Raw genomic sequence first — 56,671 nt, forward strand, 5'->3', positions numbered from 1 at the left:
GGCGGCCCCGGTTGGTTCCCCATCCTCTCCAAGCGGTTGGCGCTGCACGGCTTCATCATGAGCGACCATCTTCACAGGCAACCAGAGTTCCTGCGCGACATGGCCCAGTGGATTCAGCAAGGGCGCATCCACATTCAGGAAGATGTGAGCGAGGGCCTGGAGAGCGTGGTGCCAGCCTTCATCCGCATGTTGACCGGGAAGAACTTCGGCAAGACCGTGGTGAGGCTTTGATCGGCATGGCTACAGGCTGTGCCTGATCACGATCTGGTAGGGCACTCGCCGGGTCACTGCGTCAACCCGGCCGGTCTCTATCTTCTGCAATAGCATCTCCCCGGCAGTGCGTCCGATCTCTGCGCCATTGGTATTGACGGTCGTCAGGCCAGGCGGTACTTCGGCCGCAATCTCATAGTCTCCATAGCCCGCGACAGAGAACCGCTCCGGCACGCGCCAACCCCGGCGCATGCAATCGAACAGGGCTCCAGCGGCCACCACATCGCTCACGCAGCAAAGTCCTTGAAGCTGGGGCTCTTTGGCCAAAAGCGCTTCCATGGCCAGGCGGCCTCCCGCAAAGCCGGCACTCTCCGGCACCAGAAACACCAGATCACTGCGCAACCCTGCTTCTTCCATAGCCTTCTGAAAGCCACGCTGACGCTGCAAGTACCGCGCACTTTCAGGTTTGTCATGACCCGCCCAACCAATGTGGCGCAGCCCTTTGCGAACCATCATGGTCGCAATATCGCGCGCCGCATCAAACAGGGAGAAGCCCACAGCCATGTCGAGGTGGGGTTGGGCGTCGTGCCAGGTCTCCACCACGGGCACCCCCGAATGATTGATGAGTTCCAGGCTGCGCTGGCTGTGTTGCTGACCGCTCGTCAGCACAATGCCGGCAGGCCGGCGCCCCAGCAAGCTCTGCAGAACTTTCTCCTCCCGTTCGGCGTGATCGGTCTCCGCCAGCAGCAACTCATACCCCCGGGTGTGCAGATAGTCGCCCAGCCCTTTCAGGGTATTGGCGTAATTGGAATTGCGCAACGAAGGCACCAGTGCCGCGATCATGCGGCTATTGCCGGAAGCCAGGCTGCTGGCGATCAGGTTGGGGACGTAGCCAATGGCCGCTGCGGTCTCCAGGACTTTTTTGCGCGTGCTCTCCTGAACCTTGTGCGGATGCTTGAAACAGTTCGAGACCGTCATGGGCGAAACACCCGCAGCCTTCGCCAGGTCGGCCATGGTGGCTCTCGTACGACTGCCAGACGTCATAAAACACATCTCCTCTTGCCAAGCAAAATTGTAGCGCTACAATCCAACCCGCTCATACAGCAAAACCAGCAAATAAACCTCTTGAATAAGCCATACGTACGTACTCTCCTGTAAAAGTTAATTTTATAGCGCTACAAGTTCACCACCGTATCCACAGGAACTGCCTCCATGAAATCGATCGTTCGCCTCTCCGTGCTGTGCGCGCTTGCTGCTTCGGCGGTCGTGGCCCATAGCCAAAGCTATCCCGACAAATTGATCAAGATTGTCGTGCCCTTTCCCACAGGCGGCGATCTGGACCCCATAGGGCGCGCCCTGGGCGACCATTTCCGCACCACCTGGGGCCAGCCCTACATTGTGGAAAACCGCGCAGGCGCCAGCGCCATGATCGGCACCAGCCATGTGGCCAAGTCGCCCGCGGACGGGCATACCCTGCTGATCTGCTCGCCCGGTCCCATGACCATCAACCCGTACCTCTATCCCAAGGTACCTTACACCGTGGGCAAGGACATCGTGCCGGTGTCGCTGGTGGGCACAACGCCCATGGTGATGGTGGCCAGCAAGCGAATGCCGGTCAAGAACTACGCCGAATTCGCGTCCTACGCGAGGGCCAACCCTGAGAAGATCTTCTACGCCTCCGCGGGCGCAGGTAACCTCACGCACCTGGCAGCCGAGCTGTTTCTCAGTCAGGCCGGCTTGACCGCTACCCACACGCCGTTCCGAGGCGGCCAGGCCGCCATCAACGACCTTCTGGGAGGTCACGTGGATTTCTACTTCAACCCCCTGCCTTCGGCGCGCGCTTACGTCACGTCGCAAAGCGATAAGGTGGTGCCACTGGCCGTCACCTCCCTGGAGCGTTCGCCCTATCTGCCAGACGTTCCCACGTTCAACGAACTCGGCCTGAAAGGCTTTGAAGTCATTTCCTGGTATGGCCTCTGCGCCCCCGGCGGAACACCCAAGGATGTCATTGCCAAGCTCAGCTCGGAAACCGCCCGCGCCCTGGCTGGCGCAGATTTGCAAAAGCGCCTGGATACGCTGGGAACGACCCCACGCGCCAGCACGCCGGAGCAGTTTTCGGAGCAGATCCGCCGTGAAGGCGCCAAGTGGGCGGCCATCATCAAAGATAAGAACATCAAAGCCGATTGAGGATCAAGCATGGCATCCCCTGACATCACCGGAGGCATCCCCGCCATCGACCACCACTCCCACGCGTCCATGGCGCGGTTTCGGACGGTGGATCAGATCGACAGACAGTTCGCAACCGCCCACCTGGAAGCCAACGTGTCCGCACAGACCTATGCGGCGTTCATCACGGCGCGAAATGCGGCCGACACAGCCACTTTGGAGCTGCTTGAACAGCAACACGGCACCGAGACCCTGATGCGCCAGGGCTTGGAATTCCGTTCCACCACGTTCTTCGCCCGTGCGCTGCGAGAAGGCACTCGGCGGCTGTACGGCCCGGACAAGACCTGGGATGCCATTGAAGCAACCGCGCAAGACTGGGGTACCCGCCATCCGACCTACAGCTACGAGCAGGCTTCGCGGGTGGCCAATACTCCGGTGATACTGACGGACGTGCCGCGCATTGACCACACCGTGTGGGACCGGCAACGCTACCGCCAGATCATGCGGATCGATCCCTATGTCTACGCTTTCCATCCAGGGCAGACCGAAGAGCTGCGTGGAACGGAGTTCCAGCGCTTCCACGGCGGCTTTGCCAACGTGCTGCGGCAGGAACTGCAGCACGACGGAATGACCGAGCCTCCGGCACGTTTTGATGACTACATCCAGTTCATGGATGCCTCGCTGGAGCGGCGAGTACGCGCCGGCGTGGTCGGGCTCAAGATTGCCTCGGCCTATGTCCGGCCCATCAATTTCGAGCCAGCTTCCGCGGAAGCTGCTCGCACGGCTTATGAAGGACTCGCGGCTGGGCGCGCGGTGGACCGCCAGCCGTTTGAAGACTTTGTCATCCAACGCGCCGCGCAGTATGCGGCGGACCACGGACTGCCCATGCAGATCCATGTGGGCATGGGTCATCCTGAGCCCGGCATGCGAATTTCCAACAGCGCCCCGTTTTTGTTGGAAACCTTCCTGAACATCAAATCGCTCAACCGATTGCGCGTCACCCTTTTGCACGGCGGCTACCCGTTCTCCAGCCACGTGGCCGCGCTGGTACAGACGTACGGCAATGTGTTCCTGGATTTTTCCTGGATGCCTTACCTGCACCACGCCTATCTGCGCCTGAAGCTGAGCGAGTGGATGGAAATCCTGCCGGCCAACAAGCTGCTGTTCGGCTCGGACGCGGGCGCACCAGAGTTCCATGTGGCTGCCGCCCACTACGCCAGGCAGGCACTGAACGATGTGTTGCACGACGGCTGCGAGCGCGGCGTCTGGGACGCGCGCCAGGCAGACTGGCTCGCCAAGCGGATTCTCTGGGAAAACTCTGCAGAGCTTTACGGCATTGATCCGAAAGACGTGACCGGAACACCTGCCGGCCAGGAAAGAGCTGCCGCGCTGGCGCACTGAGAAGGCGGTTGCGGATGACGTTTGGGTGGCGTTGGAAATGCCCTTTCAACCTAGAAACGGCAGTTGACCGCTTGGAATCATAAGGAGAGCCGCATGAGCACTCAATTTTGCTGCCTCGATCACATTCACCATTGAGGTGAGAGCGCTACGCGCCCGAGCAGGCCGCCCTCGGGCACGCTGGCGGCGTTGCTCGTCCTTACAGGCACGAGCCTGTCGCGCCCTCACGTCTTGCCAACGCACCCGAGGGCGGCCTGCTCGGGCGCGTCCAACTACCGTTTCTAGGTTCAAATGTCATTACCATCGGTGGGTACTCGCGCCACAGACATGCCCCGATGCCTCGTTTCCACATTTCCACCGATCTCACCAGCGGCTCAGAACTGATGCTGCCCCCCGGCGCCGCGCGCCACGTTCAGGTGCTTCGCTTGCAGCCGGGTGCCACCATCACGCTGTTCGACGGTCGAGGCGGCGAATGGGATGCCCAGGTGCTGCGCATGGGCCGCAGTGATGTCCAGGTGGCCGTTGGTGAGCACCATGTCGTGGACTGCGAAGCCACGCGTCAGGTGCATCTGATCACAGGCCTCATGGCGAGCGACCGGATGGACTGGTTGATAGAAAAAGCCACGGAACTGGGTGCCGCCAGTTTCACGCCCGTGCTCGCTGAGCGCAGCAGCCTGCGCCTTTCAGGCGAGCGCGCAGAAAAAAAGCGCACCCATTGGCAGGCTGTGGCCATCTCGGCGTGCGAACAAAGTGGCCGAAACCTGGTGCCTGTCGTGAAGCCCCAAGTGGCTTTCGAGGCGCAGATGAAGTCCGTTCAGGCCAGCGAACTATCCGGGCAGAAATTGCTTCTGTCGCTGGCCGAGGACGCCATACCCCTGCGCCAAGCCTTGCATGTGGGGCAAGATGAGGTCACGCTGATCTCAGGGCCTGAAGGTGGCCTCAGCCCCAAAGAGGAAGCCGCAGCCCGCGCAGCCGGGTTCGTGCCCGTCTCGCTTGGGCGGCAAGTCCTGCGCGCCGAAACAGCACCGCTGGCGGCGCTGGCAGTGATGACGATTTGAAAAGAAGATCAGCCCAACACGCCTTGTTCGCGCAGCGCAGACAAGGCTTCGGCGGAAAGGCCTAGCTGGCCCCCCAGCACGGCATCGGTATCTGCACCCAGGCGAGGTGGCGCCTTCATCTGCACCGGTGTTTCAGAGAAGCGGAAAGGGCTGCGAACCACCGGCAGCGCACCCAGTACAGGATGCTCGACTTCCGCCCTCAGCCCCCGGTGGATGACCTGTTCGTGCTCGAACGTTTCCTGGATGGTGTTGACAGGACCGCAGGGAACGCCCGCCGCACCCAGCACCTTCGACAGCGCTTGCCGCTCCAGTGTGCGCGTTACGGCGGCCACTTCCTCGTTGAGCTCTGCGGCGTGCTTCACCCTTTCGGCGTTGGTGCCGTAACGGGGGTCAGACAGCCAGCTCTCGCGGTCCAGGGTCTTGCATAGCTTGGCCCATTGGCCATCGTTGCCAATCTGGATCAGCAGGGGCCCGTCGGCGCAAGGGAAAGAATTCGAGGGCGCGAACAAATGACTGCCGTTGCCCGCGCGACGGGGGGTCGCACCCGTGCTCAGGTAGTTCTGTGCCATGTAGTTGGTGGCCGTGACGGCCACATCCAGCAGCGCCACATCAAGATGCTGGCCCTGGCCTGTCTTGTGGCGGTGCAACAGCGCGGCCAGCACGGCGGAGGTGGAAATCATGCCGGTCATCACATCGACCAGGGGCACCATGGAGCGCATGGGGCCGCCACCGGGTTGGCCGTCAGGCAGGCCACACGTGCTCATGATGCCGGAGACCGCCTGCAGCACGGGGTCGTAACCTGGCCACGACGCATAGGGGCCGTCCTGTCCGTAGCCGGTGATGGAACAGTAAACAATTCCCGGATTGACTGCGCGCACAGACTCGTAGTCGAGCCCGTAGCGCTTGAGATCACCTACCTTGAAATTCTCGGCCAGCACATCGCATTGCGCCGCCAGATCCAGAATGAGTTTGCGCCCCGCCTCCTTGGTGAAATCCACGGCCAGCGACCGTTTACCGCGGTTGACCGCCACATACGAAGGCGTCTCCCGCGTCGGATTGCCTTGTGGGTCTTTCAAAAAGGGGGGCGAGTGACGCATCTCATCCCCCACACCGGGGCGCTCGATCTTGTAGACATCGGCCCCCATGTCGGCCAGCGCCTGGGTGCACCAGGGGCCTGCCAGCACGCGGGTGAGGTCCAGCACCTTGGTGCCGGCGAGGATCTGGTTCTGCATAGGGGGTGGATGGGTCCAGGGTAGAAAGTAGACGCACTCTAATGGGTGCCATTCAAAACAAAAAGCTAGTTTTTCTTGGCGATTCACAAGGTTTTCTATATAAATAGCCGCCATGGAAATCAAGATCCGCCAGTTGCGTGCCTTGGACGCCGCCGTGCGTCTGGGCAGCTTTGCCGAGGCCGCGCGCGCACTGCACGTCACACCCGCCGCCCTCGGCCTGGCCATACGGGAGATGGAAGACATCCTGGGCTTTCGGGTACTGGAGCGAACCACGCGGCGCCTGCGCTTGACCGAGCCCGGCCGCGGCTACCTGGTGCATGCGCAACGCGTTCTGAGCGAGCTGGAAGAAGCGTCCCGCTTTGCCAGCAACGTGCGGGCCCATCATGAGGTGGTACGCATTGCCACCACGCAGACCATCATCGGCACCTTGCTCACGCATGTGCTGCCCAGCGTGAGCGAACGATTCGAGCGATTGCGTCTGCAACCGGTGGACGTTGCAGCCGCAGGCATCGCGCAAGCCTTGCTGGAGGGCCAGGCCGACATCGCCATTGGCGTCAATCTCTGGAAACACGACACCCTGGAATCTCAGCCCGTTTTCAGCTCCCGTTGGTTCGCCTTCATGAGCCCGCGCCACCCTCTGGCTTCTCGCGAGCAGTTGCGCTGGGTCGATATCGCCGACCAGGCGCTCTTCATGACCAAATCGGACAATTACCTGCGCCTTTGCGCGGCGCTCGGCAAGGACGTACCGCTGGCCGACGCGCAAGACGCGTCGACGGCCATTGCCGGCATAGCCATGGCTTGCTCAGGCACTGGGGTAGCGGTGTTTCCGGCCTATGTGCTGCCGCTGGCCCAGGCACTGGGCGCCAAGGGACTGCCTTTGCGCAATCCAGAGCTTTTTCATGAGTTGGAGATCTCCATCCGCTCAGGCCCCAAGCCTTCTGCACAAGTGCAGGAAATGCGCGCCCTGGTGATGGAGATGATCTCCGCGCGTTGCGGTCATTTGAGGTAGACAGGACGGCTCCGTGAACGTGATCACCGGGGCAGCTACACTCCATCCATGAATCGCCACCTGCTATTGCTCACCCTTTGCCAGGGGCTGTTTCTGGTCAATAACGTCACCTTCATAGCCATCAACGGGCTGGTCGGGTTTCAACTGGCCCCCTTCGGCTGGATGGCAACGCTGCCGGTCATGGGCTATGTCGTCGGCGGTGCGATAGCAGCGCCACTGGTGGCTCGCTCCCAAAAGCGCTTTGGCCGCCGCGGCTCTTTTCAGATCGGCCTGCTGGTGGCATTGCTTTCAGCTTTGCTCTGCGCCTGGGCGGTCTATACGCGCCAGTTCTGGCTGCTCGTCGGCGCCACCGTAGTGGCCGGCTACTACAACGCCAATGGGCAGTTGTACCGATTCGCAGCCGCTGAAGTAGTGGCTCCCGCCTGGCGCGAAAAGGCGGTATCGCTGGTATTGGCCGGTGGCCTGCTGGGTGCGGTGGTCGGCCCCTACCTGGCAAGCTGGACCCGCAACTTGCTGCCCATGCCTTTCGCCGGCGCTTACTTGACGCTGGCTGTGGTCGCTGTGATCGCCATGGTGGTCATGGCGTTTGTGCAGTTTCCACCGCCGCCGGTCCGGCACGCCTCTGAAGGTACTGGGCGTCCACTGAGCCAGATCATGCGCCAGCCTGAATTCGTGGTCGCCACGGTTGCTGCAGCCTTGGGCTATGGGGTGATGAACCTGTTGATGGCTGCCACGCCGCTGGCTATGCAAGTCTGCGGTTTTGATTTTGGCGACACCGCCCACGTACTGCAGTGGCACGTGATCGGCATGTTTGCACCGGGGTTCTTCACCGGCCACCTGATCCGCCGCTTCGGCGTGCTCTCCATCATGGGTGTCGGCGTGGCGCTGAACGTGGCCTGTGTGGCCGTGGCGCTCTCCGGCGTGGAGCTTAGGCAGTTTGAGATCGCGCTCTTCCTTTTGGGCGTAGGATGGAATTTCCTGTTCACAGGGAGCACCACACTGTCGCTCAAAGCCTACAGACCTGAGGAAAAAGACCGTGCACAGGCAGCTATCAACTTTTGCGTGTTTTCCTTCATGGCCCTTACTTCGTTTGCATCAGGTGCACTGGTCACAACACAAGGCTGGGCTTGGTTGAACCTCGGTTCGCTGCCTGCGTTGTTGCTCACCGGATCCGCACTTTTCTGGCTTTCGATACGGCAGCGGCAGCAACAACAAACCGGCAGAATCTAGGTAGGGCGTCTTCATACCGATTCACCCTTTAGTTCTTTCAACTTTTTCCCACAAGGGGGCGTCATGGGTCTACTCGATTCGGTTCTTGGTCAGGTGCTGGCAGGTCAACAAAAACAAGGTGGCGCGCAGGGCGGCGCTGGTGGCTTGGGCGATCTGCTTGGCGGTATTCTGGGTGGCGCAGGCCAGGGGGCGGGCGGCCAAGGTGGTCTGGGCAATGTGCTGGGCGACCTGCTCGGCGGCGGCCAGCCTCAATCCCAGCAGCAAAGCGCTCCAGGCGGTTTCAATATCAATCCCGCCTTGATCGCTGCACTGCTTCCCATCTTGATGAACATGCTGTCCAACAGCAATTCCGGCAACGGCGGTGGCCTGGGCGGGCTGTTGAACAAATTCACGCAGGCCGGCCACGGTGATGTAGCCAACTCCTGGATTGGCACGGGCCAAAACATTCCGGTGACAGGCGCACAGGTCAGCGACGTCTTCGGGCAAGGCACCATCGGCGACATCGCATCAAAGCTGGGTGTCGACGGCAATACAGCCGCCGGTGGCATTGCAGCCATCTTGCCGGAGCTGATCGACCGGCTGACCCCTCAGGGCCAAGCCCCCGCAGGCGGTCTGGGCAGTGCGGACGACATCGTCGGCATGCTGGGTCGCATGCTGCAGAAATAATTGCTATACGGAATCAGGGCCGTTTGGGAAAGTGCATCCTCCCGGCCCCGGATAAAAATCATGAAAGTCCGTTCACGCTGAGCTTGGCCTGTCCCGCGGTTCTATGGTTCTGGTCAAGCGAAAAATGGCGTTTGGAACCAACTAAAACCGCTCGGGCTGAGGTTCTATGGTTTCTGTCAAAACAGTGAGTGGCGTTGAAACAGGAAAAATCCGTTCGGCCTGAGCCTGTCGAAGGCTTGCGTAACGCCACTTCGACAAGCTCAGCGCCAACGGGTGGAGTAGCAACCCGCAATCAACCCTGGGCCATCTGATCGTCAGGCCATCCGGGCAATCACCTCAGCCACTGTCGCTGTCAACTTCTTGGCGTAAGGCACGTGCAGGAACTCATTCGGTCCATGCGCATTGCTCTTGGGACCAAGCACACCGCAGACCATCATCTGAGCAGTTGGGAAGCCCTCGCTCAACATGTTCATCAGCGGAATCGTGCCGCCTTGTCCTATATAGCCACAGGGCGCCCCAAAATGCGCCTCCGAGGCGTAGTCCAGAGCCTGCGCAAACCAGGGGGCCACATCAGGGGCGTTCCAGCCGGTGGCACCACCGCCTCCCTGGAAAGTCACCTTGGCCTGATAGGGCGCGTTGTCTTCGAGCAAGGCCTTCATTTCCCGCACCGCTTGCGCCGCATCGACCAAGGGCGGAAGACGCAGGCTGAGCTTGAAGGCCGTGTACGGGCGCAGCACGTTACCGGCATCTTTGGGCGCCGGAAATCCTTCTGCACCCACTACGCTCAGCGTGGGTCGCCAGGTCCGGTTGAGCAGCGCTTCAGTGGCATCGCCCGTGACCGGCAATACCGACTGCTCTCTGCCACCGCAGTCGTAGTGCGCAAAAGGGTAGTTCTTGAAGAGCTGATCGCCCAGAATGGCCGCAGTCGCACGTGCTTGCTCGATGCGTTCCGCTGGAATGGCACAGTGAAAACTGGCAGGCAGGAGGCGCCCGGTGGTGGAATCTTCCAGGCGATCCAGTACCTGGCGCATGATGCGGAAACTGCTGGGGACCAGACCTGAGGCGTCACCAGAGTGGATGCCCTCCGTGAGCACCTCCACCTTGAGCGTACCGCCCGCCATGCCTCGCAGGCTGGTGGTCAGCCAGAGCTGATCGTAATTGCCTGCGCCAGAGTCCAGGCACACCACCAGGCCAACGTCTCCCAGGCGGGGGCGCAAGGCATCGATATAAGGCAGCAGGTCGGGTGAGCCGCTTTCCTCGCTGGTTTCAATCAAGCCGACCACCCGCGGGTGCGCCACATTTTGGCTTTTCAGCGCCTGCACGGCAGCGATGGCGGCGTAAACCGCATAGCCATCATCTGCACCGCCCCGGCCGTAGAGCTTGCCTTCTTCGTACTTGGGGGTCCAGGGACCAAGATCGTTGCGCCAGCCCGTGAATTCGGGCTGCTTGTCCAGGTGACCATACATGAGCACCGTCTGTCCCGAACCCCGCGTTTCCGCTGTTCGGGTGGAATCCACCTCGAAGAAGATCACCGGTGTGCGGCCCTGGATGCGGATTACCTCCAGTTTCAGGCCGGGCACCTTCTGCGCCGTCACCCAATCAGCCGCCTGCTGCACCACTCGGTCAATAAATCCATGAGTGGCCCAGTCCGCATCGAAGCCAGGCGACTTGGCCGGAACGGCAATGTAGTCGGCCAGACGGCCCACAATATCTCCGTCCCACTGGGCATCGATCTGTTGGGCAGCAGCTTGGGAATTCAGCGAGGGAATTTCTCTGTGTAGGGGTGCATTCATGGCTAGACCTTCAGGCAATGGTCAAGTATTGCACTTATACGCCTGTCATGGGCACATGATTACAAAGCCCATTCGGTCGGCGTATATTGATGTTTCATGAACTCCATCAGCTCTTTCCCCATCACCCACAAGTGGCCGGCCCAGCATCCTGACCGCCTGCAGTTGTACTCCCTGCCCACACCCAATGGTGTGAAGGTGTCCATCATGCTGGAAGAAACTGGCTTGGCCTACGAAGCCCATCGTGTGGATTTCGCCACCAACGACCAATTCTCGCCAGAGTTCCTGTCACTCAGCCCGAACAACAAGATACCCGCCATCCTGGACCCGAATGGCCCGGATAACAAACCGCTGGCATTGTTCGAATCTGGCGCGATTCTTGTTTACCTGGCCAATAAAACCGGTCAATTTCTGCCGGCCGACATTGCCGCGCGCTACGAAACACTGCAATGGCTGATGTTCCAGATGGGTGGAGTAGGCCCTATGTTCGGCCAGTTGGGCTTTTTCCATAAGTTCGCTGGCAAGGAATATGAGGACAAGCGCCCCCGGGATCGCTATGTGGCAGAAAGCGCTCGCCTGCTCGGTGTGCTGGACCGCCATCTGAAAGGCCGCGACTGGATCATGGGCAAGGAATACACCATTGCCGACATCGCCATCTTCCCCTGGATACGCAACCTGATCGGCTTCTACGAAGCAGGCGAGCTGGTGGAATTTGAGCGATTCAAGCAAGTGCGGCGGGTGCTCGACATCTTTGTGGCCAGACCAGCCGTCAAGCGCGGTTTACTCATTCCTGAAGCTCGCTGAAATAGCAAACCGTCAGCCCCTGGAGGGTCAGGGCCATGAATCTTCTCACTACAACAGGGTCGATACGCCTTTGCTCCCTGCAGTGGAAAAGTTCTAAATTCCAAGCCTTCAGGAGGGCATAAATGGCGAATGCATCCGCTCAACTCTCAGGCCGCACGCGTGTGGGCATTGGTGGCTGGAACTTTGCCGAATGGCGCGCGGGTGTGTTCTATCCGCCCGGCTTGCCACAGGCCGAGGAGCTCGAATTTGCAAGCCGTCATCTGACCAGCATCGAGATCAACTCCACCTTCTACACAGCGCAAAAGCCCGCCATCTATGCTCGCTGGCGGGACCAGACACCAGAGGGGTTTCAGTTCTCGCTCAAAGCCCATCGTTTGGCTACCCAGCGCCGACGATTGAGCGAAGGCACCGAAAGCGTGGTGCGTTTTCTGGAAAGCGGCATCACCGAACTGGGCGCCAAGCTGGGCCCTATCGTCTGGCAACTGGCTCCTTACTACGCCTTCGATGCAGATGATCTGGAGTACTTTCTTTCCCTGTTGCCCAACGCCCTAGACGGCCTGCCCCTGCGCCATGTGCTGGAGCCACGCCATGAAAGCTTCGCCTGCGCCGAATATGTTCGACTGGCGCGTGCTTACGGCGTTGCCACGGTCTACACCGATTCACCAGATTACCCCAACATCGCGGATGTCACGAGCGACTTTGTCTATGCGCGGCTGATGCGCTCACAAGCCGACGAGCCTACTGGTTACTCCACCGCTGATCTCAGCCTTTGGGCGCGTCGCGCGCAAGCCTGGCGCGCCGGGGGCACACCGGAAGACTTGCCCCTGGTCGTGCCCGAAGGCGGGGTCAAGGCCAAAGCCAAGTGCACACCACGCGATGTGTTCATCTATTTCATCAGCGCAGCCAAAGCCCGCAACCCTGCCGCAGCACAGTCCTTGATAGCCCGCCTCCAAGCTGGCTAAATGCCGACTGCCGGGATGTGGGATAAAGCCCCTCATCTCATTCAAGCTTGAGCGCCGTCGTATGATCATGGGGTGACGACGCATTCTTCATGTGCCGTCGCCAAGCGTTCTCAGGGCGGGGTGAAAGTCCCCACCGGCGGTATTTGCCTCGAAAGAAGCAAGAGCCCGCGAGCGCTCCGGCGGTTCCCGCCGGAGGTCAGCAGACCTGGTGAGATGCCAGGGCCGACGGTCATAGTCCGGATAAAAGAGAGCGCGCGAAGCCGCCTGCTGCGGCGCCTGGGCGTAAGCTTGCCTTCCAAGGTAATTTGCGTTGCGTGCGCTGCATGGGGGCGGCTTTGTGTGCGCCCTGATTCCTGGTCCTTTAAGGAGTTTTCCATGAATCAGTCAAAACCTAGTTCCCCCTCTCGCATCGCCTTCATCCGCGCAAACTGGCATGCCGATATCGTTTCACGCGCACTCGATGGCTTCAAAACTGAAATCGAGGTGTTGTGCCCTCAAGGCGCACCTTCCATTGATGTGCACGTGGTGCCGGGTGCTTACGAAATCCCGCTGCTCGCACAGAAGATCGCCCGTGCCGGCCAGCACACCGCCATCGTCGCTTGCGCTCTGGTGGTGGACGGGGGCATCTACCGCCACGACTTCGTAGCCGGTGCCGTGATTGACGGTCTGATGCGCGTACAACTCGACACGGACGTGCCCGTGTTCTCCGTTGTGCTGACACCCAAGGATTTCCACGAGCACAGCACCCACCGAGAGTTTTTCACCAACCACTTTGTGGGCAAAGGTGCGGAAGCTGCTCGGGCGTGCATACAGACGCTCGCTGCGCACGAGGCCCTTAGCTCAAGCCACGCTTGAAGTTCTGATACGGATGGAAGCCGGAAATCTTGCCCGGCCTGTTGAGCCGCGTACCTGGCCAGCACGGTAGAGGGGCGTTTGCCCTGATGGTGCAATCGAAGGCATTTGGGCATGATGGATTTCTTGTCCACATTTGCCTTCGCTCCCCATGCTTACCGGTGACATGCTGCGCCGCTCCGCTGCGCGCTTTCCAGACAAACCCGCCATCATCTTCCGCGGCCCCGAAGCAACGCGTCGTGTGCTGACCTACCGCGAGCTGGATGCGCTCGCCAACCAGCTTGCCCACGCACTGCTGGCCTTAGGACTGCCCAAGGGCGCCAAGGTCTCCATGCTCTCACGCAATCTGCCGGAGTACGGCGTGGTGTTCTTCGGCACGGCGCGCACGGGCCTGGTGTTGAACAACGTTTCCATTCTCTATGCAGCAGATGAATTAGCCTGGGTGCTGAACAAGTCAGACACCGAGGTACTGATTGCCGACGCGCAATTTGCAGACAAGGTGGCGCAGGTGCGGGGCCAATGTCCGCGCATCAAGACGGTGGTGCTCATAGCAAGCCAGGACACGCCAGATACCGTACGCTTTTGCGATTTCATCGCAGGGCAACCCAGCACTGCGCCCCAGGTCCCCCTGAGCGAGCTTGATCCCTTCTGCATGACCTACACCGGCGGCACCACGGGCCGGCCCAAAGGTGTGCTGATGAACCACCGCGCACGCGATGTCACAGCACACACAGTCGTCGTGGAAGAACGCCTCACACCGGAAGACGTCGTCGCCATTGTCACGCCACTCTTTCACGTGGCGGCACTCAACATCATGTTCCAGCCTGCGGTGCTGATCGGCGCTACCAGCGTATTGGTCACCCCCTGGTCTCCGGAGGCTTTCATGGATGCTTGCGAGGCCGAAGGCATTACCGCCGCCTTCATGGTGCCCACGCAGGCCAATACCCTTGCGACGCACCCGAAGTTTGCCCCTGAGCGACTTGACACCTGGACCAAGCTCTCATTTGCTGGCGCCCCCATGCCCGACTGGGTGCAGCGCGAGCTGATGGCCCAACTGCCTCAACTGAAACTCACACAGATCTACGGCCAGAGCGAGATGGGAGTCATAGCTGCCTTGCCAGCGCATCTGCTGCCCGCCAAACTGGGCAGTGTGGGCCGTCAGCCCTACAACGTCGACATGGCCGTGCTGCGCCCGGACGGCACCCCAGTGGCCGTGGGCGAAATAGGCGAAGTGGCCACACGGGGCGACAACGTCATGATCGGCTACTACGGAGAACCCGAACAAACCGAAGCCTTCTTCAAGCTCGGCCAGGGTTGGGGCCTGTCAGGTGATGTGGCCACCATAGACGCCGATGGCTGCGTCACCCTGGTAGACCGCGCCAAGGATATGTTGATATCTGGCGGTGAGAACGTCTATCCCAAGGAAATCGAAGACGCCATCTACGGCCTGCCGGAAGTGGCAGAAGTGGCGGTCTTTGGGGTACCAGACCCCAAGTTCGGTGAGGTGCCGGCTGCGTATATCTTGCTCAAGCCGGGCATGAAACTGGCTGAGGAACAGGTATTGGCTCAATGCGAAGCCAAATTGGCGCGGCTTAAGCGCCCGCGCCTGATCAAGTTCGTGGAGAGCTTTCCCAAGACGCCTATCGGCAAGATTCAGAAGAATCTGTTGAAGGCGCCTTATTGGGAGGGGCGCAAGCGCATTTGAGTGGGTATCGAGATCGCCATCAAGTGTTTCCCCCAATACCGTCAACCGGTAGATGCAAGCGAGCATTGAGTTCGTATCGAATCACTACATCACTGACCAGGAAGGCCAACAAATGACCCGATCCAACGCCCTGTCCCGCCGCGTGCTGCTCGCGCATGGCGGCGCCGCTCTTGTCGGCGCCTCCGCCCTCACGCTGCCTCGCCTGGGGCGCGCGCAGACGGGCAAGATCAAGATCGGTCTGATGCTGCCTTACACAGGCACCTTTGCTCAGATCGGCAATGCCATCGAGGCAGGCTTTCGCCTGGCTCTGCAGGAGCAGGGCAACAAGCTCGGCGGGCGTGAGGTGGAGATCGTCAAACTCGACGACGAGTCGGACCCCTCCAAAGGCGTGGAGAACGCCAGCAAGCTGGTCCAACGCGACAAGGTCGACGTGATCGTGGGCACCGTCCACTCTGGTGTGCAAATGGGCATTCAGAAAGTCGCGCGTGAATCCGGCGTGCTGTGCCTGATCCCCAACGCCGGCGTGCATGCTGCCACGCGGGCCTTGTGCGCTCCCAACGTCTTCAGAAGCTCGTTTTCCAATTCCCAGCCCACACTTGCGCTGGGCAAGCCCATGATGGACAAAGGCTTGAAAAAAGCCGTCTGGATTTCCTGGAAGTACGCTGCGGGTGAAGAAGCCTACGAAGGCTTCAAGGACAGCTACACCAAAGCCGGTGGCACCATCATCAAGGACCTGTGGCTGCCGTTCCCCAATGTCGAGTTTCAGGCGCTTCTGACCGAAATCGCTTCGCTCAAACCTGACGCGGTGGCCTGCATGTTTGCGGGTGCCGGAGCGGGTAAGTTCATCACCGATTACGCCGCTGCGGGCCTGAAAGGAAAGATCCCGCTCTGGGGCTCGGGCTTTCTGACAGAAGGGGTTCTTGAAGCTGCCGGCCCCGCTGCCGATGGCATCATGACCACCATGCACTACAGCGATTCGCTGGCCACACCGCGCAACAAGCAGTTCCGCACCGAGTACGCCAAAGCCTTCAAATCTCAACCCGATGTGTACTCGGTACAGGGCTATGACGCCGGCCTGCTTCTGGTGCAAGGCGCCAAGGCTGTCAATGGTGACTTGAACGCCAAGCCAGCACTCTACAAAGCCATGGAAGGCGCGGTCATTGACAGTCCACGCGGCAAGTGGACCATGAGCCGTTCGCACAACCCGGTGCAGGATTTTTATCTGCGGGTGGTGGAAAAAGGCGAGAACAAAGTGCTGGGCGTGGCTGCCAAGGCACTGGCAGACTCAGGCGCTGGCTGCAAGATGGCTTAAAGCGCTGCTACGGCTAGCCAAGCGCGAGCAACAAGTGCAGGCGAAGGTGCAAGATGGCGTAATCTGATTAACTATCCCGATACGCCTCTGGCCCCTCGCGTGCGATCAACGCATTTCACCACTTTTGACTCGGTAGCCAAGTGCGATGGCTTCACGGGTCTGCTCGCGGACTTCAGCGCGACTCATGTTGCTAGTGGCATTTGCGTTGAATTGCATGAGAGGGCGGTCACCAGCAACGGGCGGCATGGCCAGGGCTTGATTGTTCACTTCAGCCCGACTGAGGCTGCTGGTGACGACGCCGTCAGGAAACAACGAAAACTGCGGACCTTCTCCAGACACAGGCTGGACGGCAAAGGCGCTGCCTGCAAAAGATGCGGCGAGTACGGCAGCGAGGGCGATGGTCTTGGCTTGCATGATTCTTTCCTTTTCAATTGGTTTGAGCTTCGGGTTCCAGTGAGAAGCAGCACTTTGGCTGCCCCTCTGCCTTGAATACGCGTCAAACTCTTCTTTGGATTCACCTAGGTGGAAATTTATCTTCACAAGCAATTGGGAGGTGTCCACACCAAATTCGCCTCCGCCCAAGGCGCTGCGTGATGCCTTGAGAGTCCCGTAGGGTGTTGCGGAATTCAACGCCCATCGTATGAAGCGATGTTCAAGGCGCTGAAAGGGCCGGCAGTAACTCCACGCGCAGCCCCTCGCGTGTCACGCGCACTTCGCCCACGCGAAAGCCCAGGCCATTGACCATGGCCAGTTGGTCCGGCTTGATCTCATGCAGCACCATGCCGTTCAGTAACTGCTCCACCATACGCGGAGCAGTGCGAGCGAAAAGGGGCTGGTACTGCTGGGGCACGGTCGCAAAATCAACCTTGCCGACGCGGACGTCCGTCATTCGGATGCTGCCATCCACAGCATCAAAGCGTATGCCGTAGTCGAGATCTACAGTCCCGTTGTAGCGCGTGCCTAAAAGCATTTCTGCAGCCGTCAGATCAATGGACGTGCCCAGCCGATTGGTGTCGGGCAGCAGGCTCAGGCGAGGGCGCTGAAAAGTCAGGTCGATGACGCCGGACACACGCCGCTGCTGAGGAAACTTTTTGCCGATCAATTCTTCGAGCTGCGCTTTGGGCAAAGTGTAGGAACGCGTTCCATCTGCGCCCGCAGACAATGGGCCGGCGCAAGCGGGCAGGGTGATTAACAGGCCGGCCAGCGCAACGCTGGCCAAGGCGCCCAGGCCATGGCGGCGCGTGATCAATGGATTTTGGGATGAGTTAGGCACCGCGTCATTGTGCCTTCTCTGGGGGTTAGGGGAGTCTGAAATTGTGACTGCTGGAGTCTTGTGGCAATAAGCGGGGGCAACGGGGTGTGGATGCGCGGAATGCCGAGCAGGAGCTCGGCGGTCCCAGGGAACAGCCGAACAGCCGAACAGCCGAACAGCCGAACAGCCGAACAGCCGAACAGCCGAACAGCCGAACAGCAAGATAGCCGGGATTCTGGATTGCGAGAAACTGGGCGACAGGGGTGCCGGTCGCCCCGGCGTGGGCGAATCGCGGTCCTGGGATCAGGTTTGACGCCTGCTCGTGCAAGCCACTCCGTCGGCAATGGCAGCTTGAATATCCTCCCTGGACAAGCCCTGCTCAGCCAACACTTCCTCCGTATGCTGGCCCACCTCAGGGCAGTTCGTCAACGATCCAAACGCTTCCGCAGGGAAGGCACCAGGCACATTGGGAATCGGCACGGGACTCGGCAGGTCAGGGTGGTCCAACCAGGTCAGGTGCCCGGCTTTCACGATCTCAGGATCACCCAGTATGTCGCTGTAGGATCGGATTTTTGAATGGAGAATGCCAGCCTGTCCCAGTAGGACACTCCATTCTTCGGACGTGCGCTCTAAAAGCTTCTCCCGCACGATGGCATTGATCACATCGGCATGGCGTACGCGGTCGGCTCTCGCGGCGTAGCGTGGGTCATGTGCAATGTCTGGCCGGCCCAGGACTTCAAAAAAGACCGCGAAGTGAGCATCGCGGTTGACCGACAAGCTAAGGAATGAGTCCTTGGTCGCGTACACACCGAGGGGCACATACATGATCTCCGGGTTGCCCCCTTCCAGATGAAACTCAAGCATGCGCGGAGCCTGCAGGGCCGTGGCGCATTGCATGAGATTGCAGTCTATGTATTGGCCCTTGCCAAACCGAAACACCCGCATCAGCCCCGCCATGATCGCCTGCGCGCCGTAGATGCCAGACACCACATCGATCAGGATCATGGGAAAGCGCTGTGGAACACCCTGGGCATCCTTGTTGAGAGACATCAAGCCCGAATAGCCCTGAATGATGGCGTCCGTCGCGGGCAGATCCGCATTCGGGCCGTTCTGGCCGAAGCCGGTGACGGCCAGATACACCAGCTTGGGATTGCGCTCGAACAGCCGTGCCGGATCCAGCCCCAGGCGCGCCATCACGCCAGGGCGGAAAGATTCAACCACCACGTCGGCCGTGGCTGCCATTTCAAAGGCAATCTCACGCGCTTTCGCTTGCTTGAGGTCCAGCGCGAGTGATCGCTTGCCCCGGTTGTAGTAAACCGAGAACGCACTGAAATTGCCAAACCGCTTGCCGAGATTGCGACCCCAATCACCCTCCGGCGGCTCGATCTTGATCACCTCTGCACCCTGATTGGCCAGCAAAAACGAGGCGTGCGGGCCGGCCACGCCTTGAGAAAAATCGGCAACCTTGATACCCGCAAGCGGCAAGGGACTGGGAGACATTGGCAAAGTCATGCGAAAAAAATGCTTGGAAGACGAAGGCTTATTCGGGTTTGATACCGGCTGCGTTGATGCTGGTCGCCCAACGCTCGCGATCCTTGCGCAGGTATTCCGCAAACTCAGCCGGCGTGGAATGAATGAAACGCCCGGCACAGCAGGCGTCTATTCGTGCAATCATCTCGGGCTTGCGCAAGGCCTTGATCAGTGTGGTGTTGAGCAGCTTGACGATGTGATCTGGCGTGCCTGCCGGCGCAAACACGCCGATGAATGCCGACGCCCGAAAGCCCGGCACACCGGCCTCAGCGCCCGTCGGCACGTCAGGCAGTTGCGGAACGCGCTCAGGCGAGCTGACCATGAGCGCCTTCAAGCGGCCGCTTTTCAAGACTTGCAGGCCAGAGGTCACACCCTGCACGGTAAAGCTGAGCTGCCCACCAATCAGATCAGTGGTGACCTGGGGACTGCTCTTGTACGGAACGCCCGTCGCCGTGGCGCCCACTTCTTTCAAGAAGGTCGCACCCGCAATCTGAGCCACGGCGGCTCCCCAACCATAGCTGGCCTTGTCTGGGTTGGCCTTGAGCCACGCCACGAACTCGGCCACGTTGTTCACCGGAAGGCTCTGGGGCACGGCGAGCACGTAGTACTGCTCATTGATGGGTCCAATGGGTACAAAATCCTTCACCGGGTCATAAGGCAGCTTCTTGAAAAGAAACTGGTTGTTGGTCTGGGTGGTGTTCGATGTGATGAACAAGGTATAGCCATCAGCCGGTGCGCGCGCCACCGCTTCAGCGGCGATGAAACCGTTGGCGCCCGCGCGGTTGTCCACCACAAAAGGCTGGCCCAGTTCAGCGCGAAACTCTTCAGCCACCGCGCGTGCCACGATGTCCGTCGCACTCCCCGGCCCGAACGGGAGAATCACCCGCACAGGCTTGGTGGGCCAGGCCTGCTGAGCCGCTGCACTGATGGAAGCCAGCACTGACGAGCCCAGCAGCAGGCCGGTAAGCGCGCTTCGCAGCATGCGACACAGGCCGGGTGAATGGTTCAAGGATTTCTTCATGGTTTGTCTCCTTCAGTAAAAATCTATACGAGAGAAGCCGCCTGCACCATGCTGGGCATGCCGCACGCCTGCACGTACTCGCTGCGCAAACGCCGCACCAGCTCCGACACCGTGGGGATATCGTTGATCAGTCCCACGCCTTGCCCGGCGCTCCACACGTTTTTCCAGGGTCGCACGCCAGCTGGCAGATGCTCGGCACCGGGCTGCTCAGGCTTGGGCATGGCCGGATCCAGGCCGTGTTGGCGCAAAGAAGGCAGCAGCCAGTTCGCCGGCACACCATTGATTGCGGGCGTGTAGGCCAGGTCTGCAATGCCGGAATCCACCAGCATCCGCTTGTAATCTTCAGGCGCATCGGACTCTTGCGTGGCAATGAAGCGCGTTCCCAGATAGGCCAGGTCTGCACCCAGGACTTCAGCCGCTCGGATGGCGGCGCCGTTGGAGACCGCACCAGCCATGACAATGGTTCCCCCGAACATGGCCCGGATCTGTGGAATCAATGTCAGCGGTGTGACCTGTCCAGAGTGGCCTCCGCCACCCGCTGCGATCGCGATGATGCCGTCTGCGCCAGCGCGAATGGCCTTCTCTGCAAACCTCAACGAAGTCGCGTCATGCCACACCACCCCGCCGTGCTCATGCACTTGTTCTATGAGGCGAGTTGGGTCACCGCGTACCGAGACCACAATATCTACCCGTGCGGCTTTGCAGATGCGAAGGTAGTGCGCCATCTCCTCCGGGCTGGCCCTGAGGTTCAGGTTGGTGGCAAGTGGCCCTATGCACGCCTGCGGATGTTCAGCCTGGAATTCATCCAGCTCTCTGCGCAACGCCAGCATGTCTTGTTCGAAAGCTTGCAGGCTCGGCCAATTGCGCGGATTGGTTCCCGCAATGATGCCGGCCTTGCAAGCAGCCACCAGCAGCGGCTTTCCGCTGACCAGGTACATGGGTGCGCAAAATGCGGGCAGCACCAGACGTTCACGCAGACGAGGGTCAAGAGCCATGACGTGGTGTCCTCAACGTCCGATGAACACGGGGGCTCTTTTTTCCGAGAAAGCTCTGCGGCCTTCTTCGTGGTCCACGCTTTGCCGCAAGCTCTGCTGCAGATCGGCTTCCATTTGCAAAAGATCATTCAAGGAATTCGGCGCGCGTGCCAGCACCGCCTTGACGGCGGCCGCAGAACGGGGTGCGACCACGGCGTACTCTGCACACTTCTTCAATGCTGCGGCAAGGGCCTGCCCCGGCTCTACCACTTCATCGACCATGCCCAGGCTCTTGGCTTGCGGGGCGCTCACCACCCGAGCCGTCAGCAGCACATCGCGAGCGACGGCCTCACCCACGCGGCGGGGCAGCGTCCAAAGAAGGCCGCAATCGGGCATCAACCCCACTTTGCCGAAGGCCGCTCCAAATCGGGCGTCTTCTGCGGCCACGACCCAGTCACACGCCATGGCGAACGACATACCTGCACCAAAAGCGATGCCCTCCACCGCGGCCACCACCGGCTTGGGCCCGCCGACCATCAGGCGGATGCAGTCGTGCAAGATTTCCAGGCGGCGCCCGCCCATCACAATGTCTCGCGCCTGACCCGGTGCGGCCATCTGGCTCACGTCACCGCCAGAACAAAAATGCCCCGCGGCGCCTGTCAGCACGAGCGCGCGGACATCGTCGTTGGCAGACAGCAGCCGAAGCTGAGCCAGCAGTTCGTGCCGCATCTCGGTCGACAAGGCGTTGCGGCGCTCGGGTGCGGACAAGGTCAGAATGGCGACGCAGCCTTCCAGACGCACTTGCAAGGGAGAATCGTTCATCAGTGCTCCAGCCATATTCAGTGACTTTTCTTTGATCAAAGGACGGCTTCGCGCCGTGCCATGCGCGCCAGGTGATGGCGTGTGTCGCCTAAAAGAATGTCGATGGCCAACAGGCGCTTCATGAAGTGGCCTATCTGCAACTCGTCGGTCACCCCAATGCCACCGTGCAGTTGCACAGCGCTTTCTCCTATGAAGCGCCCCGCTGAACCAATCTGGGCCTTGGCCGCCGCGGCCACCCTCGCACGCTCCTGAGGGAGATCGCCCATGGAGAGCGCACACCGCATCGCCAGAGAGCGAGACTGTTCCAGCGCCATCACCATGTCCGCTACGCGGTGGCGCAGCACCTGAAACTGCGCCAGGGGGCGGCCAAACTGATGGCGGGTTTTCAGATAGGCCACCGTCGCCTCCACGGTGCTGGCCATGACGCCCACCGCCTCGGCACACAGTGCCGAAATCCCCAGATCCATGGTATGTTCGACCACACCCGCTGCATCGCCCGCGACGCCCACCAACTCCGCCTGCACCGACTCGAGCGACAGGTCACTGGCGCGCCGCTCATCCACGGTGCGGAAATCCTTGCGCGCAAGCCCCTGCGCATCTGCCGCGACCCTGAACAGTGACAGGCCCGCCAATTCGCCAGGACTGCCACTGGAGCGAGCCACCACCATCAGTTGATGGGCATGGGGCGCATCCAGCACGGCCAGCTTGCGGCCTTGCAGCAGCCATCGATCATTCTCCTGCCTGGCTCGGCATGCAATGGCAGACCAGTCATAGCGAGTGTCTGGCTCCAGAAGGGCAAAAGCTCCCCGCACGCTGCCGTCAGCGATGCGTGGCAACCAGGTGGACTTCTGAGCCTCGGTTCCGGCAAGACGAAGCGGCTCAGCCCACATGACTGCGCTGCTCCAGAACGGCTCCAGCACCAGGCCCGCGCCAAGCGACTCGTGAATCACCGCGTGGGCCACCGGTCCCATGCCCAGCCCGCCATAGGCTTCGGGCACAGCGGCTGCGGTCCAGCCCAGACTGGCGATCCGTTCCCAGGTGTCCGCATCAAACCCGTCCAGCTCTCTGGCACAGCGGCGCCACGCGCTGAAGGTATAGCGGTCACGCACAAACCGCGTAACGGCCTCACGCAGCTGGTGCTGCTCATCGGTCAGAGTAAATTGCATAAGGTTCTCAATCACCAAAGGCCAGCTTGGCGATGATGTTGCGTTGCACCTCACTGGAGCCTCCAGCGATGGTGAGAGAGCGGAACACCATGTATTCCGGCACGCGTCCCGTGGCGTACGAGGGCAGGGGGTCGTCCTCGCGCGGGCCTCTGCTGGCTTCCTCGATATCAAAGCGCAGGGCATGCGGCCCCAGTGCCTCCACCGCCAGGCGAGTCAGCCGCTGCGTGATCTCGGAGCCTCGCAGCTTCAGCACAGACGACAGCGCAGGAGTGGCATTGCTTTCCTGCAAGCGAAGCGTGGTGGCTTCAGCCGCCATCATCTCGACTTCCAGCTGCGCCAGTTGCATCATGAACTCGGCATCGCCTTGCAATCTGGCGCCTCCTATGGCCGGGTCAGCCACCATGCGGTGTATGCGCTCAAGCCGCTCTCGCGCCCTTCCCAGTTCGGCGATGCCACTGCGCTCATGCGCCAGCAAAGCCTTGGCGTAAGTCCATCCCCGGCCTTCTTCGCCAATGCGGTTTTCCACCGGCACGCGCACTTCGTGCAAGAAGACTTCGTTGGTGTGGTGTGCAAGGTCCAGCGTGTGAATGGGCCGCACCTCGACACCCGGGGTGCGCATATCGATCAGAAGGAAAGTGATACCCTCTTGCTTGCGATCCGTCACCTCCGTGCGCACCAGGCAGAACATCCAATCTGCAAAATGCGCGAATGAGGTCCAGACTTTCTGCCCGGTCACCACATAGTGGTCACCGCGCCGCTCAGCGCGCGTAGAGAGCGCAGCCAGGTCAGAGCCTGCACCGGGCTCCGAATAGCCCTGGCACCACCACTCGTCGCCCGTCAGAATGGGCGGCAAAAAGCGAGCCTGTTGCGCTGGCGTACCGTAGGCGCAGATGATGGGGCCAATCATCTTGACCATCTGAGGTTGGGTGCGTGGAGCGCCCAGGCGGGCACACTCATCGTCAAATATCTGGCGATGCGCCGCAGTCCAGCCGGCGCCACCGTGCTCCATGGGCCAACTGGGAGCACCCCAGCCCCGTTCGTACAGGCATTTCTGCCAGAAGACGTAGTCGGTCTTTTCAAGCTGCGAATACCCACGGATGACGCGCTCGCGCAACTCCTCGGACAAGCTCGCGCGGATGAATGCACGAACCTCATCCCGGAACTCACGCAGATCGGCAGTCATGCGCCAGCCTTCTGCGCCTGATCGCGCTTGACCACCGGCACGATGGGCGGTATGCCATTGAGCAGCGCCCGAGGCAGGCATTCCTCCAAGTCCTCCAGCGTGAACAGCCCATCGCCCACCTTGAACATCGAGTTCCGGTCCTCACCGAAGTAATAGGTGTTGATGACCCCTTTCTCCACGTGAAAGGTCTGCCCATTGATGAAGTCAGCGTCATCCAGGCACAGATAGGCCGCCAGGGGAGCGACGTATTCAGGACCCTTGGCCTGCATGGCCGCGTCGTACTGCGCCTGAGTGATCAGGCCGCTCTCAAGTTTTCGCTTGCGGTTGGCAGCCACTTCAGGGGTAGCGGTCATGCGGGTGTCGGCCACGGGGCACAGCGCGTTGGCGGTGATGCCGAACTTGGCCGTCTCCTTGGCGATGGAGCGCGTGAGGCCGATGATGCCCGCCTTGGCTGCCGCATAGTTGCATTGTCCGAAGGTCCCTTTAAACGCATCGGAGGAGAGACTCACAATGCGTCCGAACCCCTGTTTCCGCATATGGCGAATAGCGTGATGGGACATGTTCCACATGCCCTTCAGATGCACGCCTATGACCGTATCAAACTCATCTTCGGTCATGTTCCAGATCATGCGTTCACGCACCACACCGGCCGAGTTGATCAGAATGTCGATGCTGCCAAAGCTGTCAATGCATTGCTGCACCATCTGCCCTGCCTTCTGGTGGTCCGCCACAGACTCATGGTTGGCGACCGCACGTCCGCCTGCCTGAACAATTTCAGCGGCCACCTCATCCGCTGGCCGTTCCGTCGTGAGTTCCCCGCTGCGGCCCAAGCCAGGGTCGTTGATGACCACAGCCGCCCCTTGGCGTGCCAACTCCAGGGCAATGGCCCGGCCTATGCCTCGTCCGCCGCCTGTGACGACCGCGGCTTTTCCTTTGAGCTTCATTTGTCTTTCTCCTTGGATGGGTTCCTTCACTGGCGCGGAAGGTTGTGTTGCTTGAATTCCTGAATGGTCTGCACGAGCGCGGCCTTCATTCCGGTTTCGAACTCGGAGAGGCTGGCGGTGTAGGTCGACATCTGGATGCGCTGGCGCACCGTTTTCATTTCCTCCGAAGCACTGACTTCCCGGAAGGCTTCGCGCAGCGTGTCCAGCAGCGGTTGCGGCGTATCAGAGCGGGCAAACAGGGCGATCCAGAGGTCGTCCGTCATTTGCGGAATGCCTGCCTCCTTGAAGGTCGGCACCGCAGGAAGGAATTCAGAGCGGACCTCGCTGGCAATTCCAATCAAGCGCAGGTTGGAGGACTGTGCGTGAGGATGGGCCAATGCCACCGATGCGAAGTACCCGTCGATGTGCTTGCCCAGCACGGCATTGACGCCATCAGCGCCGCCCTTGTAGGGGATGTCTTGCCACTTGAAGCCTGCGCGCAGCGCAAACTCTTCCGCCAGGATGTGGGTTCGACCACCGCGTCCCAGCGTGCCATAGGACAAGTCGTTGCGGCCTTTGGCATAGTCCACAAACTCCTTGATGTCACGTGCTGGCCCCTTGGTGGAGATCATGAGCACGTAAGAGGACTTGCCCAGGACGGCCACAGGCTTGAAGTCGGCCATGGCATAGCCGGGGTCTTTGAACGCGTGCAAGTTGCTGACAAAGCCGTTGGACTGCAGCAAAAGCGTGTAGCCGTCAGCGTCTGCAGCTTTCACAGCTCTGGTCGCAATCAAAGTGCCCGCGCCCGGCCGGCTTTCGATAATCATGGCCTGGCCGAGCTTCTTGCCCACCAGTTCAGCGGCGGCGCGCGTCAGCAAGTCGGTGGATCCGCCCGGCGCGTACGGCGAGACGATCTTGATGGTCTTCTGGGGAAAGGCTGCGCCTTGCGCATGGACTGGCGCGTGCGCGGCCAACGCGAGGGCTGCGCACAACCAAAGCCTTCTAGGAATGCTCATGTCTTTGTCTCCTTGTCCTGGTTATTTGAAGTCGCGGGAGGAAATCAGCGTGCTTTTTTACGCGCCGCGAATGCGACACAAACCGTTGTCCAGCACCACCTTGTCGCGCGCCTCCACACTGCAGCGGAAAGACACGACATCACCATCGACCCAGGCCTGGGTCGTGATGCGCTCTCCGGGATAGACCGGCGAGGTAAACCGAACATTGAATTGCTCAATGGCAGCCGGGTCGTAGTGACAGACCTTGCTCAGGATCTCCCGGCACGCAATGCCATAAGTGCACAGGCCATGCAGGATGGGCGCCTTGAATCCCACACGCACCGCCAGTTCCGGATCGGCGTGAAGCGGGTTCATGTCACCATTCAGCCGATACAGCAGCGCCTGGTCCGCACGAGTGTCGAACGCGGTCACCAGATCCGGAGCGCGCGTGGGCATGGCATGGGGAACGGGAGCGGGCCCAGAGTCGCCCCCCATACCGCCGTCACCTCTCGCAAAAATGCCCTGACACAAGGCATACAGCGCCTCACCGGTGCCGGCATCCTTGACTTGGGTATCCACATATACCAGCACGCCCTTGCCCTCGCCCTTGTCGTGCACGGCACTCACGTGGGAGGAGGCCAGCAGCCTGGCTGAGGCTGGCAGGGGCCGGTAGAGCTTCAGGGCCTGCTCGCCGTGGACGATCTTGGTGCGGTCCAGGCCCGCATTCAGCAGCAGGTTGGTACGAGAGACCACGCACGCGAGCGTGGGCACCACCTTCGGCGGCTCCTTTTCAAAGACGTACTTCAGCTCCTGCATGTCCAGAGGGTCACGCCCCATGCCGACGCCGAGTGCATACAACATCACGTCCTTGGGCTGGTAGGAAAAGCTCATGTCGTCGACGCGAAGAGCTTTCAGTTGTTCATAAGTCGTGGGCATGCAAGCTCCTGCGATCAAAGCGTTTCTTCGGTGCCGAAGATGAGCGTGGCCTGGCTGGACAAGGTGCCGCCGTTGCCATGCGCGAGTGCGACCTTGGCATCTTTGACCTGGCGTGCACCGGTGTCGCCTCGCAGCTGGCGCACGGCTTCGACCATGGTGAAGAGCCCGTACATGCCAGGGTGCGTGCATGACAATCCACCACCGTTGGTGTTCACCGGCAATTCGCCTCCGGGCGCTATGCGGCCGCCTTCCACGAATGCGCCGCCTTCACCCTTCTTGCAAAAACCCAAGTCTTCCAGAAAGAGAATGGGGTTGATCGTGAACGCGTCGTAGAGCTGCAGCACATCGACGTCTGCAGGCGTCAGCCCGGCGTACTCGAAGGCCCGGCGCCCGGAGTCCGCAGCGCCCGTGACCGTCAGGTCTTGCATGGCCATGATGTTGCGGTGCGTGGTTGCAGCTGCGCCGCCCAGCAGGTGCACCGGCTTGTGCCTTGTATCGCGAGCGCGGTCGGCGCGCGTCATCACAATCGCCGCGGCGCCGTCCGTCACCAGGCAGCAGTCGCGCACGCTCAAGGGGTCTGACACCATGCGGGAAGCCAACACCTCATCAATGCTGAGCGGGTCCCGTACGAAGGCCTCTGGATTGAGTTGCGCCCATGCCCGCGCGGACACCGCCACCTCCGCAAGCTGCCGGCGCGTGGTGCCGTACTGGTACATGTGCCGCGCCGCGGAAAGTGCGTAGGCAGAGATCGGGTAAGTAGGCTTGTACGGCCCCTCATACGGAAACGGCCTGGTAGGCGTGACCAGCCGACCCGCAGCACTGCGCTGGTTGCTTCCGTAGGCAATGAGTGCCACGTTGCACAGGCCTGCTTGCAGCGCCAGGGCCGCCACAATGGCATGGGTCTGAAAGGACGAACCACCAACCCGGTTGTTGTCTGTAATGGCCGGGTGGATGCCGAAATACTCCGACAGGCTGAGACCTGAGAACTGATCTTCTGGAAGTGCGACAAATAGGCCATCCACGTCCTTTAAAGACATGCCTGCGTCGTCCAGAGCGGCCAGGCTCGCACCCGCGGCCAACTCCAGTGCGGTGAACCCGGGGGCCTCTCCAAGGCCGAACGTTGCAGCGCCCACCACCGATGTTTTTCCTCTTGGAAACTGGCTCATGCTGCGTTCCCTTCCAGTGGAAAGAAGACCACAAGCGGCTTGTCGCCCTCTTGCACAATGCGCGCGGTCACGGACATGCCGATCTGCACGGCATCCGCCGCAATTCCGTCAACACGCGACATCATGCGTGGCCCCTCTTCGAGATCAATCAAGCAGACGTTGTAGGCTTGCGCGGGAGAGCGGGGACGAATGACGGTGGCGGAGTACACCGTGCCTTTTCCAGAAGCCTTCACCCACGTCAGATCCATAGCGCCGGTCACAGGTTCAGCCACGCGGGGGTAGAACACATAAGCACCGCTGCTGGCGCTGCGCTGGATCATGAAATGGCCTTCACGCAGAAACTGCTCGTACTCTGCGTCAGGTGACTGGGTTGGAAATGAGTGGCTTGGGTTCATCAAAGTTCTTTCCTGGATGAGCGGTGTTGAGGTTGGGGGCAGAGGCGCTGCGCAAGGCTTCGACAGGCTCAGCCCGAACGGTGGTGGGAGCACCCCTCCAAGCGGGAAAGAGGAGCCTGAACGCTGGCAGACTTGGCCGGGCCGGGGGAAGACTCAGCCCGGCCGGTCTCAGTCATAGCCTGAACCGAAACAGATTCAATTCGAACCGCGGTGGAATCGGCGCTGACGCTTGAGCCGTCACGGCGCGGGATCAATAAGTAATCCACTGCACAGACGCCGCTTTCGTAGACCAGCACCGGGTTAAGGTCTATTTCCTCAATGACATCCGGGTGGTCCGCCGCCAGACGCGATAGGCCCTGGGCCAGCGCCGCCAGTGCCTGCACATCGCCAGGTTGACCACCGCGCAGGCCTTCGAGCAGCGGATACCCTTTGAGCGAACGAATCAGCTCCTGTGCCTGCTCAGCCGACACGGGCACAGGCGAGAACGCCACGTCACGCAGCAACTCGACAAACACACCACCCAAGCCGACCATGAGCAAATGGCCAAAATCTGGATCGCGGGTAATGCCGACGACCATCTCCAGACCAGGGGGCATCATCTTCTGGATCTGCATCCCTTGAATACCGGCGTCCGGAACGGCGCGCGCGACGTTGGCCAGGACTCGGTCATAGGCACTTGCAAGCTCCTGGTCGTTCTTGACGTCGAGTGCCACCGCACCCACGTCCGTCTTGTGCTGCACCTGCGCTGACACAATCTTGAGCGCCACGGGGTAGCCCATGGCGTGGGCAGCGCGCATGGCGTCCTCCCTGGAAGACACAACGGTCTCAGGCGGCAAGGCAATTCCATAGGCTCTAAGGAGCTCAGCCTGCCGCCCTTGCGCCAACATCTCCCGACAACTTTCTTTTGATATGGGTGGCACGGCAGTGGCCTGATCCCGACTTGTCCGTTGAGCGTCCCAGCGGCGTCGAAACGCCCCGTAATCGCAGAGCGTCTTCAGTGCGAAGGCGGTGTCCCGCATTCCCAAGGCCATGCCACCCATCCGGGCAAGGGCGTCCAGGTTGTCCGCTGTCGCATAGGCTTGAGAATGGATGATCACGGGAAGCGAGGTCGAGGCCAGGAAGGGCTCGAGCGCAGGCTGCATCTGCTGGACGCGGTCCTTGGCCGCCAGGGACATGGCAATGACCACCGCGTCCATGTAATCGGCTTCCGTCATGAGGCGCAGGGCTTCAGCCAGCACCTCGCCATGGCCTTCGATCACACTCGCACTCATGTCCACGGGGTTGGCAATGCCGCCTATGGCGGGAATGGCCTGGGCCAAGCGAGCATGCAGGGCCTCGTCCGGCACCGGAAACTCCAGGCCCATGGCCGAACACACATCTGCCAGCCACACACCTGTTCCGCCAGATGTTGAAAGCACCGTGACACGGTTTCCCCGCGCCGGAGGCAGGCAAGCCAAGGCTTTGGTGGCCGTCAAGGCCTGATCAGAGTCTTCGGCCTTGATCACGCCATAGCGTTTGAAGGTGGCCTCATACGCCGTCATGGCGCCTGTCAGATGCGCAGTGTGCGAAGCGGCCGCCCGCGCTCCCGCGACCGAGTTGCCGACCTTGCAGAACACCAGAGGCACCTCGTGATCAGCCGCCAGTTGGGCAATGCGCGCAAAGCGGGCGCCGTCCTTCAAGCCTTCGACAAACATGAGGATGGGCCCGCTGCCGCCTTCCCGAACAATGTGCTCCACAAAATCCAGGCAGTCCAGATCAGCCTCATTACCGGTGGTCACCACATGCCTGCAAATCAAGCCTTGCTGCTTCAGTTGAGTGAACAGGCCAAAGCCGACGGCACCGCTCTGAGAGACCACACTGATGGGCCGTTGAGAGCCCCCCTGCCTGTGCTGCGGCGCAGCAAGGTGAATGGATGGACTGAAGTTTCCAGCCACGTTGTCCCGCACATTGAAGAAGCCCTCACAGTTCGGACCCAACACACGCATGCCGGTTTCCCGTGCTACAGCCGCCATGCGAGAGACCAGTTGCCGCTCGGCCTCTGTGCCGTGCGCAGCCCCTGCCGTGTACACCACGGCGTTCATGATGCCGGCGCTTGCGCATTCGCGCAGTACATCGGCCACAGCCTCTGCCGGCGTGGCAATCAGTGCCATGTCCGCGCGCTGTGGCAGCGCTGAAATGCTGGGATACGCTGCAAGCCCTTGCACTGTGGCATGCGACGGATTGACGGGCAGCAAGACGCCGTCATAGCCGCTGTCAATCAAGATACGCAGCATGCGTCCGCGTATCTTGGTCACGTCCTGAGACGCGCCAATCACGGCGATGCTCCTGGGATTTAGAAATGTCTCCAGCATGAGGCCTTCTCGAAAATCGGACTGCTGACATCAGCGATTCAACTTATGCGTTGAGTTCTTGCGGTCGATTGTGGGAAGGCCTGCGTGGATTGCCTAGAGGGATTTGGTGGCTTGGTTTTACAATGTAAAAGTCAATTCGTCCGCCTGAGTTTCATGATTTCCGCTCATCACCTGCGCGATGCGGAGGTGCTGCGCGTCATCTCTTCTTCAAGGTTTGCATGGCGACTACAGATACCCGCCGCTCTGGCACACAAAGCATCGAACGTGCTCTGGCCGTCATTCGCGATGTTGCAGCGCACCATCAACTGGGCGCCCGTTTGACCGACATCGCGGAGCGCTGCGGCATGGACATGGGCACTACCTGCCGCGTACTGGCATGCCTGGTGCGCGAAAACGTGGTGGAGCAGAGAGCGTCTGATAAGCGTTACCTGCCTGGCCAAGGCTTGTTTGAGTTGGGACTCACCGTGCCCGCTTACCGCGCGCTGCAAGAGGCCTGTCGCCAACCTATGGAGCGCGTGGCACGAAGGTTCAAGGGCGTGAGCTTTGTTTACCTTCGCAGTGGAACCGAGGTCGTGTGCGTTGCACGCTCAGACCACGTGCTCATTCACAGTGCCTGGGGACAACCCGGCACACGTCGCCCCATGCCGGCACTGGCTGCGGGCCTTGCGGTGCTTTCTCAATTACCTGAGGCTGAAGCCGACGCCATCGTCAAGGCCTACTTCAAACAACTGGCTCAGCAAAAAAGAGTCAATGCGGTGGAACGCCGGAGAATGGTGCAACGTTCACGCAAGCTCGGCTACGGATTCAATGATGGCAACGTGGCAAGAGGATTGGTTTCAGTGGCGGTGCCCATCCACAATCCGGAGGGCGTGCCATTCGCATCGCTTTCGGTCGTCAACATCGACAACCCCAGCTTCGCGCAAAGAGCAGATGACATCGCAGAATCGATGCGCAAGGATTCCTTGCTGATCACTCAGCGCCTGGCCACGCAGATGGATTCAAATCACCTTATTCAGGACGATTAGAACCAGCTTGCTTTCATAGAACACGGACCGTTCACGCCAAGCCTGGTGTCCCTGTCGTTAATGGTTTCTGAACACGCCGTATTCATTCATACCTTCCGAGTACTGTCCAACGGTGAGTGGCCTGCACAGCCTCCGCAGCTTGTTACCATGGCCGTTTCCCCACGCTTGAAAACACCATGCTCTACGCCACCCTCAAACTTGTCCACATCCTGTCCCTCATCGTGTGGATCGGCGGCATGGTATTTGCCCATTTCTTTCTACGCCCCGCCATCCAAACGCTGGAGCCAGCCGCACGGGTACGGCTGATGGCGGACGTGTTGCAGCGCTTTTTTAACGCCGTGCTGGTGGCCATCTTGCTGGTGCTGGGCTCGGGCCTGTGGATGATCGGTCGTGTCGCCAAACAGACGGTGCAGTCCGGTGGCAGTTTTTCCATGCCCCTGTCGTGGACCATCATGGCCACCCTGGGCCTGGTGATGATGGCCATCTTCGGGCACATCCGTTTTGCATTGTTCAAACGCCTGCAGCGCGCCGTTGTGGCCGCCGACTGGGCTGCGGGCGGCAAGGCGCTGGCCAGCATACGCACTTGGGTGGGCGTGAACCTGTCCATCGGGCTGGTGGTGGTGGTGATCACACTGCTCGCCTAAAACATAGCCTCCACGCTCCCCCGCAGCCGGGCGCCCCGCTTCGCGAGGTCCGCTGCCCCCCCGGAGGGGGTGCTTTTTATTTTGGGGCGGCCCGGCAATAAAACATACCCCCACGCTCCCCCGCTTCGCGAGGTCCGCTGCCCCCCGAGGGGGCACTTTTTATCTTGGGGCGGCCCGGCAATAAAAATGGCCCCCACACTGCCCCGCTCCGCGAGGTCCGCTGCCCCCCGAGGGGGTGCTTTTTATTTTGGGGCGGCCCGGCAATAAAAATGGCCCCCACGCTGCCCCGCTTCGCGAGGTCCGCTGCCCCCCAAGGGGGTACTTTTTATTTTGGGGCGGCCCGGCAATAAAAAACCGGCCTGCCCCTAACACAGGGCGAGCCACCCTGCTGGCACAGGGCATCCCGCGTGTTGAGACAATCGAGGGCTATGCATTCCTCCCGTTTCTTCAAGATGGCCCTGATTCTGGGTCTGCTCTCCGCGATTGGCCCCTTTGCCATCGACATGTACCTGCCCGCTCTGCCCGCCATTGGCCAGAGTCTGGGTGCCGACGTCAGCGCTGTTCAACTGAGCCTCACGGCTTTCTTCCTGTCATTGGGCGTGGGGCAACTCCTGTATGGTCCGGTATCCGACATGCTGGGCCGCAAGCCCCCCCTGTACTTTGGCCTGGTGGTGTTCACCGCGGCCAGCGTCGGCTGTGCGACGGCCACCAATATTGAGACATTGATCGCGTTTCGGTTTATCCAGGGCCTGGGTGCCGCTGCGGGCATGGCGATTCCACGCGCTGTCGTACGCGACCTGCACACTGGCAACGATGCTGCCCGGCTGATGTCCCTGTTGATGCTGGTGTTCAGCGTGTCGCCCATCCTGGCGCCGCTGGCGGGCAGTGCAGTGATTGCCGTCACAGGCTGGCGTGGTGTTTTCTGGGCGGTCACCCTGGTGGGATTGGCAGGGCTGGTACTGATCTACACGATGCTGGACGAAACCCGGCCTGTGTCCGAACGGGTGGAGAGCAACCTGGGCAGTGCGTTGCGCGCCTATGGTGTGCTGCTGCGCGACACCCATTACCTGGGCCTTGTCTTCATCGGCAGTTCCGCGATGGCAGGGTTTTTCGTCTACCTCGCAGGTTCACCCTTCGTGCTCATCAACCACTACGGCCTGACGCCGACGATGTACAGCCTGGCGTTCTCCGTCAACGCTGTGGCCTTCATTGGAGCCGCGCAGTTCACGGGCACACTGGGTGAGCGCTTCGGGCTGGTGCACGTGGTGAAGATGGCGGCCTCCGCATCGGGCGTGGTCATGTTCGCGATGCTGGCCTACTACCTGGCAGGCGGCGACCAGCTCGCAGTGCTGATGGTGCTTTACTTCATTGCCAGCGCCTTCATGGGCCTGGTGATCCCCACCACTTCGGTGCTCGCACTTGAAAAACACGGTGCTATTGCAGGCACTGCATCGGCCTTGCTGGGCACCCTGCAGATGCTGACGGGTGCGGCTGCAATGGGTGTGGTGGGTCTGTTCTCGAATGGCAAACCATTGCCCATGGTGGTGGGTATGGCCACCGGTGCCTTGATCGGTGTTGCACTCACGTGGGGCACGCTGGGTGGCACCCCCTCCAGCGCCCCGAAGCAGCAACACTGCTGAACCCGGCTGAGCAATCCCGTTTTTCCAACCACCTCGAAAGGGGTGGCTCTTGGAACGTGTTCAAGATCTCAGGAACTCCGCCACCTGCGCAGCCATTCCAAGCCACGTGAAGTGCCTCCCGGCGCAGCCCCTTCAGCCGGCCTGTACTCGCACCCCACCCAACCAGACCACGCGGTCTGCGCCGACACCTCGTCGATCCATTGAAACAGGTAGGGGTAGTTCAACTCACCCACATCGGGTTCATGTCGCTCCGGCACACCCGCGATCTGGAGGTGCCCGACATGACCGGATGAGAGGTAGCGACGAAGCTTGGAGGCCACATCGCCTTCCGTGATCTGGCAGTGGTAGAGATCCATCTGCATCTTGAGATTGGGCGCACCGACCTCCTGAACAATCGCATGCGCATCGTCCTGGCGGTTCAGGAAGAAACCCGGCATGTCGCGCAGGTTGATAGGTTCGATCAATACCTCCATGCCCAATTTGACCGCTTCTGCAGCGGCCCATCTGAGGTTGCTCACATAGATGGCGCGGGCCTCTTCTCGCGCCAGGCCTTCAGGCAACAGCCCTGCCATGCAATGAACGCGTGGGCATTGCAATGTTTCAGCGTAGCGCAGGGCCAGATGAACCCCTGCGCGAAATTCTTCCTCATGGCCCGGCAAGCAAGCGGTGCCTCGCATACCCCCATTCCACGCAGGGTCCACGCCCGCGGCATCCCACCCGCCGGCCGGCGCGTTGAACAAGACCTGCTGCAAACCAAATTGCTTGAGTCGTGCGCTCAGGGTGCCAGGTTCGTATCCGTAGGGAAAGAGGTATTCGACACCCTCAAAGCCATCGCGCGCGGCGGCTTCGAAGCGATCCAGAAACGGCAGCTCCGGATAGAGAAAACTCAGGTTGGCGGCAAAGCGTGGCATAGGGTGTGCAGGGCCTGTTTGAGACGATAAGTCAACCGCGCTAGGCCTCAAGGCGCCAGTTGGTGGAAAACTCGAATCGATCGACTGGGTAGACGTTAAGGGAAACGGACAAGAGATGCTCGGCCTGGCCCAGGTAGTAGCGCCGAACAAACAATCCGGGTGAGCCTGCTTCGACGCCCAGGATTCGGGCGCTTTCCTCGGGCACGCCGATCGCTCCCACGACCTGCTGAGCTTCAAAGATCCGCTCCCCGCCAAATTTTTCCACCAAGCCATAAATCCAGGCATCTCCCTCTTCCAGGGCATGTTGAATGCCGTCGCACTGAGGGCGCACAAAGATGCGCATGTGAACGATCGGTTGACCACCCCCCGCGGGAAACCTGCAGGTATTGAGCTCCAGCCACCGCTCCTCGAGCTCACAGCGCAACAGGCGTGCCAAGGCCTGGTCTGCGTGCACCCAGCGGGAGCCCAGGTATTTCAGCGTTGTTTGCTGGGCATAGGCCATGAGGTCTCGCAGTGACGACATGGACGCCACGTACCGGGCTTCCAGCTTTTTCGCCAGCACGCGCGTGCCCACCCCCTGCTGCCGCGACAGCAGGCCTTGCTCGCACAGCAGGCGTACGGCCTCGCGCACCGTATGGCGGGAAACCGCAAAGCGCTGGCACAACTGTGGCTCAGGGGGAAGCAATGTGCCCACGGGAAACTGCCCCGCCGCGATCTCTCTGGAAAGGATATCGGCGACCTGGACGTAGCGAGGGGCATGCTGGTGCAAGAGCCCGAGTTCAGTGGGACGGTTCATGGCTCAGGAGCCTAGCAGAGCATGGGAGTCCCCAGCCAAGGTATTGACGGCGTGCCAGATGCCACGTTAACATCCGAACGTCCGTATGTTTAAAACAAAACTGGTGAGCCTGTCCTGGCGCTCGCCCCCAAGGAGACAAGATTGAACCTGCGCGTTGCCCAGCGGCTTCTGATGGCCGCGACCCTGGTTGCCAGTTCGTTCGCCCTGGCTCAGGGCTACCCCGACAAACCCATCAAGCTGATCGTGCCGTACCCGCCGGGCGCCTCGACGGATGTCACAGCCCGCCTGATCGGTCAGAAGGTCTCGGCCTTGCTGGGGCAACCGGTGATCGTCGACAACAAGGGCGGCGCCAGCGGCAACATCGGCACCGAATTTGTCGCCAAGCAGCCGGCGGATGGGTACACCTTCATGCTGGGTACCGACGCCACGCACGCGGCGAACTCCTATCTGGTTGCCAAGGCCACCTTCAATCCACTCAAAGACTTCACGCCACTCGGGCTGGCCGCCATGAATCCCATCGTCCTGGTGGTCCATCCTTCAGTGCCGGCGCACAACCTCAAGGAATATGTGGAAGGGGTGCGCTCGGGCAAGATCGCCAGCGCTTTCGGTTCCTCCGGCACGGGATCCCCGCATCAGCTTGCAGGGGAATTGCTCAAGAGCCGCACCAAGGCCCCCCTCCTTCACGTTCCTTATCGTGGCGGCGGACCGGCAGTGACCGATGTCCTGGGCGGGCAAATTCCCGCCATTTTTTCGAGCGTCATCTCGGTACTTCCCTACATCCAGGCCGGCAAGCTGCGCGCCCTGGCCGTCACGGATGGAAAGCGCTACGCGGGGCTTCCCAATGTCCCCACTATCGGAGAAACCTACGATGGCTTTGACGTGCCCTCCTGGCTTGCCTTCTTCGGTCCGGCCAAGCTGCCCGAAGCGATCGCACAGCGCCTGAGCGGTGCGATCAGCACGGCGCTGCAAGACCCCGAGATCAAGGCGAAGCTGGATTCCAACGGCTTGGTCGTCCCCTCGGATCCAAGCCCCAAGGCCCTGGCGGAATTGCAGCAGCGCGATTACACCCTCAAAGGGAAAATCATTCGCGAAGCAGGCGTTCAGATCGAGTGATGGGTTTTTATCAACCGATATGAGCAGCACCTTATCCAAACCGTCCACTGCCCTGCCGCTTCAGGGCATCGTGGTGATCGAATTCGGCCACAGCGTGGCGGCTCCTTTTGCGGGTCAGGTGCTGTCCGAGCTGGGCGCGGAAGTCATCAAGATCGAAAAACCCGATGGCGATGACGCCCGCAAGTGGGGCCCGCCGTTCGTCGATGGCGCCGCAGCCACCTTCCAAGCCCTCAACCGCAGCAAGCAATCCATCGTCGCCAACCTTAGGGACGCGAGCGATCGCCAAGCCTTGATGGCGCTGATCCTCGAGAGGGCGGACGTCGTCCTGCAGAACCTGCGGCCAGGGCAGGTCGACTCACTGGGCCTGGGCAGCGAGGCCCTGCTGCGCTTGAAACCCTCACTGATCTATTGCAACCTCGGGGCGTTTGGCGCCAAGGGGCCGTTGGCAGGCCAGGCTGGGTACGACCCGCTGATGCAGGCATTCGGCGGCATCATGAGTGTGGTGGGGGAGGAAGGCTGGCCTTCGGTCCGCGTCGGGCCGTCCATCATCGACATCGGCACCGGGATGTGGGCCGTGATCGGCATCCAATCGGCGCTGCTGCGACGCCACGCGAGCGGCTCAGGAGGGGTGGTGGATGTCTCGCTTTTCGAAACAGCCGCCGCCTGGATGACCATGCCCGCCGCTCAATACCTGGCCTCAGGGGAGATGCCCCGCAAGGTGGGTTCCGGGCAGGTCGGCATCGTGCCTTACCGGGCCTACCGTACCAGCGACGGGGAACTGGTGGTTGCCGCTGGCAACAACAAGCTCTTCGCCAGCCTCAGCAAGGCGCTTGGCCACCCGGAATGGGCCGCGCAGGAGCGCTTTGCCACCAATCCGGAGCGGGTGCGCCACGCCGCCGAACTGTATGGCCTGATTGAAGAGCAGATGCACACCCAGAGCACGGCGCACTGGGCAGCCAGGCTGGAAGCCGAGGGCGTGCCCAATGCGCCGGTTCAAAACGTCCAGCAGATGCTCGAGCATGAGCAGACCCAGGCCCTGGGAATTCTTCAGCAGGTGCCCGGCTCCAGCATTCCTCTCATCGGCTTGCCTTTGAGCTTCGACGGCAAGCGTCCTCAGTCTCGTGGTGCATCGCCCGCTCTGGGAGCCGATACCGATCGCCTCTTCAACAAGACTCCGAGCGCACCATGAGCACCTCTATTCCTCCGTACCAGACACTTTTGCTGGACACGCCCGCGCCCCATGTTCTGAGCGTCACCCTGAATCGGCCCGACGCCCTCAATGCCATCAGCACCCAGGTCGGGCGCGATCTGTTCGACTTGTGGACACGGCTGACGGTAGACGCCGGGCAGATCCGCTGCGTGATTCTGACGGGCGCGGGCGAGCGGGCGTTCTGTGCCGGCGGCGATCTCAAAGAGCGCAACGGCATGAGCAACGAAGACTGGCGCCTGCAGCATGAGCTCTTCGAGCGCGGCTTCATGGCGCTGGCCGAATGCCCCATCCCCGTGATCGCGGCGGTGAACGGCCATGCCTATGGCGGCGGCTGCGAGACCGTGCTTGGCTGCGATTTTGTCTATGCAGTCAAGACGGCCAGGTTCGCACTTTCGGAGGTCCGCCTGGGCATCATGCCTGGCGGCGGGGGAACGCAAACCCTCGCTCGAGCCGTGGGAGAGCGCCGGGCCAAGGAACTAATCTTCTCAGCTCGGCCGTTCTCTGCCGATGAGGCGCAGTGCTGGGGCCTGGTCAATCGTGTGCTGGACGATATTCCTTCGTTGATGGCGGCAGCGCTGGAAACCGCGAACACCATTGCGAGCAACGCGCCGCTGTCGGTCAGGCAAGCCAAGAAGTCCATCCACTACGGGCTGCAGACCGATCTGATGACCGGCTACCGATTTGAAATCGAAGCCTACAACCGCCTGGTCGTCACCGAAGACCGGCTGGAGGGCGTACGCGCCTTCAATGAAAAACGCGCACCGGTCTTCCGGGCCCGTTGAAAGAGGCTCGCATGACAAATTCGTACTCATCCGGGCCGGAGGTCATGGTTTGCGAGGTCGGGCTGCGCGATGGCCTGCAGATGTTCAATGCCCTGTTCCCGACCGCGGAAAAACTGGCCTGGATTCAAGCGGAGTCGGCGGCAGGCGTGCGCGAGATCGAGGTCACATCTTTTGTTCCGCCCAAGCTGGTACCTCAGTTCGTCGATGCCCAGGAGGTGGTGCACGGGGCGCTCGCCATCCCTGGCTTGTGCGTTGTCGCGCTGGTGCCCAATCTCAAGGGGGCCGAGCGTGCTATCGAGCTGGGCGTGCACAAGCTGAACTACGTGATGTCCGTGAGCCGTACGCACAACCTCAGAAACGTTCGGCGCGAACGCGAGGAATCGCTGGCCGATTTCAAGCGGATCGCCGATCTCATTCGCGCGCTGCCCGAACATCGCCGCCCTCGTTTGCTCGGCGGCCTTTCGAGCGCATTGGGGTGCGGCTATGAGGGGCGCGTCCCGGTGGCGGATGTCCAGCGCTGGGCGGTGGCCTATGCCGAAGCCGGTGCCGACGAAATCATGATTGCGGACACCGTCGGTTACGCCGACCCTGTCCACGTCAAGGAAGCCTTTCGCGCCGTGATCGCCGACGTGGGCACCTTGCCAGTCTCGGCGCACTTCCACGATACGCGCGGACTGGGACTGGCCAACGTCGCGGCGGCACTGGAATGCGGCGTGCGCCGGTTCGATGCTTCGCTCGCCGGACTGGGTGGCTGCCAGTTCGTGCCGAGCGCGACCGGAAACATCGTGATGGATGACCTGTGCTTCATGCTCGATGCCATGGGCATGCGAACGGGCGTCGATCTGGAGAAGCTGGTCGCCGTCAGGGAGATCGTGGCCCGGAATCTGCCGGGCACACCGCTCTACGGCAAATTGGCCGGAGCCGGCCTGCCGGTGAATTATCACGCCGGCGCCACAGCGGCCTGAAATACCGCTTTGAACTCCTTCAACCCCCTTCAAGAGATATGGCCATGAGCACAGACATCGAAAGCGTCCACGTTCCGCTGGGCGAGGACTATCCAGATATTCGGGAAGGCGTGCGCCGGATCTGCGCCGATTTTCCCAATGCCTATTGGCGTGACATCGACAAGCAGGAGGCCTACCCGACCGCGTTCGTACAGGCCATGTCGGACGCGGGCTACCTGGCATCGCTGATCCCCGAGGCCTACGGCGGCGCAGGCTTGCCGCTGCGGGCGGCGGGCGTGATTCTCCAGGAATGCCATGCCAACGGTTGCTATGCGGCTGCGGCACACGCGCAGATGTACACCATGGGAACCCTGCTTCGCCACGGCAGCGAAGAGCAGAAGCAGCAGTACCTGCCCAAGATCGCCACCGGTGAGCTGCGGCTGCAGGCCTTTGGCGTCACAGAGCCCACCACCGGCACTGACACCACGAAACTCAAGACCAAAGCAGTGCGGGACGGCGATCACTATGTGGTCACCGGCCAGAAGGTGTGGATTTCCCGCGCCTTGCACTCCGATCTGCTGCTGCTGCTGTGCCGCACGACGCCGGTGGACCAGGTGGTGAAGAAGACCGACGGCCTTTCGGTATTACTGGTCGATCTCCGCGCAGCCCGGGGCAACGGGCTGGAAATTCGCAAGCTCGATGCCATGATCAACCACAACACCACCGAGCTGTTCTTCGACGGCCTTCGCGTCCCGGCGGCGAACCTGATCGGCCCCGAGGGAAAAGGTTTTCGCTGCATCCTGGACGGCATGAACGCGGAGCGCATTCTGGTGTCCCACGAGTCGATCGGTGATGCCCAGTGGTTCATCCGCACGGCGTCTCAATACGCCAGCGAGCGCATGGTGTTTGACCGTCCCATAGGACAGAACCAGGGCGTGCAGTTCCCGATCGCGCGCGCCTATGCCGAGATGCAGGGCGCGGAGATGATGCTGCGCAAGGCCGCTGCGCTTTTCGAAGCCAATCTGCCTTGTGGAGAGGATGCCAATATCGCCAAGCTGCTGGCTTCAGAAGCCGCCTGGCATGCCGCCGAAGCCTGCATGCAGACACACGGTGGCTTTGGCTATGCGCGCGAATACGACGTTGAGCGTCGCTGGCGCGAGTCCCGCATTCAGCAGATCGCCCCCATATCGACCAATCTGGTCCTGGCATACATCGCTGAGCACGTGCTCGGCATGCCGCGCTCCTATTGAGACACGACCAGGCGGATTATTCGAGCGCGAAGCTTTGAACCACTATTCGCCACTCAAGACCGTCATCGTGACACTCTGACCTTTCGTCAGCGCCTCGGATCCCACCGCTTCCTGAGACACCGCATGTCAATCACAAGCTCACCAACGCCGCCGCCAGGATTGACCGCACGCCTCGGCGCATTCATTGCCGACACGCCTTCGCGACAGGCTTCAACGCGCCTGCAGACGATGGTGCGAAATGGATTCGTTGACACGGTGGCGACGATGATCGCTGGTCGAGCGGCGCCGGTGGTCCTGATTGCACGGCGGTGGGCGTCGTTGCGGCAGAACACCCGCAACGCCCAGGCGCATGCCCTGCTCGGCTGGGCGCCCATGAGCGCCCGAGACTCCGCTTTGGTCAATGGCGTGGCGGCCCACGCGCTGGACTACGACGACGTCGGCCTGCAGGGCCACCCCAGCGCGGTTCTGGTGTCCGCCCTGCTGGCCGAAGGCGAGCGCCTGGGAGCCAGCGGAAACGCCCTGCTCAATGCCTATGTGACCGGGCACGAAGTATGGGCCGAATTGATTTCGCGCGACCAGGATCTTCACCATTTGAAGGGCTGGCATCCCACAGGCATCTTCGGCACGCTAGGCGCGGCCGCTGCAGTGGCGGCGCTGCGGGGACTGGATGCGCAGCGCGCCGCTCACGCCTTGGGCCTGGCCGCGAGCATGGCAGCGGGCCTCACCGCCAACTTCGGCAGCATGGCCAAACCGTTTCATGCCGGCCAGGCAGCCGCGCACGGCATTGACGCCGTTGATCTGGCCGAAGCGGGCATGACCGCGGCGCCCGACGTCCTGGAGCACCCCACGGGGTTTCTGACTGCCGTTTCGGCAGGTGGGCAGGTCAACCGGGAGCCGCCTCCCGCCGACTTCGGCGCGCCTGCTCGACTGGAATCCCTGGGCCTCACCGTCAAGAAATACCCCATGTGCTTTGCCACCCACCGGGTGATCGACGCGGCGCTGGATCTCGTCACGGCGCACGACATTTCGCCCACTCAACTGGTCGCCGCGGAAGCCACGGTCGGCTCCGCCCAAGCGTCGATGCTTCGCAACGCCCGGCCCCGCAATGGACTGGAGGCCAAATTCAGCCTTCAGTTCGCAGTCGCAGCACCCTTGGTCGCTCGCGCGTGCGGCCTCGGACAGCTTGAAGACACCTTCGTTCAGCGACCCGAGGTTCAAGCCATCTTCGAGAAATTGAGTATTCGCACTGTGAACACCTCGCACCCGACGGAGCCGACACTCGCGGCCAGCGACCGGCTGGTGTTGCAGCTCAGCGATGGGCGGCGGTTGGACAGCGGTGAAGTTTTCGTGGCCCGGGGCGAAGCGAGCGCCCCGCTGAGCGAGCAAGACCTGGCGGCCAAGTTTCACGACTGCGCACGCGGCGTCGAGTCGAGGGCACGCGCCGCACTTCTCGATTCCCTGCTGAACCTGCCTGAAGCCCCGTCTGTTGCTCAGATCGTGCAAGCTGGACGCGCGTGCAAGCTTTGAGGTCGTTCAGGGGGATTGGCCCACGCTGATCGGGGCCCGGGGAATTTTGTTACCGTAGGCCCTATGCAAGACACGCCTACCCCCGCCCACCTGGCTGCCACGCAAGCCATTGATGCAGACCACGCCCTGGTCGCGGAATTTGCCCGTGAACATGCGCGCGGCGCGACCGACCGCGAACGCGCTGTCGCCCTGACCCATGCCGTGCGCGACAGTTTTCTCTACGACCCCTACCGCATCGACCTGTCTCCTGTGGGCATGCGTGCGAGTACGGTACTCACCAACGGCTACGGCTGGTGCGTTCCCAAGGCTGCATTGCTGGCAGCGGTGTGCCGCGCCGCAGGCATTCCCGCGCGCCTGGGTTTTGCGGATGTGCGCAACCACATGTCCACGGAGCGCATGCGACAGACCATGAAGACGGATATGTTCATCTGGCATGGCTACGCAGACATCTGGATCGATGGTGCCTGGCGCAAGGCCACGCCCGCCTTCAACCTGAGTCTGTGTGAAAAGTTCGGCCTGCACCCGCTGGATTTTGATGGCGAGCAAGACTCCATCTACCATGCGTTCGACAAGGCGGGCAATCGGCACATGGAGTACACCAATGATCGCGGCAAATTCGACGATCTTCCTCTTGCACTGATAGACGCAGATTTTCGAGCGACCTACCCCAACTGGCTGCGCGAAGCGGGTCTTCAGAGCGAATTGGCCAAAAGCGATTTTCTGGCCGATGTAGACAAAGAGACCCAACCCGGCCAGTGAGCCCCCTCTCTCAGCGCAGCCCGCGCGCTGACGCGCGGGCATGCTCTCAAGCCCGGTCCATCAACCGCGGCGGCGTTGCTGCAGAACCGCCAGGCCGCACAACAACATCGCCATCAGCCAGAGAGTCCATTGGCCCATCGTAGGTACTGATGCAATAGTGCCCACACCCCCCGGCCCCGCCAGCGGCACGCCGACGACTACAGGGTCCACGATGGTGCCGTTAATGCTCAGATCAGCATCTCCATTGGCTCCATCCGTCAAACTGTAGGTCACGGTCTGGCCGTGGATGGTGGCAGGTATCGTGTACCAGTGGTCCGCAGCGTTGTCGTGCGTAGGCCCCCACTTCCAGAGCTGGGCCCCCGCCGGCAAGGCCTGCGGATAGGTGAGGGTCAAGGTCAGGCCACCGCCATCGCCGCAGCCATTGGCCGTGAACGAGAGCAGGTCAGTGAACATCTGCCAGCCGGCAGGTGCCGCAGCGGGCAGGGTGCTCGTCAGCGCAGGCACGCCAGAAAGACGGCATGTGGTCTGGCTGAACTGCCCGCCCAGATCACCGGCGGTGCCGGTCAGGGGAAGTGTGAACTGCTCAGGCGGCACGGCACCCAGATTCAGGCCTATCACCATGGGGTTGTGGTCGCTAGCTCGGTATGGGTCCGCCGCGTAGAAGCTGCTCTGCTGGGCCACGCTCTTGAACTCCAGGTTGTAGTCCAGGATGACGGGTTCCTCGGCATTGATGTTCCACTTGTAGACCCCTGCAATCTGGCCGCTGCTGGCGAGTGCATTGCTGGCAAAGATGTGGTCGAGCGACCCCCACAGGCCATCGAACGAATAGGAGTATCCGGTCGACACCTTCTTGTAACCACCACTGACCAGGTCCGTCACAACCTTCTCTGCACCGTAGGCATTGAAGTCACCCACCATGAGTACATCCGCATCAGCATCGCCCGTGGGGTTGGTCGCAAGCCATTGGAGCAGTTGGGCCACCGCGCGTTCGCGGGCCACGGTGCTGGCACCTTGGCCATCACCAGCGTTCTCGCCTTGCAAGGGCGTGCCGCTGCCTTTGGACTTGAGGTGGTTCACCACCACGGTGAACTTTTCCCCGTCGGCCAGTGAAGAGAAGGTCTGCGCAACCGGTACGCGGTTGCCGTAGGTCGTGCCCACAAACGCATCGTAGGTCGAGGTACTTGGCGTGGCCGCTGCCCCCACGGGTGTTACTTTGCCAGGCTTGTAGATGATGGCCACCATGATGGCGTCTGTACCACTATCGGCCTGCTGAACGAAAGCAAAGGTGCCAGGGCCCGCGATGGCGTTCAAGGCATCCACCAGAGATTGAATGGCGCTCTTGCCGTTATGGGGAGTGCTGTCCGTGGGGTTGGAAAAACCGTTGTTCTGGATTTCCATGAGGCCATAGACGTCGGCGTCCATCTCCAGCAGTTGAACCACCAGTTTGTCGAGTTGACGCTGATACTCGATTTCATTGGATGCGCCGCGCGCTGCAATGCTGCCGCCGCCGTTGGCAACAAAGCTCCTGGTTCCCAGGGTACTGAAGAAGTTCAGCACATTGGTGGCTGCGACCTTGATCTCCGCTGCGCGCACGCTCGCCGGGAAGTCCGCCACGGTAGGGCGCGCTTGGGCCGTGAAGTTGGGCACCACGCCCGCAACCGGCTGGATGCGGTAGTTGGTCTCATGCGCTGCGGGTTGGGGGTGCGCATTGGAACCGCTGTTGGTATCGCTGCTAGCTTGCCAGACGAACTGATCGAGGATGCCTACGATGCGGTCGGTGTAGTCACCCGCACGCAGAGGATTGCCGGCGGTGAGCGCTTGGCCGCCGCGTCCCACCAGGCCTGTTACAGGGTTTTGTCCGCCGGTGGCGTCGTCCAGGAGAATCTGGCTGAGCTTGAGCCGCTCGTTGTCGGCGTCAAAGCCCGATGTGCTGGGGGCGTTGGTTTCCGTGAATTGAAGCTGCAGCTCGTCCGGCGCCAGCGTCACCTGACCGTAACGGCCCAGGTTGTAGTTGTCCGTGACTACCAACCTGCCATTGGGCTTGGCAGAAACCACCTCCACAATCATGCCTTCGTAGCGTTCCCAGACGTCCATGCTGGCTATAGGCAGCGTGATCCTGACCGGGGCGGGCAAGCTTCCGCCCGTGTACACCACGGTATAGGTGTGGGGGCCGGTAAGCTCGGTCAAACCCCGGTACTCAGTCACTCGTCCTGTCACCTGATAGGTCGTGCCCACTGGGCAAGCGCCACCCCTCATGAAAGGGGGCAGGTTCTCCAACTGCGATCCGTAGTACACGAACACGCCTTCGGAGGTCGCAGCATCGCTGTCCATTTCTTCCGCTCGCGTCGCTTGCAGCGTGAAGCCCGTCATGCCTGGCTGGCACCCAGTCAGCATGCCCTGAATCGTGTAGTTGTTGCCATTGCCAGCCAGTGCGCTGGCCGCACCGCTGCCTTGAATGCTTGAAATCTTGAAAAAGCTGGCGTTGGGATCGTCGTTGCGTATCACGCCGTTGGCGGCCGGCGTGGTGATAGTGCCTGCACTGGGGTTGCTCAGAGTGACGGTGAAAGTCTCGTCAAGTTCGCTGGCAGTGTCGCCCACCACCAGGACCGTAACTGTCTTGGTCGTTTCGTTGGCAGCAAACGTCACGGTTCCGCTGGGCAGGGCGCCACCAAAGTCCGCCGCGTCGGCGGGATAGGTGCCGCTGCCAGTGACCGCATAGCTCACGGTGGCAGCACCCGTCGTCACGCCTGCGCGGGTCACAGTGAACGTAAAGGCGCTCGTGCCGCTTTGGCCCTCGCTTCGATCGGCATCCAGCGCCGCAATGGCAAAGGTGGGGCCAGTCGGCGGGGCGCCGCCCTCCATGGTGAAGTCATCAATGGCCAAGCCGTGGTCATTGCCAGCGTCGTTGGTCTCTACCCACCTCAACCATATGGTTTGCCCCGCCTGCCAGTTCAGCCCAGACAAGGTGCCACTGACGGCCACACGCCCTGCCACATTGCCGTCAACCGCAGCGGCACTCGCGCCCGTCACAGGTGAATCCCACGATAAGGAGTTGTTCCAGGAGGTGACGCCCGCCAGGTTGCCGTCCGAGCTGATGCCGTACTGCAACGCCATTGGCTGGGCGCTGGTGTTCCCGCCATTGCGCCACTGCTCACCATTGAAGGCGATGTTCAAGGTGTTGACCGTGGCGCCCGAGGTGTTGGTGGCGGCCAGGGCGATAAAGCCGCTTAGCGATCCGGAGCCCACGCCGCCCAGCGCTCTGTCCGTGTTGCTGCCGGTACCGAAGCTGTAGAACGCACCGCTGTTCGATGCGCCATCGCCCGCGCGGTAAGTCGCAATGGCGTCCAGCGCCGTACTGTAGAGATACCAGCCCTCTATGGTCGTGCCTTGCGACCAGGCATTGGCTGTGCCCGTCGCGCTGAGCGCGTCGAAATTTTGCGAATAGCTGCCGGTGAATGCGACAGGCCCCGCTTGCGCGGCAGCCGTCATGCCCAAAAGGGCGGTCAGTGCCAGCGCACCTGCAGCGCGCGGCACCAATTCAAAAATGGTAGCTCTTGTGTACATGAGATGGTCCTCCTCCTCGGCCACGGCATAGGTACGCCGTTGGGCTCGGTGAATGTCCATTTGTCGCATCCCAACGTGAAAAGCCGGTGTCATGTGCGCGGCAAATGCGTGACAGCCACACTCTGGTGCATGAAGATGCCAAGCTGGAGCTTGGCGCTCCCAGGGGGGAGACACTTTCAGCACGACCGCAGTGCCGCGGGATCCCACGGCGGGTAAGTGGTGGCGATCCTAAAGGGGCCCCCAGTCCTGAATTCGCTTTGGGTATTTCCTGGGAGCGCCAAGCTCCAGCTTGGCATTGCAGCGCTTGCGGTGACCTCGAAATTGCCAAGCTGGAGCTTGGCGCTCCCAGGGGGAAGGCACTTTCAGAACCACCGCCGTGCTCAGATAAGGCGCCACTCCATCCGACGCGTTCACTTCGCTAGGTGTGCTTGGGCAAAGTTTCGCGAGTGATGCGGCGAGCCGTGAACTCCTTGCCCAGCAAGGCTGCTGTCGCCCGCAGCGCGGCGATGACCTTGGGCTCATGCGCCTCAAGGGCAGGCAAATAGGTCTGCACCGCAATGCCGCATGACACCTGCCCGTTTTCGTCGAATATGGGCAGGGCGCAGCTACCAATGCCCACGTGCTGCTCCGACGCGGTGCGCGCCAGTCCATCTCGCCTGATTTTCTTCAGCGCATCCGACAGACTTGAAAGCGTGGTGTTCGTATGCGGCGTGAAGACCTCATAGGGTTCCGGACCCAACCAATACGACCAGCTGTCCTCGGGCTCATAAGCCACCAGCAGCCGGCCCAGCGCTCTTGAATGAATGGCGAGCGCTGTGCCCAGCTGCACGTCATAGCGGACGGAACCCCCAGCGTCGTACCGATCGCCATAGACCAGGGTTCTCTGGGTTCGGTCCAGGTACCCGAAAGCCACCGTCATTTTCAGCTCTTCACTGACCTGCCGCAATCCATCTCGAATCAGCCGGCTGACCGAATCCAGAGACATCAGCTGAAGGCCCAGACGGAACGAACGAGACCCCAGTTCGAACCCACTGTCCACTCGGCGCACATAGCCCAGGGAAACAAGCTCATTGAGCAGCGCCAACGCACTCGGCTTGGGCGTGTTGAGCAGCGTGCTCAGCCGGGCCAGGGAGTACGGCGCTTCGGGGCTGGCCAGTGTCTGCAGCAAGCTCAGCACGCGATTGACGGCCATAGGGCCGGCCCGAGCGGTCTTGCTTTTCACATATTCACTGGTTTGATCGCTGTCTATTCGCATATGTAAATATTAAACCAGCTTTCTTACGTCGTACAAATAGATATTTCACTGCATTTTTACTCTAAGCTTAGGTGTTTTCCCTGAACCCATGAAACCTCAGACCGCTATAAGCTCTTGTTTCCAAAACGGAATAAACATTCACATATGGGTACGAAACTGAAGGCTGCCTACGCCGGGAGCTTCGCGAGGCAGGCCCCACCACCAATCGGCGCATGCTCCAGCCTGTGTCGGCCACGCGGCTGCCAGCCATGAGCGCCCTTGAAGTCACCCCTATCGGCGAGACCTTCGGCACTCGCGTGCGCGGCGAGCAGCTTCAACAGCTCCGCGCCTATCCAGAAGATGTTCAAACCATCCAAAAGTTGCTCAGTCACCGCGGCGTGGTGGTGCTGTCTGGAGTGAGCATCAATGCCGAGCAGTTTGTAGATCTCGGTCAATTGTTTGGCGCCGTGAGACCCGCGCGCATTCAGGACAAATCCTTGTCCCCACCCGCGAGTGAGTACGTGTTTGTGGGACGGCGAACGGCCGACAACATCCCCACCCAGCTGACGCGTGCAGACGTAGCCCACATCTGGCATGTGGACTACAGCACGGCAGGTCCCATCCCCAAACTGGCCGCGCAATACACAGTGAATGTGAACCAGGGAGGAGGCTGGCTGAGCTTCACGGACATGCGAAAGGCCTACGCCAGCTTGCCTAGGGAAACTCAGGAAAAGCTGCGTGGCTTGGGCGCGGTCCATTACGAACACCCCGTGGGGGTCGATGTCGAGCCCCCGGGTCAGGCAGTCGCTCTGACTTGGCAAGAACGCCACAAGGGAGCCATCCATCCGCTCGTCATGAACGATGCGTCGGGCATTCCCATGCTCTGCCTGCCCGCCAGACCAGACAGCCCGGTTCAAGGCATGGATGAGAAACAAAGCGCAGAGTTCCTCCAACTTCTGTGGTCACACGCCCTGTCCCATGGTGAGCCATGGGAAATCGAACCCCAAACCGGCGACATCGTTATCTGGAACAACCACGCCATCGCTCATAAACGCTCGGAATGGCCATTGGAAAAAGAAAGACTTGTATGGTTTATCACGACCCACTGAACATGAAACCCCTCGTCCCTGCTGAAGACAAGCTTCCCGAAATGAACCGGAGAAAAGTCATGGGATGGATGGCCGCTGCGGGCACTTCCATGGCACTTCTGCCCGGAACCTCCCTTGCTCAAATGGGCGGCGAAGTCTTCACGCTGCTGGTGCCTTTCGCACCTGGTTCACCGCCGGACGTGTTCAGTCGCCTTTTTGCAGAAAAGCTGTCCAAGCGCATGGGTCGACCTGTGGTGGTGTCCCTCAAGCCTGGGGCAAGTACCACCATTGGCACGACGCTCGCAGCGCGCTCGAAACCGGATGGCCAGATGATGCTGTACGCCACTAACTCTTCCATCACGGCAGCGCCAGGTCTGTTCAAGAAGCTGCAGTACGACCCGGAAAAGGATTTTTCTGCGGTCACCGTCATGCTCGAATCTGTCTTCTGCATTCTGGTGCGCCCTGAAGACGCACGCCTCGGAGTGGAAGGCCTTGCCAAACGTATCCGTGCCAACCCGCCTGACAATGGAATGGGCGGCGGAAGCACGACGGCAGAAGTCGCCCACCGGCTCTTCGAGAAAGCCATCGGAGTGTCTTATCCCTATGCCCGGTACAACTCCAACTCGCTCTACACAGACCTCATGGGCAAGGTGCTCCATGCCGCCTGGTGCCCCATGAGCACGGCGCTGAACTTTGGCCAGAAGAACAATCTGCACATCATGGCGATCACAGGCGCCAAGCGCCTGCCCCAGTTCCCCAACATACCCACCATTGCAGAGACCTTCCCCGGTGTCGCCGTGGACAGCTGGAGCGGCTTCTTTGTTCCATCGGGCACACCACGTCCTCTGGTGGACAAACTTTGGGAAGATGTTCACGCCGTTTTGCTGGACCCAGAAATTGTGGAGCGGGGCAAATCCGAAGGCAATCGCGCGCTCAATCTCAACCCTCAGCAGTCAGACGAGTACGTGAAGAAAGACTTCCCGAAATGGCGCGCCCTGTTCAAGTCCGCGAACATCGAACCCGCTTGATAGCGGGCGAGAGGCACGTTTAGTGCCGAGCTCGAAGGACCTGCTCGGCCGCCAGACCTAACGCCAGGATCTCTCGGTCTCTGCCGCCCGCACCGGCCAGCATCAGGCCCACGGGTGGCTCACCCTGCGCGTGGCATGGCAATGAAAGCGCACAGCCATCCAGGAAGTTGATGAATGTGGGGTTGCGCAAGATGAGTCCATTGGCTGCAGCATAGGCCTCGTCGCTAGATTGCAGCTCAGCGATAGACGGGGCAATCACCGGCACGGTGGGCAAAAGCATCGCATCAAAGCCGGCAATGCGCGTCTCGACCTGGGAGATCCAGCGCTTGCGTGCCTGCATCAAGTCAATGTAATCGGCCGCACCCATCTTTTCCCCCGCACGGATGCGGCCACTCACGCGTGGATCGTATTCGGCGCCGCGTTCGGTCAGCAGCGTGCGGTGCCAGGCCCAGGCTTCTGCGTTGGCCAAGGTGCCGCGCGCGTGCAGGCGGGCCATCTCTGCAAATTGGGGAATGGCTATGCGCGTGATCAACGCGCCTGCAGACTGCAGCCTGGCACAGGCAGACTCGAACGCAGCCGCCACGACAGAGTCCATGCCATCAAGCACCACGGTCTCGGGCACGGCCAGCCTCGCACCCGATAGCGAGCGCGGCAAGAGCGCCGAGGCGGGTTCACCAGCCAGAATGGCATCGACCACCGCGCAGCACTGCACGCTGGCCGCCAGGGGACCAATGGAGTCCAAGGAAGTCGATAGCGGAACCGTGCCCTCCAGCGGTACGCGCCGCTGGGTGGGTTTGAAGCCCGTCAGACCGCACAGCGCTGAAGGAATGCGCACGGAGCCGCCCGTGTCAGAGCCAATGCCCACCACCGCCATCCGGTCCGTCACAGAAATTGCAGCGCCTGACGACGAACCGCCGGGAATGCGCCCCGTGGACCGATCCCAAGGGTTCTTGGGTGTTCCGTAGTGCGGGTTGAGTCCCAGGCCGGAGAACGCAAACTCCGTCATATTGGTGCGGCCAATGATCACCGCCCCCGCGGCCCGCAGGCGTTCGATCACGGGCGCACTTTGCTTGGCGGGCGCACTGCCGCGCAGCACAGCCGAACCTGCCGTCGTGACCTCCCCTGCCACATCGAGCAGATCCTTGATCGACACCGGCAAGCCTTCCAGCGGAGAGCGCACGATGCCTGCTGCACGCAGCAGATCGGACGCACGGGCAGCAGCCAGGGCGCGCTCCGGGCTCAATGCGACAAATGTTCGTGCACCCTCGCCTTGCGGATCGCTTGCGCGCGCTAAAACAGCTTCGGTCAACTGAACCGAAGTTGTCCGGCCGGCCGCCAGTTCTTTGGACAGCTGTTCGATGGTGGGCAGGTCAGTCATATATGTCTTATGGGGCGGCTCAATGAGGAAAAGCTATCTCAGCGCTGCAACTTGAACACCGCTGTGCTGGCGCGCACGTTGGGCAGCCAGCGCACTTCCTGCCCATTCTGCGAACCAAAGGCATCGAGAATTTTCAGGCCATTCTTGCGCGCCAGAACTTCGAAATCCTCGTACGTGCCCACCCGGATATTGGGCGTGTCATACCACTGGTAAGGCAAACGCCGCGTCACAGGCATGCGCCCACGCAGCACTTGCAACCGATTGGGCCAATGGGCAAAGTTGGGGAACGCCACAATGCCCATACGGCCCACGCGGACCGTTTCACGGAGCATGATTTCGGCATTACGCAAGTGCTGCAACGTGTCGATCTGCAACACCACGTCAAAGCTCTGGTCCTGAAAGGCCTTCAGACCCTGATGAAGATTGAGTTGCAGCACGTTCACGCCACGACGCACACAGGCCAGCACGTTCGCATCGTCGATCTCGATCCCATAGCCTGTGCACTTGCGCTCGCGCATCAGATGCTCGAGCAGCGCGCCATCGCCGCAACCCAGGTCAAGCACATGGGAGCCCTCTGGCACCAGTCGCGCAATGAGTTGATGAATACTGGCTTCGCTCATGCTTTCGCCCCGCTGGCAATGCTTTCAAAATAAGAGCGCACCAAACTCAGGTAACGAGGATCTTCCAGCAGGAAGGCGTCGTGGCCATGGGGTGCATCGATCTCGGCGTAGCTCACGGACCGGCGGTTCTCCAGCAAGGCCTTGACTATCTCGCGCGAGCGGGAGGGCGAAAACCGCCAGTCCGTCGTGAAGCTGGCCAAAAGGAACTTGGCCTGCGTCTGAGCGAGCGCTCTGGTCAGGTCACCGCCAAAGGCGCGCGCAGGATCAAAGTAGTCCAGCGCCCGTGTGATCAGCAGGTAAGTGTTGGCGTCAAAGTACTCGCTGAACTTGTCGCCCTGATAACGCAGGTAACTCTCGATCTGGAACTCCACGTCTTGCGTGGAGTACCGATAGCCGCTCGCGTTCTGGGTCACGACTTCTCGAAGTTCGCGCCCGAACTTTTCATTCATCACATCGTCGCTCAAATATGTGATGTGGCCAATCATGCGTGCAATACGCAAGCCGCGCTGGGGCACCACGCCATGACGGTAGAAGTGGCCGCCGTAGAACTCCGGGTCGGTCACGATGGCGCGGCGCGCAACCTCGTTGAACGCAATGTTTTCGGCTGACAGGTTGGGCGCACTGGCGATCACCACCGCATGGCGCACGCGGTCCGGGTATTGCAGCGTCCAGGACAAGGCTTGCATGCCTCCCAGGCTACCCCCCATCACGGCGGCCAGTTGCGTGATGCCCAGCTCGTCCAACAGGCGCGCCTGCGCGTCCACCCAATCTTCCACCGTCACCACCGGAAAATCAGCGCCATAGATCTGGCCTGTGTCCGGATTGACATGCATGGGGCCGGTGGAGCCGAAGCAAGAGCCCAGGTTGTTGACGCCAATCACGAAGAAGCGATCGGTATCCACAGGCTTGCCCGGGCCCACCATGTTGTCCCACCAGCCTTCGCTGCGCGGCTGGCCCTCGTAAACGCCCGCCACATGGTGTGAGGCATTGAGCGCGTGGCAGACAAGCACCGCGTTGCTCCGGTCCGCGTTCAGGCGGCCGTAGCATTCGTAGGTCAAATCGTAGCCGCGGATGGACGCGCCGCTTTGAAGAGGTAGCGGCACCTCGAAATGCATGGTTTGCGGTATGGCGATGAGCGACATGACAACAACAATAAAGGCCTCCCAACGCACCCCGTTTCGCGGGGTCCGCGGCTCCCTGAACGAGAGCACCGCTTTTTGGGAATGGCCCGGCAGCAACAAAAAAACCCGGTCCGCCAAAATCGAAACCGGGTTAGATGTGCAGGCTCGAATTTAGCGGAATTTATTAAGCGCCCGCAAGCAGAGGCAAATCGGCGCTATGTAAGCCAGTATAGCGCGAAGGCACACCAATGGCATGCCGCTGGAGAAGCTTCAGAATTGGCCTGACACCTCACAGCAGTTCCCACCTAGTCATGGAGACGGCTTACTTCGCGATCATCGTTTAACCTGGGTCGGAGAAAGTCCGTCTATCGCTGGTTTTAGCTTGCTGCTCTCGCAGGCCGTCCGCAAGCGTCAAAAGCAATGCAGCAGCGGCCAATCCACACGCCAACCATAGATTGCCAGCCAGACCCAATCCATCCGCGACCTGGCCACCCGTCCACGAACCCAATGCGATGCCGACATTAAACGCGCCTACATACAGTGCTGCTGCAATCTCAACAGCACGCGGCGCGGCTCTCATCATCCAGGTCATCAAACCCACTGACACACCGCCATAAGCCAGTCCCCATAGCAGCATGACCGCAGCACCGCCCATGTGAGACCCCCCAGCAGTCAAGAACAGCACCGGCGTCAGCAGCAACCCCAGCGATATCGCGGTCAAGGTCCGCGCTGTTGTGCGCGCCGCAACGATGCCTGCCAGGAAGTTGCCAACCATGCCCGCAATGCCGTAAGCGAACAGCATGGCGCCTATCCAGTAGGGATCGAATCCCGACACCGATATCAGCAACGGTCGCACGAAAGTGAAAGCCATGAAGTGGCTAGCCACCATCAGCAGCGTCAGAATCAGCCCGACTTGCAATTTGGGATTGCCGAGTTGCTCAAGGAACTGGCGTACGGTGGCTGAGCCAACAGCCGGCAGCGCAGGAATGACACCAAGATGAAGGGCCAGCACCAATCCACTGAACAATGCCATGCTGGCGAACGCCCAGCGCCATCCAGCGAATTCACCTATCAGCGCCCCGAGGGGTACGCCCAGCACGGATGCGGCCGCCACTCCGCCAAAGATGATGGATGTTGCCAGCCCGACCGCATGACCCGGAACCAGGCGCGCGGCCAGGCCACCAGCAATCGCCCATATGCCTCCCATGCAGAAGCCAACCAGTACTCGGGCCGAAAGCATCCAGCCCAGGCTTGGCGCCAATGCCGATGCGATGTTAGCGATCACCAGTAGCCCCAGCAATCCGCACAAAATCCGACGCCGATCCATGCCCCCGGACGCAATCACCACCAGCGGTGCAAATAGCGCCGCGAGCAACGCGGGCAGTGAAATCGTCAGGCTGGCGGTTCCGGCGGAAATGCCCAGCGTGTCGGCGATTGGAGTCAGCAGACCGACCGGGAGCATTTCCGTGGTCACGATAGAGAAAGTGGCAAGACCAACAGCCGTCACAGCGAGCCATGGACGTTCGGCGGAAGGCCCTTCGGAAGCATCTAAAGACATGCTCATCGCTTGATTCCTTGAAATGTTGAGACAGGGTGAGTCGGCGTCACGCGGCGCTCGATACCAGCGAGCCATGCCCTTGAAGGCGCTGATGTCCCCTTAACGCCACCAGCATCACCACCACCCCGGCATACAGCGCCACCGCGAATCCGGCCCGTGCGCCGCCGTCATCCACCAACCGGCCAGACGCCACCGCCCCCAGCGCCACGCCCACATTCAGTCCGGCCAGCAACCAAGTCATGCCTTCATTCAGCTGGTGCGACGGCACCAGGCGCTCTACCAGAGACATCGCCACGATCAAGGTGGGCGCAAAGAACAGCCCCGCGACCAGTACGGCTCCAACCAACGCGGGAACGCTGTTCACCAGCAGGAGGGGCAACGTGGTTGCCGCCGTCGCCACGCCTCCCATCAAAAGCAGCCGGTGCAGTGGCGTTTGCAGCTTGAGCGCGCCCAATAACAACCCGGACACACAGGACCCAGCGGCATAGGCCGCCAAGACCAGGCTGGCTGCAGCTGGTTGGCCCAGTTGTTCGGCAAAGGCCACACTGACGATGTCCACCGTGCCGACAATCACGCCCATTGCCAGCATCAGCAGTGCAAGCAGTTGCACGTTCGCCAGTCGAATCACCGATGCCTCCGCGCGGGCGCCTTTCGCTTCCACCGGAGGCTCAGTGCCATGCTGCAAGACCAGAGCCAAGACACCCAAGATCAGCAACAACGCCGCTGCCACCAGGCCAGCCTGCGGAAACACCGCCACGGAAAGCCCTAAAGACAGAGGCGGGCCGGCGATGAAGGTGACTTCATCGAGTACGGTTTCCAGCGAGTAGGCCGTCTGCAAGCGTGGCTGACCCCGGTAGAGTGTCGTCCAGCGCGCCCGCACCATCGCCGACATGCTGGGCATGAAGCCCGCCAGCATGGCACCAAAGAACAACGTCCAGTCCGGAGCCAACCGCCAGGAGCTTGCGAGTAAAAGCAACAGGCCGATGACGCTAATGGCCGTCGCGGCGGGTAGCACGCGTCTTTGTCCATGTCGATCCACCAGTCGGGATATCTGCGGCGATAACAGAGCGTAGGTCAGCACAAATGTGGCTGATACAGCCCCAGCCAGTGCAAAGCTGCCGCGCAGTTGGGACAGCAAGGTGATGATGCCGATGCCCGTCATCGGCAGCGGAATCCGCGCCAACAGGCCGGCTAAGGCAAACCCCCTGGTGCCGTGTGCTGCGAAAAGTTCTCGATAAGGGTTGACCATCTCATTCTCCGTGGGCGCCCACTTGTCATGACAAAGCGACGCGGCGAAAATACATTCACTCCGTATGAATAGCATCATATATTCATACGGAGTGTTTGTAAATAATCATGCGCCCCGTATGT

Annotated in this window: 50 protein-coding genes and 1 riboswitch (1 of these 51 running past the window's edge); of the genes, 24 read left to right on the plus strand and 26 right to left on the minus strand. The window is 61.2% G+C overall.

All coding sequences use genetic code 11. The features are described 5' to 3' along the window. Positions 1-231, plus strand: partial view of an NADP-dependent oxidoreductase gene (locus ABIE13_RS10910; protein ID WP_354443237.1) — the 3' portion only. The gene continues 762 nt to the left of window position 1, outside the view; the window shows 231 of its 993 coding nt (coding positions 763-993); its start codon lies beyond the left edge, outside the window; its stop codon occupies positions 229-231. Positions 232-240: 9 nt separating this feature from the next. Here the strand turns inward: ABIE13_RS10910 and ABIE13_RS10915 are convergent, their stop codons facing one another. Further along, entirely contained in the window at positions 241-1,254 is a 1,014-nt protein-coding gene (locus ABIE13_RS10915) for a LacI family DNA-binding transcriptional regulator (RefSeq protein WP_354443239.1), read from the minus strand. A gap of 168 nt (positions 1,255-1,422) precedes the next feature. Between ABIE13_RS10915 and ABIE13_RS10920 the strand changes: the two genes are divergently transcribed. The 3 genes from ABIE13_RS10920 to ABIE13_RS10930 all read left to right on the plus strand — a co-directional run bounded on the left by ABIE13_RS10920 (position 1,423) and on the right by ABIE13_RS10930 (position 4,832). Next, positions 1,423-2,397, plus strand: coding sequence for a Bug family tripartite tricarboxylate transporter substrate binding protein (locus tag ABIE13_RS10920; RefSeq protein WP_354443241.1), 975 nt, complete (start codon positions 1,423-1,425; stop codon positions 2,395-2,397). Between the two features lie 9 nt (positions 2,398-2,406). After that, complete coding sequence (locus ABIE13_RS10925) at positions 2,407-3,777, plus strand: amidohydrolase family protein (protein WP_354443243.1); 1,371 nt, start codon at positions 2,407-2,409, stop codon at positions 3,775-3,777. Positions 3,778-4,109: 332 nt separating this feature from the next. Further along, positions 4,110-4,832 carry a 16S rRNA (uracil(1498)-N(3))-methyltransferase gene (locus ABIE13_RS10930; protein ID WP_354443245.1) on the plus strand — a complete coding sequence of 241 codons (723 nt, stop codon included), beginning with the start codon at positions 4,110-4,112 and terminating at the stop codon, positions 4,830-4,832. Between the two features lie 8 nt (positions 4,833-4,840). Here the strand turns inward: ABIE13_RS10930 and ABIE13_RS10935 are convergent, their stop codons facing one another. Further along, positions 4,841-6,064 carry a CaiB/BaiF CoA transferase family protein gene (locus ABIE13_RS10935; RefSeq protein WP_354443247.1) on the minus strand — a complete coding sequence of 408 codons (1,224 nt, stop codon included), beginning with the start codon at positions 6,062-6,064 and terminating at the stop codon, positions 4,841-4,843. A gap of 112 nt (positions 6,065-6,176) precedes the next feature. Here ABIE13_RS10935 and ABIE13_RS10940 point away from each other — a divergent pair, with 112 nt between their 5' ends. The 3 genes from ABIE13_RS10940 (at position 6,177) to ABIE13_RS10950 (ending at position 8,969) form a co-directional block, all read left to right on the plus strand. Then, positions 6,177-7,073, plus strand: coding sequence for a LysR family transcriptional regulator (locus ABIE13_RS10940; RefSeq protein WP_354443249.1), 897 nt, complete (start codon positions 6,177-6,179; stop codon positions 7,071-7,073). Between the two features lie 48 nt (positions 7,074-7,121). Beyond that, positions 7,122-8,303 carry an MFS transporter gene (locus ABIE13_RS10945; RefSeq protein WP_354443251.1) on the plus strand — a complete coding sequence of 394 codons (1,182 nt, stop codon included), beginning with the start codon at positions 7,122-7,124 and terminating at the stop codon, positions 8,301-8,303. 63 nt (positions 8,304-8,366) lie between these two features. Further along, positions 8,367-8,969 carry a YidB family protein gene (locus tag ABIE13_RS10950; protein WP_354443253.1) on the plus strand — a complete coding sequence of 201 codons (603 nt, stop codon included), beginning with the start codon at positions 8,367-8,369 and terminating at the stop codon, positions 8,967-8,969. Positions 8,970-9,283: 314 nt separating this feature from the next. Here the strand turns inward: ABIE13_RS10950 and ABIE13_RS10955 are convergent, their stop codons facing one another. Next, complete coding sequence (locus ABIE13_RS10955; RefSeq protein ID WP_354443255.1) at positions 9,284-10,762, minus strand: M20/M25/M40 family metallo-hydrolase; 1,479 nt, start codon at positions 10,760-10,762, stop codon at positions 9,284-9,286. Between the two features lie 96 nt (positions 10,763-10,858). Here ABIE13_RS10955 and ABIE13_RS10960 point away from each other — a divergent pair, with 96 nt between their 5' ends. The 5 genes from ABIE13_RS10960 (at position 10,859) to ABIE13_RS10980 (ending at position 16,394) form a co-directional block, all read left to right on the plus strand. Next, complete coding sequence (locus ABIE13_RS10960; protein ID WP_354443257.1) at positions 10,859-11,563, plus strand: glutathione S-transferase N-terminal domain-containing protein; 705 nt, start codon at positions 10,859-10,861, stop codon at positions 11,561-11,563. A gap of 122 nt (positions 11,564-11,685) precedes the next feature. Continuing rightward, positions 11,686-12,525, plus strand: coding sequence for a DUF72 domain-containing protein (locus tag ABIE13_RS10965; protein WP_354443259.1), 840 nt, complete (start codon positions 11,686-11,688; stop codon positions 12,523-12,525). A 102-nt stretch (positions 12,526-12,627) separates the two neighbouring features. Beyond that, a riboswitch (FMN riboswitch) is annotated at positions 12,628-12,781 on the plus strand. 119 nt (positions 12,782-12,900) lie between these two features. Continuing rightward, positions 12,901-13,380, plus strand: coding sequence for a 6,7-dimethyl-8-ribityllumazine synthase (locus ABIE13_RS10970; protein ID WP_354443261.1), 480 nt, complete (start codon positions 12,901-12,903; stop codon positions 13,378-13,380). A gap of 148 nt (positions 13,381-13,528) precedes the next feature. Beyond that, positions 13,529-15,082: a class I adenylate-forming enzyme family protein gene (locus ABIE13_RS10975; protein ID WP_354443263.1), complete on the plus strand. Its 1,554-nt coding sequence runs from the start codon at positions 13,529-13,531 to the stop codon at positions 15,080-15,082. Positions 15,083-15,194: 112 nt separating this feature from the next. Further along, a complete protein-coding gene (locus ABIE13_RS10980) occupies positions 15,195-16,394 on the plus strand; it encodes an ABC transporter substrate-binding protein (RefSeq protein WP_354443265.1) in 1,200 nt (399 codons plus the stop codon). A gap of 105 nt (positions 16,395-16,499) precedes the next feature. Here the strand turns inward: ABIE13_RS10980 and ABIE13_RS10985 are convergent, their stop codons facing one another. The 14 genes from ABIE13_RS10985 to ABIE13_RS11050 form a co-directional block, all read right to left on the minus strand. Beyond that, positions 16,500-16,808 carry a hypothetical protein gene (locus ABIE13_RS10985; RefSeq protein ID WP_354443267.1) on the minus strand — a complete coding sequence of 103 codons (309 nt, stop codon included), beginning with the start codon at positions 16,806-16,808 and terminating at the stop codon, positions 16,500-16,502. Positions 16,809-17,046: 238 nt separating this feature from the next. After that, the gene (locus tag ABIE13_RS10990; RefSeq protein WP_354443269.1) at positions 17,047-17,667 is read right to left on the minus strand and encodes a hypothetical protein; all 621 of its coding nucleotides are present in this window, start codon (positions 17,665-17,667) and stop codon (positions 17,047-17,049) included. A 282-nt stretch (positions 17,668-17,949) separates the two neighbouring features. Beyond that, complete coding sequence (locus ABIE13_RS10995) at positions 17,950-19,158, minus strand: CaiB/BaiF CoA transferase family protein (RefSeq protein WP_354443271.1); 1,209 nt, start codon at positions 19,156-19,158, stop codon at positions 17,950-17,952. 28 nt (positions 19,159-19,186) lie between these two features. Then, on the minus strand, positions 19,187-20,197 hold the full coding sequence (locus tag ABIE13_RS11000) for a Bug family tripartite tricarboxylate transporter substrate binding protein (RefSeq protein ID WP_354443273.1): 1,011 nt from the start codon (positions 20,195-20,197) through the stop codon (positions 19,187-19,189). Between the two features lie 23 nt (positions 20,198-20,220). Beyond that, positions 20,221-21,192 carry an NAD(P)H-dependent flavin oxidoreductase gene (locus ABIE13_RS11005; RefSeq protein ID WP_354443275.1) on the minus strand — a complete coding sequence of 324 codons (972 nt, stop codon included), beginning with the start codon at positions 21,190-21,192 and terminating at the stop codon, positions 20,221-20,223. Positions 21,193-21,204: 12 nt separating this feature from the next. After that, positions 21,205-21,993, minus strand: a complete 789-nt coding sequence (locus ABIE13_RS11010; protein ID WP_354443277.1) for an enoyl-CoA hydratase/isomerase family protein — start codon at positions 21,991-21,993, stop codon at positions 21,205-21,207. 35 nt (positions 21,994-22,028) lie between these two features. After that, positions 22,029-23,159: an acyl-CoA dehydrogenase family protein gene (locus ABIE13_RS11015; protein WP_354443279.1), complete on the minus strand. Its 1,131-nt coding sequence runs from the start codon at positions 23,157-23,159 to the stop codon at positions 22,029-22,031. 7 nt (positions 23,160-23,166) lie between these two features. Continuing rightward, complete coding sequence (locus tag ABIE13_RS11020; protein WP_354443281.1) at positions 23,167-24,342, minus strand: acyl-CoA dehydrogenase family protein; 1,176 nt, start codon at positions 24,340-24,342, stop codon at positions 23,167-23,169. Beyond that, positions 24,339-25,286, minus strand: a complete 948-nt coding sequence (locus ABIE13_RS11025) for an SDR family NAD(P)-dependent oxidoreductase (RefSeq protein ID WP_354443283.1) — start codon at positions 25,284-25,286, stop codon at positions 24,339-24,341. Before ABIE13_RS11025 ends, ABIE13_RS11020 begins: the two co-directional genes overlap by 4 nt. A 26-nt stretch (positions 25,287-25,312) precedes the next feature. Continuing rightward, positions 25,313-26,281, minus strand: a complete 969-nt coding sequence (locus ABIE13_RS11030; RefSeq protein WP_354443285.1) for a tripartite tricarboxylate transporter substrate binding protein — start codon at positions 26,279-26,281, stop codon at positions 25,313-25,315. A 57-nt stretch (positions 26,282-26,338) separates the two neighbouring features. Then, on the minus strand, positions 26,339-27,196 hold the full coding sequence (locus ABIE13_RS11035; protein ID WP_354443287.1) for a MaoC/PaaZ C-terminal domain-containing protein: 858 nt from the start codon (positions 27,194-27,196) through the stop codon (positions 26,339-26,341). Between the two features lie 14 nt (positions 27,197-27,210). After that, positions 27,211-28,362, minus strand: coding sequence for a thiolase (locus tag ABIE13_RS11040; RefSeq protein WP_354443289.1), 1,152 nt, complete (start codon positions 28,360-28,362; stop codon positions 27,211-27,213). Next, positions 28,359-28,757 (minus strand): Zn-ribbon domain-containing OB-fold protein, encoded by a 399-nt coding sequence (locus ABIE13_RS11045; protein ID WP_354443291.1) that lies wholly within the window; start codon positions 28,755-28,757, stop codon positions 28,359-28,361. Before ABIE13_RS11045 ends, ABIE13_RS11040 begins: the two co-directional genes overlap by 4 nt. Positions 28,758-28,825: 68 nt before the next feature. Beyond that, the gene (locus ABIE13_RS11050; protein WP_354443293.1) at positions 28,826-31,108 is read right to left on the minus strand and encodes an acetate--CoA ligase family protein; all 2,283 of its coding nucleotides are present in this window, start codon (positions 31,106-31,108) and stop codon (positions 28,826-28,828) included. Between the two features lie 218 nt (positions 31,109-31,326). Here ABIE13_RS11050 and ABIE13_RS11055 point away from each other — a divergent pair, with 218 nt between their 5' ends. The 3 genes from ABIE13_RS11055 (at position 31,327) to ABIE13_RS11065 (ending at position 34,417) form a co-directional block, all read left to right on the plus strand. Then, positions 31,327-32,133, plus strand: coding sequence for an IclR family transcriptional regulator (locus ABIE13_RS11055; protein ID WP_354443295.1), 807 nt, complete (start codon positions 31,327-31,329; stop codon positions 32,131-32,133). Between the two features lie 176 nt (positions 32,134-32,309). Beyond that, on the plus strand, positions 32,310-32,777 hold the full coding sequence (locus ABIE13_RS11060) for a CopD family protein (RefSeq protein ID WP_354443297.1): 468 nt from the start codon (positions 32,310-32,312) through the stop codon (positions 32,775-32,777). A gap of 428 nt (positions 32,778-33,205) precedes the next feature. Then, on the plus strand, positions 33,206-34,417 hold the full coding sequence (locus ABIE13_RS11065; RefSeq protein WP_354443299.1) for a multidrug effflux MFS transporter: 1,212 nt from the start codon (positions 33,206-33,208) through the stop codon (positions 34,415-34,417). 68 nt (positions 34,418-34,485) lie between these two features. On the opposite strand, the gene otnI is transcribed toward ABIE13_RS11065, so the two are convergent. Beyond that, positions 34,486-35,328 (minus strand): 2-oxo-tetronate isomerase, encoded by an 843-nt coding sequence (otnI, locus tag ABIE13_RS11070; protein ID WP_354443301.1) that lies wholly within the window; start codon positions 35,326-35,328, stop codon positions 34,486-34,488. 40 nt (positions 35,329-35,368) lie between these two features. After that, positions 35,369-36,124: a GntR family transcriptional regulator gene (locus ABIE13_RS11075; RefSeq protein WP_354443303.1), complete on the minus strand. Its 756-nt coding sequence runs from the start codon at positions 36,122-36,124 to the stop codon at positions 35,369-35,371. A gap of 141 nt (positions 36,125-36,265) precedes the next feature. On the opposite strand from ABIE13_RS11075, the gene ABIE13_RS11080 reads away from it, so the two are divergent. The 7 genes from ABIE13_RS11080 (at position 36,266) to ABIE13_RS11110 (ending at position 43,709) form a co-directional block, all read left to right on the plus strand. Then, the gene (locus tag ABIE13_RS11080; protein ID WP_354443305.1) at positions 36,266-37,237 is read left to right on the plus strand and encodes a Bug family tripartite tricarboxylate transporter substrate binding protein; all 972 of its coding nucleotides are present in this window, start codon (positions 36,266-36,268) and stop codon (positions 37,235-37,237) included. Positions 37,238-37,256: 19 nt separating this feature from the next. Next, positions 37,257-38,426 (plus strand): CaiB/BaiF CoA transferase family protein, encoded by a 1,170-nt coding sequence (locus ABIE13_RS11085; RefSeq protein WP_354443307.1) that lies wholly within the window; start codon positions 37,257-37,259, stop codon positions 38,424-38,426. Next, on the plus strand, positions 38,423-39,229 hold the full coding sequence (locus tag ABIE13_RS11090; protein ID WP_354443309.1) for an enoyl-CoA hydratase/isomerase family protein: 807 nt from the start codon (positions 38,423-38,425) through the stop codon (positions 39,227-39,229). The genes ABIE13_RS11085 and ABIE13_RS11090 overlap by 4 nt, the downstream gene beginning before the upstream one ends. Positions 39,230-39,240: 11 nt before the next feature. Then, positions 39,241-40,194 carry a hydroxymethylglutaryl-CoA lyase gene (locus ABIE13_RS11095; protein WP_354443311.1) on the plus strand — a complete coding sequence of 318 codons (954 nt, stop codon included), beginning with the start codon at positions 39,241-39,243 and terminating at the stop codon, positions 40,192-40,194. Between the two features lie 44 nt (positions 40,195-40,238). Then, the gene (locus ABIE13_RS11100; protein ID WP_354443313.1) at positions 40,239-41,423 is read left to right on the plus strand and encodes an acyl-CoA dehydrogenase family protein; all 1,185 of its coding nucleotides are present in this window, start codon (positions 40,239-40,241) and stop codon (positions 41,421-41,423) included. A 123-nt stretch (positions 41,424-41,546) separates the two neighbouring features. Next, the gene (locus ABIE13_RS11105; RefSeq protein WP_354443315.1) at positions 41,547-42,950 is read left to right on the plus strand and encodes an MmgE/PrpD family protein; all 1,404 of its coding nucleotides are present in this window, start codon (positions 41,547-41,549) and stop codon (positions 42,948-42,950) included. 63 nt (positions 42,951-43,013) lie between these two features. Further along, the gene (locus ABIE13_RS11110) at positions 43,014-43,709 is read left to right on the plus strand and encodes a transglutaminase-like domain-containing protein (RefSeq protein WP_354443316.1); all 696 of its coding nucleotides are present in this window, start codon (positions 43,014-43,016) and stop codon (positions 43,707-43,709) included. 60 nt (positions 43,710-43,769) lie between these two features. Here ABIE13_RS11110 and ABIE13_RS11115 read toward each other — a convergent pair whose 3' ends face one another. Together ABIE13_RS11115 and ABIE13_RS11120 are read right to left on the minus strand one after the other, a co-directional pair. Beyond that, positions 43,770-47,273 (minus strand): ExeM/NucH family extracellular endonuclease, encoded by a 3,504-nt coding sequence (locus ABIE13_RS11115; protein ID WP_354443318.1) that lies wholly within the window; start codon positions 47,271-47,273, stop codon positions 43,770-43,772. Positions 47,274-47,691: 418 nt separating this feature from the next. Continuing rightward, positions 47,692-48,528 (minus strand): IclR family transcriptional regulator, encoded by an 837-nt coding sequence (locus ABIE13_RS11120; protein WP_354443320.1) that lies wholly within the window; start codon positions 48,526-48,528, stop codon positions 47,692-47,694. A gap of 212 nt (positions 48,529-48,740) precedes the next feature. Here ABIE13_RS11120 and ABIE13_RS11125 point away from each other — a divergent pair, with 212 nt between their 5' ends. Together ABIE13_RS11125 and ABIE13_RS11130 are read left to right on the plus strand one after the other, a co-directional pair. Continuing rightward, positions 48,741-49,616: a TauD/TfdA dioxygenase family protein gene (locus ABIE13_RS11125; protein WP_354443322.1), complete on the plus strand. Its 876-nt coding sequence runs from the start codon at positions 48,741-48,743 to the stop codon at positions 49,614-49,616. A 2-nt stretch (positions 49,617-49,618) separates the two neighbouring features. After that, positions 49,619-50,623, plus strand: a complete 1,005-nt coding sequence (locus ABIE13_RS11130; protein WP_354443324.1) for a Bug family tripartite tricarboxylate transporter substrate binding protein — start codon at positions 49,619-49,621, stop codon at positions 50,621-50,623. Positions 50,624-50,642: 19 nt separating this feature from the next. Here the strand turns inward: ABIE13_RS11130 and ABIE13_RS11135 are convergent, their stop codons facing one another. From ABIE13_RS11135 to ABIE13_RS11155, 5 genes are all read right to left on the minus strand, one after another. Continuing rightward, entirely contained in the window at positions 50,643-52,001 is a 1,359-nt protein-coding gene (locus ABIE13_RS11135; protein WP_354443326.1) for an amidase, read from the minus strand. Positions 52,002-52,039: 38 nt separating this feature from the next. Then, on the minus strand, positions 52,040-52,621 hold the full coding sequence (gene metW, locus ABIE13_RS11140; RefSeq protein ID WP_354443328.1) for a methionine biosynthesis protein MetW: 582 nt from the start codon (positions 52,619-52,621) through the stop codon (positions 52,040-52,042). After that, positions 52,618-53,763 carry a homoserine O-succinyltransferase MetX gene (gene metX, locus ABIE13_RS11145; protein ID WP_354443330.1) on the minus strand — a complete coding sequence of 382 codons (1,146 nt, stop codon included), beginning with the start codon at positions 53,761-53,763 and terminating at the stop codon, positions 52,618-52,620. The genes metW and metX overlap by 4 nt, the downstream gene beginning before the upstream one ends. Before the next feature lie 319 nt (positions 53,764-54,082). Next, positions 54,083-55,306, minus strand: coding sequence for an MFS transporter (locus ABIE13_RS11150; protein WP_354443332.1), 1,224 nt, complete (start codon positions 55,304-55,306; stop codon positions 54,083-54,085). 40 nt (positions 55,307-55,346) lie between these two features. Next, positions 55,347-56,549, minus strand: a complete 1,203-nt coding sequence (locus ABIE13_RS11155) for an MFS transporter (protein ID WP_354443334.1) — start codon at positions 56,547-56,549, stop codon at positions 55,347-55,349. Positions 56,550-56,671: the final 122 nt, after the last annotated feature.

The organism is Ottowia thiooxydans (assembly GCF_040548795.1).
GTDB lineage: Bacteria > Pseudomonadota > Gammaproteobacteria > Burkholderiales > Burkholderiaceae_C > Ottowia > Ottowia thiooxydans_A.

What these genes read in the sequence shown, in the direction of transcription:
- ABIE13_RS10915 (WP_354443239.1), bottom strand. Translation starts at nt 1,254, where the DNA reads ATGACGTCTGGCAGTCGTACGAGAGCCACCATGGCCGACCTGGCGAAG.
- ABIE13_RS10920 (WP_354443241.1), top strand. Translation starts at nt 1,423, where the DNA reads ATGAAATCGATCGTTCGCCTCTCCGTGCTGTGCGCGCTTGCTGCTTCG.
- ABIE13_RS10925 (WP_354443243.1), top strand. Translation starts at nt 2,407, where the DNA reads ATGGCATCCCCTGACATCACCGGAGGCATCCCCGCCATCGACCACCAC.
- ABIE13_RS10930 (WP_354443245.1), top strand. Translation starts at nt 4,110, where the DNA reads ATGCCTCGTTTCCACATTTCCACCGATCTCACCAGCGGCTCAGAACTG.
- ABIE13_RS10935 (WP_354443247.1), bottom strand. Translation starts at nt 6,064, where the DNA reads ATGCAGAACCAGATCCTCGCCGGCACCAAGGTGCTGGACCTCACCCGC.
- ABIE13_RS10940 (WP_354443249.1), top strand. Translation starts at nt 6,177, where the DNA reads ATGGAAATCAAGATCCGCCAGTTGCGTGCCTTGGACGCCGCCGTGCGT.
- ABIE13_RS10945 (WP_354443251.1), top strand. Translation starts at nt 7,122, where the DNA reads ATGAATCGCCACCTGCTATTGCTCACCCTTTGCCAGGGGCTGTTTCTG.
- ABIE13_RS10950 (WP_354443253.1), top strand. Translation starts at nt 8,367, where the DNA reads ATGGGTCTACTCGATTCGGTTCTTGGTCAGGTGCTGGCAGGTCAACAA.
- ABIE13_RS10955 (WP_354443255.1), bottom strand. Translation starts at nt 10,762, where the DNA reads ATGAATGCACCCCTACACAGAGAAATTCCCTCGCTGAATTCCCAAGCT.
- ABIE13_RS10960 (WP_354443257.1), top strand. Translation starts at nt 10,859, where the DNA reads ATGAACTCCATCAGCTCTTTCCCCATCACCCACAAGTGGCCGGCCCAG.
- ABIE13_RS10965 (WP_354443259.1), top strand. Translation starts at nt 11,686, where the DNA reads ATGGCGAATGCATCCGCTCAACTCTCAGGCCGCACGCGTGTGGGCATT.
- ABIE13_RS10970 (WP_354443261.1), top strand. Translation starts at nt 12,901, where the DNA reads ATGAATCAGTCAAAACCTAGTTCCCCCTCTCGCATCGCCTTCATCCGC.
- ABIE13_RS10975 (WP_354443263.1), top strand. Translation starts at nt 13,529, where the DNA reads ATGCTTACCGGTGACATGCTGCGCCGCTCCGCTGCGCGCTTTCCAGAC.
- ABIE13_RS10980 (WP_354443265.1), top strand. Translation starts at nt 15,195, where the DNA reads ATGACCCGATCCAACGCCCTGTCCCGCCGCGTGCTGCTCGCGCATGGC.
- ABIE13_RS10985 (WP_354443267.1), bottom strand. Translation starts at nt 16,808, where the DNA reads ATGCAAGCCAAGACCATCGCCCTCGCTGCCGTACTCGCCGCATCTTTT.
- ABIE13_RS10995 (WP_354443271.1), bottom strand. Translation starts at nt 19,158, where the DNA reads ATGACTTTGCCAATGTCTCCCAGTCCCTTGCCGCTTGCGGGTATCAAG.
- ABIE13_RS11000 (WP_354443273.1), bottom strand. Translation starts at nt 20,197, where the DNA reads ATGAAGAAATCCTTGAACCATTCACCCGGCCTGTGTCGCATGCTGCGA.
- ABIE13_RS11005 (WP_354443275.1), bottom strand. Translation starts at nt 21,192, where the DNA reads ATGGCTCTTGACCCTCGTCTGCGTGAACGTCTGGTGCTGCCCGCATTT.
- ABIE13_RS11010 (WP_354443277.1), bottom strand. Translation starts at nt 21,993, where the DNA reads ATGAACGATTCTCCCTTGCAAGTGCGTCTGGAAGGCTGCGTCGCCATT.
- ABIE13_RS11015 (WP_354443279.1), bottom strand. Translation starts at nt 23,159, where the DNA reads ATGCAATTTACTCTGACCGATGAGCAGCACCAGCTGCGTGAGGCCGTT.
- ABIE13_RS11020 (WP_354443281.1), bottom strand. Translation starts at nt 24,342, where the DNA reads ATGACTGCCGATCTGCGTGAGTTCCGGGATGAGGTTCGTGCATTCATC.
- ABIE13_RS11025 (WP_354443283.1), bottom strand. Translation starts at nt 25,286, where the DNA reads ATGAAGCTCAAAGGAAAAGCCGCGGTCGTCACAGGCGGCGGACGAGGC.
- ABIE13_RS11030 (WP_354443285.1), bottom strand. Translation starts at nt 26,281, where the DNA reads ATGAGCATTCCTAGAAGGCTTTGGTTGTGCGCAGCCCTCGCGTTGGCC.
- ABIE13_RS11035 (WP_354443287.1), bottom strand. Translation starts at nt 27,196, where the DNA reads ATGCCCACGACTTATGAACAACTGAAAGCTCTTCGCGTCGACGACATG.
- ABIE13_RS11040 (WP_354443289.1), bottom strand. Translation starts at nt 28,362, where the DNA reads ATGAGCCAGTTTCCAAGAGGAAAAACATCGGTGGTGGGCGCTGCAACG.
- ABIE13_RS11045 (WP_354443291.1), bottom strand. Translation starts at nt 28,757, where the DNA reads ATGAACCCAAGCCACTCATTTCCAACCCAGTCACCTGACGCAGAGTAC.
- ABIE13_RS11050 (WP_354443293.1), bottom strand. Translation starts at nt 31,108, where the DNA reads ATGCTGGAGACATTTCTAAATCCCAGGAGCATCGCCGTGATTGGCGCG.
- ABIE13_RS11055 (WP_354443295.1), top strand. Translation starts at nt 31,327, where the DNA reads ATGGCGACTACAGATACCCGCCGCTCTGGCACACAAAGCATCGAACGT.
- ABIE13_RS11060 (WP_354443297.1), top strand. Translation starts at nt 32,310, where the DNA reads ATGCTCTACGCCACCCTCAAACTTGTCCACATCCTGTCCCTCATCGTG.
- ABIE13_RS11065 (WP_354443299.1), top strand. Translation starts at nt 33,206, where the DNA reads ATGCATTCCTCCCGTTTCTTCAAGATGGCCCTGATTCTGGGTCTGCTC.
- otnI (WP_354443301.1), bottom strand. Translation starts at nt 35,328, where the DNA reads ATGCCACGCTTTGCCGCCAACCTGAGTTTTCTCTATCCGGAGCTGCCG.
- ABIE13_RS11075 (WP_354443303.1), bottom strand. Translation starts at nt 36,124, where the DNA reads ATGAACCGTCCCACTGAACTCGGGCTCTTGCACCAGCATGCCCCTCGC.
- ABIE13_RS11085 (WP_354443307.1), top strand. Translation starts at nt 37,257, where the DNA reads ATGAGCAGCACCTTATCCAAACCGTCCACTGCCCTGCCGCTTCAGGGC.
- ABIE13_RS11090 (WP_354443309.1), top strand. Translation starts at nt 38,423, where the DNA reads ATGAGCACCTCTATTCCTCCGTACCAGACACTTTTGCTGGACACGCCC.
- ABIE13_RS11095 (WP_354443311.1), top strand. Translation starts at nt 39,241, where the DNA reads ATGACAAATTCGTACTCATCCGGGCCGGAGGTCATGGTTTGCGAGGTC.
- ABIE13_RS11100 (WP_354443313.1), top strand. Translation starts at nt 40,239, where the DNA reads ATGAGCACAGACATCGAAAGCGTCCACGTTCCGCTGGGCGAGGACTAT.
- ABIE13_RS11105 (WP_354443315.1), top strand. Translation starts at nt 41,547, where the DNA reads ATGTCAATCACAAGCTCACCAACGCCGCCGCCAGGATTGACCGCACGC.
- ABIE13_RS11110 (WP_354443316.1), top strand. Translation starts at nt 43,014, where the DNA reads ATGCAAGACACGCCTACCCCCGCCCACCTGGCTGCCACGCAAGCCATT.
- ABIE13_RS11115 (WP_354443318.1), bottom strand. Translation starts at nt 47,273, where the DNA reads ATGTACACAAGAGCTACCATTTTTGAATTGGTGCCGCGCGCTGCAGGT.
- ABIE13_RS11120 (WP_354443320.1), bottom strand. Translation starts at nt 48,528, where the DNA reads ATGCGAATAGACAGCGATCAAACCAGTGAATATGTGAAAAGCAAGACC.
- ABIE13_RS11125 (WP_354443322.1), top strand. Translation starts at nt 48,741, where the DNA reads ATGCTCCAGCCTGTGTCGGCCACGCGGCTGCCAGCCATGAGCGCCCTT.
- ABIE13_RS11130 (WP_354443324.1), top strand. Translation starts at nt 49,619, where the DNA reads ATGAAACCCCTCGTCCCTGCTGAAGACAAGCTTCCCGAAATGAACCGG.
- ABIE13_RS11135 (WP_354443326.1), bottom strand. Translation starts at nt 52,001, where the DNA reads ATGACTGACCTGCCCACCATCGAACAGCTGTCCAAAGAACTGGCGGCC.
- metW (WP_354443328.1), bottom strand. Translation starts at nt 52,621, where the DNA reads ATGAGCGAAGCCAGTATTCATCAACTCATTGCGCGACTGGTGCCAGAG.
- metX (WP_354443330.1), bottom strand. Translation starts at nt 53,763, where the DNA reads ATGTCGCTCATCGCCATACCGCAAACCATGCATTTCGAGGTGCCGCTA.
- ABIE13_RS11150 (WP_354443332.1), bottom strand. Translation starts at nt 55,306, where the DNA reads ATGAGCATGTCTTTAGATGCTTCCGAAGGGCCTTCCGCCGAACGTCCA.
- ABIE13_RS11155 (WP_354443334.1), bottom strand. Translation starts at nt 56,549, where the DNA reads ATGGTCAACCCTTATCGAGAACTTTTCGCAGCACACGGCACCAGGGGG.